We start from the raw sequence: 57,671 nt of genomic DNA, 5'->3' as shown, positions 1-57,671 counted from the left end.
TCTTAGCCCTTTTTTCAAGACAATTAATTAATTTTTTGTATAAAAATTGTAAAAGGTACAGTAGCGGAATCAGAATAATTATGCTAACCTTTAATCATCCAATAGATTTTGTGAACAGCTTTTGACCAAAAAAGGAAATTTGAATGACTCATTAATTGAGCTGCTATCCTATCCTCGCCACCTATTGAACTTAACCTATACTCCACCATCCAACACCACCAAATTCCCACTCGGACATAAAATTGATTTTGCAGTTTTCGCTAATGACAGCGCATTCAAAAACAATCGCCAAAACTGAACGCAACGCACATGGTATTTAAGAAGGAGGATCATGATGGAAATAAGTGCAAACAAGACATGGAACCAATTTGTAGTTAAAAAGGGAAACAAATCATTAGTTTTAGACATGATAAAAGAGTATGCTCCTCTTTCACGTGCCGATATTGCTCAACGAACTGGTTTAAATAAAGGTACTGTATCCTCCCTCGTCAATGAGCTGCTTGAGGAACAGTTAATCAGTGAGTCCGGCCCCGGAGAGTCCAGCGGGGGCAGAAGGCCTGTCATGCTCCTATTCAATCATATAGCCGGCTATTCAATCGGTATCGACCTCGGTGTCAATTACATATTGGGAGTTCTTACCGATCTTCAGGGAAACATCCAGCACGAGAAAAAGATTTACTATAAACGCATATCCTATCAGGAAAGTCTGACCCAGTTGTTTGAAATGATCAATCATTTAATATCTGTTGCCCCTCCAAGTCCCTATGGAATAATCGGAATTGCTGTGGGGGTTCCCGGTACAGTAAGCAACAGCGGCGAAGTGCTGCTTGCCCCGAACCTCGGATGGAAAAATGTTCATTTGAAAACAATTCTCGAACGGAAATTCCGGCTTCCGATCACAATCGAAAATGAAGCGAATGCAGGTGGTTATGGGGAAAAGAAATTTGGTGCAGGGAAAGATTACAATAATCTTGTGTATGTAAGTGCAGGCATCGGTATTGGTGTCGGTCTTATTCTGAACGAAAAGTTATACAAAGGCCGAAATGGCTTTTCCGGTGAACTGGGACATATGACCATCCAGGCAGAAGGACGTGAATGTCGTTGCGGCAACAGGGGATGCTGGGAATTATATGCATCTGAACAAGCCTTGCTGCTGGAAGCAGATAAGGCAGGAATCCAACCTTCAAAAGCAGATGGCTGGACATTGGAAGATTTAATTGAAGAGGCCGAGAACGGCAATGAGGAAATTATTCGGCTCTTTGAAAAAACCGGCGATTATTTAGGAATAGGACTCAATAATATAATCAATATTTTTAATCCCGAACAAATTATCATCGGAAACAGAATGGCTCTATCAGAGGAGTGGCTCATGAAGACACTGGAACAGCGAATGGTCAGTCACACATTATGGTTCCAGCATAAAGATTTGCATATAGATTTCGCAGAGTTATCCACCTATTCCACTGCTTTGGGGGTATCAGCCCTTTCGGTGGAACGTTTTCTCAGTGTCGATGTCAGCAAGAAAATCCTGAATAATTGATAACACACATTAAGAGGCTTATCCAGATATCCGGATAAGCCTCTTTTTATTAGTTCCTCACTGTTTCCCATTTCCTTGAATTAGAAGATCGTTCCACTGCTTCCAATATAGCTTGATTCTTAACACCGTCTTCAAAATTTGGCGCAGGCTGTACATTGCCGGTTATTCCGTGTAAGAATTCATGGATTAAATGGATAAATGTATGCTCATATCCGATAATATGTCCCGGCGGCCAATAAGCCCCTGCATAAGGGTGCTCCTCCTCTGTACAACTGATTGTCCTGAACCCTTGCAATCCGGCTTCGTCTTCCGCAAAGTAGACATCAAGCGTGTTCATATTCTCCATATCCCAGCGAAGGGATCCTTTTTCCCCATTTATTTCAAATTTATTCTTGTTGCGGTTCCCACCGGCAAACCTTGTCGCTTCAAACGTTCCAAGTGTACCGCTCTCAAACTTGGCTATGAAAGCAACAGCATCATCCACTGTCACTTCGCCATACTCACTGTTGTCCGCCTGGCCCTTCAACCCTCCTGCCATTTCACCTGCAGGACGCTCCTTAATAAAGGTTTCCATCGTACCAACTACTTCAGTAATCTCCCCAACCAAAAAGCGGGCTAAATCGATACTGTGTGCACCGATATCGCCAAGTGCACCAGACCCTGATACTTCTTTTTTCAGACGCCACACCAACGGGAATTCGGGGTCCATGATAAAGTCCTGCAAATAATTCGCACGAAAATGATAGATGTGCCCCAATTTGCCATCCTCAATAAGTTTCTTTGCGAATTGGACAGCCGGCGCGAACCGGTAGTTATGACAAATCATGTGTTTGACATTATTTTCTTTGACTGCCTGAAGCATTTCCCTGGCTTCTTCAAGGGTCAAAGCAAGAGGTTTTTCCGTTATGATATGCTTTCCGGCTTTGGCTGCAGCTATCGCAATTTCCGCATGGGTATGGTTTGGCGTAACAATATCGACGACATCGATATCCTCACGTTCGATCAATTTCCGCCAATCTGTTTCGTAAGATTCCCAACCCATTTGTTCGGCGGCATCCTTCACCGCTTCTTCTTTTCTACCTGAAACTGCTCTAAGGACCGGTTTAATCTCCGTGCCAAAAAAGAATGGCAAATCCCTGTATGCATGGCTGTGTGCTTTCCCCATAAACTGATAACCGATCATCCCGATTCGTATTTCCCGTTTGGCTACGCCCACCACATTTCACCAACCTTTTCTTTGATCAATGCACCTTTCAATAGTGAAACAGCTTTAGTAAATCCTTCCTCGACGGACATCAGGCTGTCTTCGTGTTCAATGCTTACCGCTCCTTCATATCCTGCCAGCTGCAAAGCGCTGATGATGTTCTTCCAAGTCTCTTCCCCATGGCCGTAACCGATTGTCCGGAAAATCCAGGAACGGTTCAATTCATCGCCGTACGGCTTTGTATCCAATACCCCATTAGTAGCCGTGTTGAGCTGGTCAATGGCGGTATCTTTTGCGTGGAAATGATAAAGGGCATCATGTTTGGCAATCTCCCGGATGCTTGCCACAGGATCCATGTTCTGCCAGAATAAGTGACTAGGATCAAAGTTCACTCCGATATTGTCCCCGCATTCTTCCCTGAGACGGATGGCTGTTTCATTATTGTAAACAACAAATCCAGGGTGCGGCTCAATTGCCACTCTTACTCCATGCTCCCTCAAAAACCTGCTCTGTTCTTTCCAATAAGGAATGACCCTTTCTTTCCACTGCCAGTCTACTACTTCCGAGTGGTCTTCCGGCCATGGGCATGTAACCCAAACCGGAAAGCGGGAATGCTCCGATTCACCCGGGCAACCGGAAAAGGTCACGACGGTGTCGACTCCGATTTTTTCTGCAAGTTTGACAGTATCCAGGAATTGCTGATGATGAAGATCTGCTATTTCCGGGTTAGGATGAAGCGGATTTCCATGACAGCTCAAGGCGCTGATCGTCAGGTTTCTGGAATCGACAGCCTGCTTGAATTGATGTAATTTATTCTCATCATTAAGGAGTACAGCAGGGTCACAATGCGAGTTGCCGGGATATCCTCCTGTCCCGATTTCGACGCTATCCAGACCCGATTCCACAATAGTATCCAACGCCTCTTCTAATGGTTTGTCACCAAACAAAACTGCAAATACACCCAACTTCATATCTTTCACTCCTTTAATTTTATATAACGATCAAACCTATATCAGCTTGGCAGATCGCAAAATCTATTTCTCTTGTAAAGTATCCAAAGCAGCCGCTTTTTCCGATAGAAGGAGTTCATCGAAGTTCTCTGCTGATATACCAACCGGAAACGCCGGCGGCTTACTGCAACTATTTTTCAGGTAATAGTGCCTGTCTTGTTCTGAAGCAATATGGAATCCATGCATCACTTCCAAGACGTGGTACGCAAGCTCGGCATTTGCTCTCGGCTTTCTTTCTCCCAAGATGGCATGTGCCATATCCGCGACGCCAAGGCCCCGGCTGTTCTCCGTGAAACGATGTGTCAGCGGAATTTCCTTCCATTCCGTGTGTTCTTTCCGCCGTACATAGACAGGACCACAAAAATGGTTCGGATCCGGCACAACCAAACTTCCCTCCGTTCCGTATATTTCTATGTACGGAAGCTGATGATGCCAGGTATCGAAGCTGGTAATGATCGAGGCAACCGCACCGTTTTCAAAGTCCAATACCCCATTTATTTGTGTCGGAGTGTTGACCTGGATTTTTTCACCGAATTTCGGCTCACTTGTGATGGTCCGTTCCGGATAGGTTATTTTCGCTGAACCAGTCACCCTTTTTACCGGTCCCAATAAGGAAACCAATGCCGTTACATAATAAGGACCCATATCGAACATCGGCCCGCCGCCTTCTTGATAATAGAAGCCAGGATCCGGATGCCATCTTTCATGACCGGGAATCATCATGAAAGCTGTAGCTGAAACCGGTTCTCCAATCCAGCCATCATCGATCAGCTTACGGCAGGTTTGAATGCCGCCTCCGAGAAATGTATCTGGCGCATTTCCCGCAATCAATCCTTTTTCTTCTGCCAGTTCGACAATCCTCCTGCCATCTTCCAATGATACTGCAAGAGGTTTTTCGCCATAGACATGTTTCCCAGCTTCCAATGCCGCAACAGCAATCTCTGCATGGACCGCCGGAATGGTAAGATTGATTACGAGATCAATCTCCGGATCAGCGATTAGTTCTTCTGTAGAGCACGCTTTCGGAATGTTATATTCCTCCGCTCTTTGTTGCGCCCTGTTTAAATCAAGATCGGCACAAGCTACAATATCCACCACCCGGAACTTTCTGATGTTTTTAAAATAGATGCTGCTGATATTTCCACAACCGATTAGACCTACGTTTAGTTTGTTCATCGTCTTTCCTCCACTCTACTCTGGCAAGATTATCTTGAAGCCCATTTGAAACCATTTCTCATCAAGGTCATCACTTCCGGCATGCGGACGATTTCCGCCACATGGCCGAGCGAACAATAGTACACTTTTCCTTCTCCCCATTTTTTTGTCCAGACAACAGGCATGTCCACTTCCCCGTTCACCTTATATGGACCCTCTGCCACCGGGAACCTTGTGGTAGCGTGCACTTTAACTGCAGGATCGACATGCATGTAATATTGTTCTGAAACAACTGTAAAATCCTTCATTCCTTCTGTTAGCGGGTGGTCAGGGTCTTTGATATTCACCTGATAAGTCACCCCGTCATTTCCCGGATGCGCTACCCATTGTCCTCCGACCATGAATTGATAATCTGTTTCCATCCGGAACGAGTCCCCGAGTCCTCCATGCAAACCGGCAAGCCCAGTACCTGATTCTACAGCCTGCATCAAAGGTTGGAGCTGTTCTTTGGCAATTTGTCCCTGTGTCCAGTTGGGTACGATGAGGTCATAAGAGGTTAAATCATCTTCTTCCAACGTTGCAAGGGTGTCGGTCACCTTCACATCAAATTCTTCTTCTTTCAAAATCCCTGCCAATATTTCAGCAACCTCAGCAGGTTCATGTCCTTCCCATCCACCTTGGAATATTAATGCTTTTTTCATCTTTTCATCTCTCCTGTCAAAGTAGTAAGTGAAATCAGGTTGTTATGCCCGTTTCATCTTCATGAACACCTTTGGGTCTTTCTATGTTTAAAAAGTGTTCAATGATTGATTAACCGGGATAGAAAAAAGCACACCAAATCGCTAAGTAAGTGATACTTATTTCTTTGGTGTGCTTGAATCATGTTGAATGATTAATTGTTTAGTTCTCTATAAGTGAAATAGTTAAAATCCGCCGGTAGTTTCCTTCCGCTTAAATCCTGCACGCACATCCCCACAAATGTGCCGGTAAATCGAAGCGAATTCAATTCCGCAGCGTCATCCGATAAGTGGCTGATGTCGATTTGTGTTCCTATTTTTATCCATTCCTCTGCATCGAGAGAATAATAGAATTGCAGCAATTCATTGTGAATCTCAGCTTTCAAATAATAATAAGAAGATACAGGCAATGGAATGTCTTTCTCCAAAAGCTCATCATACTGGCCGTATTTTGTTTGGATGATTCCCAGACATGTACCATAGTCTTCATGGTTGGTTATGCGAAGATACACATAATCATCGGTGTCATAATATACAATCAAGCCAGCCATTTGTTGAAAATCTTCAGGCTGATAATCGATCGCTGTTTCCATTTCCACATGAAAACTTTCCAATCTTCTCGCCACAAGACTTTGATGGTGTAAGGAGTTCATCGATTCGCCGCCTTTCAGACGAAGATGCCCCTTTCTTTCCTGCAAGGAAACCCAATCCTCGGTAAACGGCCTTCTCAATGAATTCCAGTATTTTTTCCATTCCTTATCCTCAAAATCATCATGATTGTTCTCTTCTTCAAACGGGACACTCTCTAAGTCCGGTGCAGGAACGGTCCACTGTGGATCTGGGCCCCCTTCTACACGCAGCCAGTTGTCTTCCGTCCAGTAACATTTTTGCAGTGCTGTCTCCCGTCCCAATATGCATTTATCATCTTTCACGGGACGTGCACATAAATGGGCGATATACCATTCTCCATTCTGTGTTTCTACTAGACTTCCATGGCCAGCTTTTTGAAGCAGATTTTTATTCGCTTTATCGGAGGTCAAAATCGGATTATCGGGGTCGACGGTATATGGACCTTGAAGGGACTCAGAACGGGCGACCGTTATTGCGTGGTCATAGCTTGTCCCTCCTTCAGCCGTCATTAAATAGTAATAACCGTCTTTCTTATATACGTGCGGTGCTTCCGTGGCACCCAGTTCTGATCCCCGGAAGATATTTTTGATCGGACCGACAAGCTTCTGTTCTTCCACTGAATATTCCTGAAGGGCAATACCTGCAAAGGAATTGGTTCCTTTCCGATGGTCCCAAATCATGTTTAACAGCCATTTAGACCCATCCTCTTCATGGAAAAGGGAAGGGTCAAATCCGCTGCTATTGAGATAAACCGGTTCAGACCATGGGCCGGTAATGTTTTCAGCGGTAACTAAGTAATTGTGTGTATCTTTAAATGCTCCCCTTCTGCTTTTCACATCTGTGTAAATCAAGTAAAACAAACCATCGGAATAACTCAGGCATGGAGCCCAGACTCCACCGGAATTTATGTTACCGATCATGTCCAACTGGGAAGGCCTCGTTAACGGGTATGTCAATAAACGCCAATTGACCATATCCTTTGAATGGTAGATTTGGACACCTGGGAACCATTCAAAAGTAGATACAGCTATGTAATAGTCATCGTCCACTCGCAGAATGGAGGGGTCTGGATGATAACCGGGCAAAACCGGATTGACAATGTTGTTCAAGCAACTCATCCTTTCCTTATTTAGTATTACACATTTTTGATAACGCTTCCATGATTACGCAAAAAAATATTTGAAGAGCCCTCACTTAGTTTAAGTGATATACAAACTTATTATTATAGTAACTGAAAAGTTAGAAGGGAGCAAGAGACTTTTCGCAAAATTAGAAAAATGTAAACACTTGTCCGAAAAAGTAAATTCAAACATACAAGACCGCAAAAATACTGCCCCAGCCTACCTGTTTGGGCTGGGGCAGTATTTTTGTCATTACCTACGGAAAAAATTCTTCTATCCACTTTTATTAAAAACTTGGACCAATCCTCCAGATACCGAAATCATGTTGTTTTAGGATTTCGGCTTTTGTCAGCTTACCTGAACAAGTAGCGATTATCTCATCAAATAACCTTTCTCCTACATCATCGAGTGATTCGATACCTTCGATGATGGTGCCTGCATTAAAATCTATATTTTCATTCATTTTGTTGTAAAGGAGTGAATTTGTACTGATCTTAATTACTGGAGCTATAGGCGACCCTGTAGGTGTACCTCTACCGGTGGTAAACAAAACAATCTGGGCTCCACCTGCCGTCATACCTGTCAACTGTTCAATATCATGACCTGGAGTATCCATCCATACAAGCCCTTTACGCGTTGGTTTCTCTGCATATGCCAGCACTTCTTGAAGCGTGCTAGTACCCGCTTTATTTGCCGCGCCGAGTGATTTTTCTTCAAGGGAACTAATACCTCCCTTTATATTTCCCGGGCTGGGGTTACCAGTGCGGATATCTATTCCCAGATTCAACGCTCTATCTTCCATGTTTTTAATGATTTCATAAACGTTTTTGGAAACCTGAGGACTTACTGCCCTTTTGGCAAGTAAATGTTCCGCTCCTATTAGTTCAGTTGTTTCGGCAAGTATCGAGGTTCCCCCATTATCTACAATTAAATCACTGACTTTTCCTACTGCCGGATTGGCTGATAAACCAGAACAAGCATCAGATCCCCCGCATTCAGTCCCAACAATCAGTTCACTTAAGTCACATGGTTCTCTCAATTGAGCAGATGCCTCTTGGACAAGCTTAGCTGCTACTTTTGCCCCTTTACTGATTGCATCAAGGGTACCACCTTCATCCTGAATGGAAACCAACTCAACCGGCTTACCTGTTTGAGCCAGTTCACCTGCCACACTTCGCGCCTGGTGGGTTTCGCATCCAAGCCCAAGGACGACTACTCCATACACATTAGGATTGGCACCTAAACCGTAATAGGTCCTAAACGTCTGTTCATAATCATCCCCTACTTGTGTACACCCGTGCTGATGAATAAACGACACTGTTCCATGGACTAGTTCAGTAATTTGTTTGGCTGCTTGAGCAGCACACGTAATTGTGGGCAGAATAAGTACATGATTGCGGGTTCCCACACTTCCATCCGGACGACGATATCCCATAAATGTAGTTCTGTTATTGTTTGGCAAGTTTATCCCCCCGTCCTCTAATTCCTTCTAAATTGTGGATATGGACATGCTGGCCAACTTCAATATCTTCTGTTGCTGTACCAATAATTTCCCCATATTTGAAAATTTCGTGACCTTTGTCGATTTTCCTGACTGCAAATTTATGACCGAATTTAATAGAGTCTTTTAGTTCCACTTCTAAGGGGCCATTATTTGTAATTACAGGGACAACGGCTCCCGCGGGTATATCTTCTAAACAAACTGCAACACTATCAGAATCATTAAGGAAGACGAACTTATATTTTTTCCGATCCATTCCTTCACCCCATATTGATTACTCTAGCCTGCCATAGTAAGCATTTTTGATTATCGTTTCAATATCTTTTGGAGTCGTTAACCTTGGGTTTATAAGGACGTTTCCACTTCTCATAGAATCCTCTACCAGTTTTGGGAGAGCATCTAACTCAACGCCCAACTCTTTTATATTATCCGGAATATCTAGTTCGTTATTAAATTGAATAACTGCTGTTACCGCTTTGCGAGCCGCCTCCATCCTCGAAAGACCTTGTATATTATCTCCAAGTGCATTCGCGATGTCGGCAAATTTCTCTGGACAAGCAGGTAAGTTGTAATTCATTACGAAAGGAAGAAGAGTGGCATTAGCAATACCATGGGGAATGTCATATACCCCTCCCAATGTATGAGAAATTGCATGTACATTTCCCAGTCTTGACTGAGAAAAAGCCGCTCCTGCTAGCATTGAGGCAGTCAGCATACTTTCCCGGCTGTCCAAATCGCTTCCAACAAAATATGCTTTGGAAATATTGGCAGATATCATAGAAATTGCTTTAATGGCAAGAGCCTCACTTACTGGATTCGTAGTTTTAGATGTATAAGATTCGATAGCGTGAGTGAGGGCGTCCATCCCGGTTGCCGCCGTTATACTTTGGGGCAGTCCTACTGTTAACTCTGGATCCAACAGTGCCAGCCTAGGGAATAGATAAGGGCTGATGACTGCTGCTTTAAAATGGGTTTCTTTATTAGTTACAATAGTCGATGCAGTAACTTCACTGCCTGTGCCAGCCGTTGTCGGGATAACCGTAAGAGGCAGTGATTGATTAGGTATCTTGTTAACGCCTTCATAATCAAGGATATTACCTTCGTTGGTAGCCATGACTGCCACGCCTTTTGCTGTGTCTATACTGCTTCCTCCACCAACAGCCAGCACATGATCCGCGCCTTGGCCTTTTAATTTGGCAGCAGCAACCATCATGCTTTCCGATGTAGGATTAGCTATAACATCATCGAAAATCTCATAAACTATCTCCGAAGCATTCAATGCATCTTCTATACCATCCAAAATGCCAGCATTTCTTATACCTTTATCAGTAACAAGGAATACTTGCTTCGCATGTAAACTTTTCAATATTTTTCCGGTGTCTTTAGATATACTTATTCCAGATTCTATCCTAGTCGGAATATTAAACTTATAGTCCAAACTTCACACCCCCAACATCCAAATCATAAATTGGTCAACCTTTATTTATAAAATAAAAGAAGGGTTTGAAAACATTTACCCTTCCTGCTTCTCAATAACATCCATTAGCCTTTGTGTTGCATCTTCGAGATGTTCATCCATAGCAATTACAGCCTCGCGCGGATCTTTCTTTGCTACGGCCTGATATACTTTAAGGTGATCTTGATAAGAAAAATCAGTTTCACCAGCTGACTCGACCACCAACTTAATCCACGTTCGCAAAAGAGAATGAATACTGGACAATACACCGATAAAGACGGTATTCCTCGACATCTTGGCGAGCTTGGTATGAAAAGCTATATCTTTCTCGATGAAATCCTCGATTGTAGAGACTCTCAGTTCTTCCAGGATCACTCCCAATTCCTCTATTTCCTTGGCTTCAGCACGCTCTGCCGCTAATCTGACAATTGATAATTCAATCTCTTTTCTTGCTTCAACAATATCAGCAGCCTGCTTCTCACCTAACAACAGACCCCATTCGATTGATTCCAATAGAAGACCAGAGTCGGCTTTTTTCAGATAAGTTCCATCCCCTTGTCTTACTTCGAGTATTCCCAATACCGTTAGAACTTTAATGGCCTCACGAATCGCTGATCGTCCTACGTTCAACGCCTCCTGCAATTGTCTTTCAGTAGGGAGTTTTTCCCCGGGTTGAATACTTCCCGAAAAAATGAAATCCAACAACCTTCTGGTTAACTCAACAACTATAGGGTTTTTTTGAATTGGTTCAAATTCAAATTTATTTTTCAGCATTATTTATCCTTCCTTCGAAAGCGTTTATTCCATTTTAAAAAAGGTCTACCTATTGATGATTTTAATCGGAAATAAAGGGGAGGTCAATTTATGGCATTATTTGGTTTTATATCTATATACCCCTATAATTGAACGATATGTTGGAATATTGCTTTAGATGCTGGAAAAGGAAGAAAGGACCACTTCTGCTATTATTTAATAGGAAGCAGTCCTTTTGAAGTTGCCAAAAAACTATGCTTTTGCAGCCCCAAGCCTGTTGAGTGTATTATCCGGCTCCATCCCTAATGCCTCATAATGACTTGTTCGAGTGTTTTGATCCCTTTCCAAAATGGCAAAAGCAAATTTCAACACTTCTTCTGCCTTATCTTGCGGGATAACCAATACTCCGTCGTCATCAGCCACTACATAATCACCAGGTGTTACAGTAACACCTGCGCAATTCACGGGAACTTGCACCCCATCACCCTTCATTCTTCCGGAAACATGATGGAAAGTCCGTTTTGTACTAAAAGCATTAACTTGTTGTAAATTACATTCGTATGAATCTCGGCAGCCCCCATCCACTACGGCTCCTACCATCCCACGAATCTTGAAATTCATCATATTCTCCGACCCTAACACACCACCAGGATATCCTCCCATGTCTATCACCAAAACATGGTCTTTAACATCTGAACTTTTGAGTTCTTTCATAAAGGAATAGGCATCTGAACAGAACTTCCCATTCTGGTCAAAATACTCCTCTACTGTGCTGCACGGTTCAAAGGATTCTTCAGCCGGCACCAAACGCACCGTCCATGCATAACCCGCAAACGATATACCAGGCCTTATCGGACGCATTTCTGTAGACATAGACCCTTTATTAACTAGACCAAGGGCATCCATACCATCTGAAAGATCCGCCACCCTGCATTTACGAATATTCTCTAGAACTTCCTGTCTTGACATTGCCATTTTACATTCCTCCAATTAATTTATTTGAATGGTTTTTAAACACATTAAGTATTAAGCATTTTATTTCTCGGTTAAATAAACAACTCCATGTTCATTTTTAACTCTGTGGATATTAAGGTCTTTGATCTCTGCCATGATGACCTCAGCCAGGAAGAGCACTTCAGACCCTTCTTCCAAATGTCCGACATAATCCCCTTCTTTATCCTGGGCAACTATATGCATATGCGGTTCCCCATCAATCACATTACCTGACAGAGACCCCAGTTCAATCGGACCGTTACCTTGAATAGTAAGAAATTTATCTTCAGAGGTAGGTCCCATACTGGTCGGAAGATGGTAGACCAGTTTTTGCAGCGAGCCTACTGCACCAAACAGTACGGCATTTTTAATATTTTCTTCTGCGAGTTTTTCCCTGATACTTTCAAGTAATTTGTCACCCTTAGATAGATTGATAACAATGGCTCTGCCCAATCCTTCACCGAAAAAAACGTTTTCTGCCACTTTAATTCCTCCTAGTAAAGATTTTTAAAGAGTCCAACCACCATCGACAACAACTGTTTGACCAGTAACAAAGTCTCCTCCTTCGATGATAGCCCAAACCATATCGGCCACATCTTCAGGTGAAGCAACCCTTTCAAGAAGTGTGCCTTCCCGATATTGGTCAACATGCGCTGTCTGCCCTTCCACCCAACGCGTCTCTACCACCCCCGGAGCCACAGAATTAACTCTTACATTCGGAGCTAAAACTCTGGCAAGAGATTTAGTAACACTTATTCCAGCCGCTTTTGAAGCGGCATAAGCGACGGAACTGCCATTGCCATTAATTCCTGCAATGGAAGTAATATTGACAATACAGCCATTATTTTTTTTCAATTCATTTGCACAGGTCCGGCTCGCATAAAACATTCCTTTGACATTCACATTGAACGCCCTATCCCAATGTTCGTCCATTAGACCATCTAAATCGTTGAGTGAAACAAAATCTGTTGTACCGGCATTATTGATCAGGACATCGATTCCGCCGAAAAATGTCGAGACTGCCTTGCACATTTCTTCGACTTGTTCCTTATCAGAAACATCGGCTTGGTGTATCATACCTTTGGCACCAGCCTCCACAACTTTTGAAAGAGTTACTTCCGCCTCATCTCTGGAACGCGAATAATTAACAACGATATTTGCTCCTTCTTTTGCCAGTTTAATAGCGATAGCTCTGCCAATACCTGTCCCTGCGCCTGTAATAAGGACTGTTTTACCGAGTATTCGCATTTAGTCACCCCCTTTAACTTCGATATCGCGCCCCTACTTAATGCCGGTTGTAGAAATTCCATCTATTAGCAATCTCTGAAACGCTATGAAAAATATAAAAATGGGAATCAGAGATAAAATGGACATTGCAAACATTGCTCCCCACAATGACTCACCCATTGTATCCAGAAAGCCTCTTAAGGCCAGTGTTACTGTCCAAAGCTTTGGGCTGCTCAAATAAATAAACTGGCTAAAGAAGTCATTCCAGGTCCAAATAAATGTGAAAATAGCTGTAGTAACAAGTGCAGGAACCATCAATGGAAAAATGATCCTCGAAAAAATTTGGACGCTGCCACAACCATCTACCCGTGCAGCATTATCCAGCTCGGAAGGAATCCCCCTAATGAACTGAACCATCAGGAAAATAAAGAAAGCATCTGTCGCCAAAAACTTCGGCACTATCAAAGGGAGAAAAGTGTCTACCCAATTTAAGTTATTAAAGATAATGTATTGAGGAATAAGCACCACATGATATGGCAGCATAATAGATCCCAACATTATCGCAAACATCGTTTTCTTCCATGTAAAGTCAAGCCTTGCAAAAGCGTAGGCCGCCATAGAACAAGCAATGATATTTCCTAGAATGCTTAATCCAACTACGATAAACGAGTTCATGTAAAAGGTAGAGAAAGTAAAGCCTGAAATCCCGTTCCACCCTTGTATATAGTTGGATAGTGTCGTTTCAACTGGTATTAAACCTATTTCTCTAAAAATAATGTCATTAGGTTTGAACGAACTGCTCAGCATCCAAAGTAACGGATAGAGCATGACGAAAGCACCTGCCGCCAACAATATAAATTTGACGATTCCTCCAGTTGGCACATTTCTTTTTCTCTTGCCGGCAGACGACTTAACTTGCCTAAGTTTCGGTTTGGTTTTTAACCGGCTGTTTTCTACTGTTTCGGTGTCAACTCTTTCAGGAGCCGGATTGGCCATTTTACTCACCTCCTAATCTGCATAATAAACCCATTTTTTAGCTGACATGAATAACAATCCCGTAAACGTTGCAATGATAATTAATAACAGCCATGCCATGGCAGAGGCATATCCCATCTGAAATTCTGTAAACGCTTTAATATAAAGGTAAAGCGTATAGAACAAAGTAGAATCCAAAGTCCCCCCTGTCCCGCCTCCAATAATGTATGCAGGAGTGAAGGCTTGGAAAGCTCCGATAAACTGCATGACCATATTGAAGAAGATTATAGGCGTCAGCAACGGGAGTGTGATTTTTATTAACTTATAGAAAGGACCTGCTCCATCTATAGAAGCTGCCTCATAAAGTTCTGCAGGAATTTGTTTTAAACCGGCCAAAAAGATTACCATCGGGGAACCAAACTGCCAAACAAGCAATACAATCAAGGTGTATAAGGAAGTAGAAGGATCGGCAATCCAACTATTGGGCTCAATTCCAAACAGACCGATAAATCTATTGAAAGCTCCATCCATCCCGAACAATTGGCGCCACAACACTGCAATTGCCACACTTGGTCCTAAGAGCGACGGAACATAATAGATCGCCCTGAATGTCGATAACCCCTTGACCCCCCTGTTAAGAAGCGATGCCAGTGAAAAGGCTATAAGCAGCTGCAAAGGAACCCCGATAAACACATAAATAAATGTAACTTTCAGTGATTGAATAAATCTCGCATCATTCGTCAGCATCTCTTGGAAGTTAGCTAAGCCTACCCAACTGGGCGCTTGGAACATGTTATATTCCGTGAAGGATAGATAAAGAGAAGCAATCATTGGGATAATTCCAAGTGTGATTATTCCAATGATCCAGGGGAACAAAAACAAGAGAGCTATTCTGTTTTTCTTCCAAAGCTGCATGAGCATGGAGTTCACCACCTTATAGATGAGAGTTTTTGAAAGGGAGGAGAAATGCTTATTCCTCCTCCATACTGGTTACTGTGCTAAAATTTGTTCTGCTTCCTTGAAGAAGGCATCGACAGCTTCATCGACAGTTAATTGTCCAAATGCCACTGCCTCTGCATTTCTGCTATAAGCGGTAAACACTTGAACCGCTCCTTCCGGCCGAATAGTGGTTGGCGGAATGTCTTCTACAACTTTTTCCATATGTTCTACTGCAAGCACATCTTTTTCATGTAGCGATGATTGTAGGTTATCCCGGACAGGTTGAGTTCCCGGAATACCATTTTCCGCACTATAAATCTCTGTAGCCTCCAAATCGTTCACAAAGAAATTCAACAATTTAGCTGCCTCATCTTTTACTTTAGAATTCTTGCTCATCACAATTGCGGGTACTTGCAATTGTTCTCCACCTTTGAATTCTCCATCTTCCATGATTGGATAACGAGTGATCTTGATTTCATCTCCTTGCAATAGACCATCGAACAATTTGGTTTGATTAGTAGGTCTGTCCATAAACACCGATTTACCTTGTGCAAACAGAGTACTTTCTTCTGGAACGCCTGCCTGTTCAGCACTAACCTTAGCAGGAGGAATGGCACCCATGTCTCGCATTTCATTCCAATATTCCCAGTAAGATTTCAAATCTTCCTTACTAAAACCAAGCTCTGAACCATCCTCCGACAAGAATGCTCCGCCTTTTTGTCTAACCCACATTTCGATTCCGTGTTCCCCAATCATCGTCGGATCAGTGGTCACGTACTCACCTTCGGGTAACTTCTCAACCAATTGTCCAGCGTAATCCTTAAAATCCTGATAACTTATCTCGAATGGTGGCGGCTCCATCCCTACCTCTTCTAGTTTTGTAACATTGGTAAGCATTGCCTGAATCGTGACACCTTTAGCTAGAGCTAAGAGCTGGTCATTATAAGTACCTGCTTCAAGTACTGATTGATCCCATCCCTCCAAAGAGATAATCCCGCTATCCACATAGGAATCAAGTGGCTCGATTGTATCTTTGGTAAAATACTCATTTCCATAAAGGAGAAGATGTAATCCAAAAAGGTCTGGGGCATTTCCACCTGCAGCCTGAGTAGATAACTTCGTCCAGTAATCATTCCAGGTAGAAGGTTCCCTGATAATAGAAACATTTGGATTCTGCTCTTCATATAAATCTAAAATTTCATTATATTTTTTGTCCCGCTCTGTGTTCCCCCACCATGCAAATCGAATTTCAACTTTTCCATCAGAGGCTTCACCATCATTGTCTGTTCCTTCTTCTCCGTTGGCAGATTCCTGGTCACCACTACAAGCAGCCAAAAAGAGTGCAAAACAAAAAACTGAAAAAAGCAGATAAAAGTTTCTGGTATTCTTTTGCAATTTGCCACATCCCCTTTTTCTTAAAATTAACTTAATTAGCAGTCGAAATTAGATAACTGTTTTAGCAATGCCACCTCCCATTTTTATAAAGCGCTTACAAAAAAGACCTGAAAATTGAAGCGGAGCCGTATGATTCATCAATTGGTCAACCTTTAAGGGCGTGTTATGCCTCTCCGAAAGAATTTGTTAACAATCTTCTATGAAATATGGCACTTAGAAACCCAATCATCATGAAATTGATTAATTGGTTGACCTTTAAATGTATATTAATATCACGGTTATGTGTTTGTCAATGTTTTTTTTGAAAATTCTATTAATATATAAATCGGCCTTTTCTTCTTTAAATTCTTAGTATAGAATTACCAATATAAATTTTGGGGAGGGATAAATATGAATTTAAGTAGTTTCTCTGGCAGCGTTTATATGATTACCCGTTGGATTACAAGGATTGCTTACTTGAATTTCCTTTGGATACTATTTTCCATGATGGGCTTGCTTGTGTTTGGTGTATTCCCTGCAACTATCGCATTGTTTGCGCTCTGCCGAAAGTGGATCAACGGAGAGGATGAACTACCTGTCTTCCGCTGTTTTTATCAAGTATTCAGGCATGAATTTATTAAAAGTAATCTGTTAGGATTGATGTTGGTTACCATCGGGGGCATCATTTACCTTGACTATCTATTCCTCACACAAGTTGCGGATGGTTTTGCTAAGTGGATTTTATTACCGCTCATCCCACTCGCCATCGTTTTCCTGCTTTTGTTATTTTTTATTTTTCCTGTGTACGTCCACTACGAAGCTACTTTATTGCACCACTTGAAGAATGCTATGTACATTACAATTCTTCACCCTTTCACTTTGCTTCTGATGGTACTCGTGTCGGCTGTTACTTATATCGTCTACAGCGCAATACCTGCTTTAATCCCCTTTTTTGGTCTTAGTATTGTTGCATGGACTCTCATGTTTTTTGCTGAAAAGTGTTTTACCAAGCTGGATGCTAAGAGAAAACAAAAATTGACTGCGATTTAAATCTTACCTTGAAATGTTTTACATTATAAAACCAACTTTTACATTATTGACAAAATTTTCTTAAAAATCTATAATAGCACTAAACTATGAAAGCGCTTTATACAAGGAGGATTTCCGTGAGTTATTCGCTAGATGATTTATTACATTCACCGGCCCCAGAAATGTACGATATCCGGACAAAGGCCCCAGGACCTCAAGGCAGACTGCCACTTACAGATCAAATGCTCCGCCAGTCTCCCAGCGGCGATTTATTCGGTTTGTCACAAAATGTCGGAATGGGATGGCAGCCAAATAAGCTGAACGGAAAAGAAATACTGTTATTAAGTACCCAAGGAGGTTTGAAAGAAAGCAACGGAGACCCGATTGCCTTGGGCTATCATACAGGACATTGGGAAGTAGACCTGTTGATGAAAGAAGCAGCAAAGGAAATCACCAAAGCGAATGGCATTCCGTTTGCCGGTTTTGTAAGTGACCCATGTGATGGACGTTCCCAAGGAACTGACGGAATGTTCGATTCATTCCCATACCGAAACGATGCGGCGATGGTTTACAGGAGACTCATCCGGTCACTTCCGACAAGGAAAGCTGTTATAGGTATTGCTACTTGCGATAAGGGACTGCCGGCGATGATTATTGCGCTCGCCTCTATGCACGAGCTGCCTACAATCATTGTTCCGGGTGGTGTCACACTCCCTCCATTCTTTGGAGAGGATGCCGGCAAAGTACAAACAATTGGCGCACGCTATTCCAATAACGAATTGACGCTTAAAGAAGCATCAGAACTTGGCTGCCGTGCCTGTGCAACTTCAGGAGGCGGTTGTCAATTCCTCGGTACTGCTGCGACTGCCCAAGTGGTCAGCGAGGCGATGGGATTGTCGGTTCCACACGCGGCGTTAGCCCCTTCCGGCCAGGAAATATGGAAAGAAATGGCCAGACAATCTGCAAGAGCAGTTATCGAGATGGAGAAACAACAATTAAAAACAAAAGATATTATCTCCGATGCATCTATACGAAACGCCATGGTAGTACATGCGGCTTTTGGCGGCTCAACCAATCTATTATTACATATACCGGCTATTGCCCATGCAGCAGGCTGCACGATTCCGACAGTTGAAGACTGGATTAAGGTAAATCGGGAAACACCACGGCTGGTAAGTGTTCTTCCAAATGGACCGGATTATCATCCTACGATTAGAGCTTACCTTGCCGGCGGCGTACCGGAAGTAATGCTTCATTTAAGAGATTTAGGCTTACTTGAGCTTGATGCCATGACAGTCACAGGTAAAACGCTCGGAGAAAACCTTGACTGGTGGGAACAATCGGAACGAAGACAGAGAATGAAAGAACGTTTGATAGAAGCAGACGATATTCAACCAGAAGATGTCATCATGTCCCCTAAACAGGCGAAGGAACGGGGGTTGAGCTCTACTATCACCTTCCCTGTGGGCAACATAGCACCCGAGGGGGCCGTCATCAAATCGACCTCCATCGATCCTGAAGTAATTGACGAAAACGGGATCTATTATCATAAAAATCCAGCAAAGGTATTCACCAGCGAACGAAAAGCTATCGCCGCCATCAAAAACGGCGAAATAGAAAAAGGAGACATCATGGTTGTCACCGGATGTGGTCCACTTGGTACTGGTATGGAAGAAACATATCAACTTACCTCGGCTCTCAAACACTTGTCTTATGGAAAGTATGTCACCCTTTTAACCGACGCCCGTTTCTCCGGCGTGTCCACCGGTGCTTGTATCGGCCACATCGGTCCGGAAGGTTTGGCTGGCGGACCAATCGGTAAACTGAAAGATGGCGATGTGATCGAAGTCGAAATCGATACAAGAAATTTAACCGGACATATACACTTTATGGGAACTGCTGATTCCCCGCTTTCTTCACAAGAAGCTGCAGAAGTATTGAACAAACGCCAGCAAAATGAAGATATCAGGCCATCAGAAGGACTCCCTGACGACACACGGCTTTGGGCTGCTTTGCAAAAGGTAAGCGGTGGTACATGGCGTGGCAGCGTATATGATGTTGACCGGATCATCGAAGTTTTGAATGCTGGCGAGAAGGCTCTTGCTGACAAAGATTCTGTTAAAAGTTAATTTCAATCATCAAAAAACTGCTCCCTTATCTAATTGAGATAAGGGAGCAGTTTTTTATACTCCTGAATAAGCAAGAAAACCTCCATCTACCGGTACCGTAATGCCCGTGACAAAGCCTGACATCGTATCGTCCGCAAGCCAGATCAATGTGCCAAGCAAATCTTCCGGATCCCCGAAACGTTTCATAGGTGTTTGTGACATGATTTTATGGGACCTTTCCGTTAGAGAGCCATCATCATTGGTAAGCAGACTCCTGTTTTGTTCTGTCAAAAAGAACCCTGGTGCTATGGAGTTTACCCTGATACCTACATCAGCCATATGGACAGCCAGCCACTGAGTAAAGTTGTTGATGCCTGCTTTGGCTGCACTGTAGGCAGGAACCTTTGTCATCGGTGACGGCGCGCTCATAGATGACATGTTTATCACAGTAGCGCCTTTACGATTGACCATTCTTTTGGCAAATACTTGGGTCGGTATGATGGTTCCGATTAAATTCAGGTTGAATACATATTGAAAACCTTCTGATGTGAGGTCGAAAAATGTCAGCAAATCATTGTTTTCCAAGTCTTCCGGCTGAAAAGTTTCATTGGTGGTAGTTCCTTCGGGATGGTTGCCGCCAGCTCCGTTAATCAAAATGTCGCATACACCGAGTTTCTCTGAAATGAAAGCTTCAGCTCTTTCCACACTTTTGGCATCCAGCACATCGCATGAAATAGCCAGTGCTTCTCCCCCTGCTTCTTTAATATCCTGTTCTACCTTTCTACCATTTTCGACTTGGCGGTTCAAAATGGCTACTTTGACACCCTGTCTGCCGAGTTCTCTTGCCATCGCCCCACAAAGAACTCCGCTTCCTCCAGTAATTACCGCGACTTTTCCGGCTAGATTTTGATTGATATGTAACATAATAAACGACTCCTCTCTTTTGTCTGTTGTCTATAGAAGTGGTTATTACAGATGGCGCCGCCCTTCCTTAGGATGGACGACTCTTCAATGTGGATTTATGATTTTCCGCTTTCTTCCATGGTCTCTACAGCTAAATATCGATCAATATTATGGAAGGAAATATTTTTCACCATTTGTCCAAGCTGATTGAAATCGGCCGGATATTCCCCATTCTCCACCCAGCGGCCAATAAGATTGCATAATATCCTCCGGAAATATTCGTGTCTTGTATAGGAGAGTAAGCTTCTGGAATCGGTCAGCATGCCGACAAAACGGGAAAGCACGCCTACGTTGGCAAGTGTCTTTAGTTGATCTTCCATACCATCTCTTTGGTCATTGAACCACCAGGCGGTTCCGAACTGAATTTTACCCGGTGTACTGCCCTGGAAATTGCCGGCCATCGTGGCAATCATATAGTTATCCCTTGGATTCAAGTTATAGAAAATTGTTTTAGGGAGGCTGTCCTCTTTCTCCAATTCATTCAGCAACCCTGACAGATCTTCAGCATAAGTAAAGTCGGCAATAGAATCATAGCCTGTATTCGGTCCGACTTTCTCGATCATCTTTTTATTGGTATTGCGAAGACCGCCGATATGGAACTGCATCGCCCAACCTTTGGCGGCATAGAGTTTTCCGAGAAAAACCAGGACAGATGTGCGGAACTGTTCTATTTCCCTTGCATCCAATCTTTCTCTGTTCAACGCTTTTTTGAAAATGTACCCACACCTTTCCTGCGGCACTCTTTCAAAAAACGGTGAATCCAACCCGTGGTCAGACAAGCGGCAGCCCACTTCATGAAAATAGTCCACTCTCGATTCGAGGGCCTTCAAGAAATCCTGATAGTTTTGAATAGGGATTGAGGAAGTATGTTCAAGTTTATCCACCCATTCTGTAAATGAATCAAGTTGAATGTTCAAGGCACCATCGGGACGGAAAGTAGGCAGCACTTGTACATCAAAACTGTCATCCTCTTTGATTTGCTTATGATATTGTAAAGAATCTACCGGATCGTCCGTCGTGCATATAGCTCTTACGTCAAATTGCTTTATTATTTCCCTTGCACTGAAGTTCCCTGTCTGGATCGTCTGGTTGCATTTCTCCCAAATTTCTTCGGCCGTTTCGGGAGTAAGTATTTGATCGATGCCGAACACCCGTTGTAATTCAAGGTGTGTCCAATGATATAGCGGATTGCCAATTAACTCCGGTATCGTTTCCGCCCATTTCATGAACTTTTCTTTGTCGCTTTTGTCACCGGTTATATAAGCCTCATCCACACCATTTGCCCTTAACGCTCTCCACTTGTAATGATCGTCGCCCAGCCATAACTGGGTGATCGTCGAAAACCTTGCATCCTCGGCTACTTCCTTGGCAGTCAAATGGCAATGATAATCAAAAATAGGCATATCTTTGGCATAGTCATGGTAAAGCCTTTTCGCTGTCTCTGTTTCCAATAAAAAGTCCTCTTCTAAAAAAGGTTTCATCCTGTCCCCCCACTTCCTTTGTTTGAGATGTCTTAGGGTGTCCGCTTGATTTCCGGATTGGTGAAAATATCGTACTCATCCCTGCTTGTGGTTGAAAATTCCGACACAATCGCACCATCTTCCCCCGCCTGAAACCAATGCAAGGTGTCAGGGGGGATAGTGAATTGATCACCAGGATTCAACTCGATTTCATTGAATACGGTATAGTAATCATTGCTTTCTTCAGGAATGGTGGCATTGATTTCCCTTGCATGGGCTCCGCCTTCTACATATAACCATACTTTTCCTGTCCGACAGCGGAAAGTTTCCGTCTTTCCCTTGCGCCCATCTATAGGAGGATGCCGGTGTTCCGGACAGGTTTGATTGGGAAATAAGACAAGTTCTTTGGCACAGTACTGCTCGTTATTGACATAAACGACCAATTGCAGCCCTTCCATATCCAACCGTCCCAAACCGAAATCGGCAATCTCGATATTGGCTTCTTCCTCTTCCGTGAGTGCGATGCTGGCGTTTCGCAACATTCTTAATGCTCTGGTACTTGCTTGTTGATGCTGTTCTGTCTCCGTCATTTCTAAACCCGCCTCCTGTTTGTGGTTACCAATCGATTATCTGGGTACTGGCGATTCGATGTGAACAGCCTTTTCCTGCGCTTCGATACACAGTTCAGCAGCCCGGAATGCATGTTCCTGGGTCATGGCATTTTCGGTTCCATTCAAACAATCAAGGATAAACTCGCCAAAGAAAGGGAAGCCCACCTTACCAGACAATTCGTAGTGTTTTTCCCCTTCCTGGTTTACGAGGTACAAATGGTTGGAGGAAGCATCTCGGCCGATATCGATATATTTACGCGCTTCGATATATCCTTCTGTTCCTAAAATGAATACTCGTCCATCCCCCCATGTACCAAGACCATCAGGAGTCAGCCAGTCGACACGGAAATAAAAAGTGGCTCCATTATCGGCCACAAGAGTGGCGTCACCGAAATCTTGAAACTGCGGGTGATCTTTGAACGTATAATTGGCCGTTTTACTATGCAGTACTTCGGCATCTTTTGCCCCTGTATAATGTAGGAATTGCTCGATTTGGTGGCTGCCGATATCACACAAAATACCGCCGAATTTCTCCGGGTCAAAGAACCAATCCGGCCTGCTGGCGGCATTGGCCCTGTGCGGCCCTGTCCCGATAACTTGAACTACTTTTCCAATCGCTCCTTCTTCAATCAGCTGGCTGGCAAATACGGCACTTTCTACATGTAGTCTCTCGCTATAATAAATGCCCCATTTCAGCCCTGTTTCTTCTGTTTTCCTTCTGGCTTCCAAGACTTGTTCCTGCTTTGTAAATGCCGGTTTGTCTGTGAAATAGTGCTTTCCATGGTCAAGTACTTTCAATCCCAACGGACTTCTGTCAGCAGGAATATTGGCGCTGGCAACTAAGTGAATCTCCGGGTTCTCCAGTATTTCTTCTTCCGATGATGCGACCGAAACATCCGGGAATTTTTCTACAAATCCTTTTACTTTGTTTGGATCGGGGTCATACACGGCCACCAGTTCCCCGCCTGCTTCTGTTAGTCCGTTACACATTCCATAGATGTGTCCGTGATCGAGTCCGATTGCCGCAAACAAGAATTCTCCTTTATCTACTACCCTGTTCACTTTTCCTTTCGGTGCATAATTCATTCCATCATTTTTATTCATGTTATAGAACTCTCCTTTTTATCGAATTGGCCATGATAACTCCTTACTTGTCCTCATGTCGTTATTGTGTTGTCACTGAAATTCTCAATCGTCTTTGTTTTTTCATAAAAATGCGGAGCGTTTTTTAATATACCGTCCCTTGTATAAAACGGACTGTCTGTTTTCAGTGGCAAAGCTACAGGCTTTTTGAGAGTGGCCGACTGGTAAATAGCCGTGATCAATTCAAGTGTGCGGCGCCCTTGGCGGCCGTCCACAAGGACTTGCTTGTTCTCCTCAATTGCTGTCAGCACATCTAAAATCTGTCCGGGATGTCCTTCGAATTCAAGGTCAGGCTGTTCGTCGTACACTTTCTGTATTTTGTCTTCCAAATCTTTGTCCTCTTCCGGGAATCCGTTTCCTCTCGATTTAGAAGCTTTCAACTTCCAAGGAGATGAAACACGGGCATTTTTTCCTTGGAAAATCAATTGCTGTTCTTCCCCGTGATGGACGACAGAGCTGGTTATTTGGGCAAGGGCACCATCATCATAGCGGCCGATAGCAATCGATATATCTTCTACTTCTGCATTGTCATGGGCCGTGTTGCTTGTCACTGCCGTAATTTCTGACGGCATCCCATTCATCCATTGAAAGATATCGATATGATGGACCGCATGGTTCAAGGTGCATCCGCCGCCTTCTTTTTCCCAAGTACCTCGCCACCACAAGTCATAATAGCTGTGTCCGCGCCACCAAAAAGAATCAACTTGGGTATGAAGGATAGGACCCATCAGTTTGGTATCGAGTACGTTTTTCAACTTCATCATAGGAGTCCTGAAGCGATTCTGCGCAATGACGGACAGGATTTTGCCGCTTCTTTCCGCAGCTTCATTCATTGCATCGCATTCTTCCAATGAAGATGCCATTGGTTTCTCGACAATGACGTGTTTGCCTGCATCAAGGAAGTCGACTGCTATTTGAGAATGAGTATATGGAGGGGTACAGACAGAAACTAGATCTATATCAGGTCTTTCCAGTAGCTCTTTGTAGTCTTTGACAAACTCCGCCCCCAGGTTATAATGCTCCAATGCCTTCTTTGCTTTTTCAGGATATAAATCACAAACGGCTATGACTTTGCACTTTTCAGAGAAATGTTTATACGCCTCGATATGAGATGGAGCAATGGCCCCTGTACCTATGATTGCTACGTTAATCATTGAATGGCACTCCTTTATTTTTTTAGAATGTATAGAAAACAAACACAATAAAGCCAGCACTAGATTTTCACTCTAGTCAGGCAGCGAATAGGTCCTATGCTGCCGAAGCTGACTTCATGCTGTTCGCTATTCTTTTAGTTTTGAAGGGTCGACAATACCCCAGAACGCAGGTTTCGGCAGATGCTCTTGATCAAACAACAACGGCAAATCAATCCGTTTGATAGGGAAGTTTGTTTTCCATGTATGGTCATCCGCAATGCCCCATGTGATCACTTGGCTGATTTTGCCTTTTTTCGATTTAAACAGGTCGAAAATTTCTTGATAGCGCTTACCTTGCTTGGCCAATAAATCCTGTGGAACGGTCTCATACGTGTCTTTGTCATTTTCATAAATACTGATGTCCATTTCGGTGACTTTGTTATCAAGCCCGAGATTTGCAAATAAATCGATTGTTTCAGAAATAGTAGATACAGAGGGCCATTCCAGGTTGATATGCATTTGGTGGCCTACTCCATCAATCGGGACACCCTTAGATTGCAAGTCTTTTACAAGTTCATAAAGAAATTCCCTTTTTTTCGGGTCATTTGTATTGTAGTCGTTGATGAACAGCTTCGCCTCAGGTCCGAGCACTTCCCGTGCCGTCCGAAAAGCTGTTTCTATGTAATCCGTCCCTGTTATGTTGAACCACGTACTTCTCCTTAGGCCATCAGGCTGATCGGGATCGATCACCTCATTGACGACATCCCAGGATTCTATCGCATTTTTGTAGCGATTGCCTACCACCCGGATATATTCCTTCAGCCTATCCAAAAGCAACTGTTTGTGTTCCGGATTTTCCTTTAGTGGATTGCCTTCTTCATCCTGGAAAAACCAATCCGCAGTCTGATTGTGCCAGACGAGTGTATGAAACCGGACCTTCAGATGGTTTTTCCCAGCAAAAGCAATGATGCTGTCCGCATCATCCCAGAAGTATTCATTTCTCTTTGGAGCAATCAACCCTGGCTTCATGACGTTTTCCGCTACAATACTACTAAAATGTTTCTTTAGCAGCTCGGCATGCTTTCCCGTGGTTTGGTAAGGCTCTATGGCAGCACCGATAGAGAAAGAATTCTTCCAAACCTCCTTTAATGAAGGAACTTCCCCTCGGCTGCTATCTTGAATGACCGTGTCCTGTCTCATTTCACATCCACCCACCTTTCGCTATATTAATCTTCCATTCGTAAATCAATAGGAAGGAATTAAAGAATCATCCAATCCAGGGTATGTAGGTGTTCCCCGTAGTACAAAATGGGAAACGACAGCTTTTAATAAATCGTTCCACTTATTATATTCTTTAGGCGGCATCACATTTCCTTCCCATGTGAAGATAGTTTCATGGCTTTATGCCAACAGTCACGGCATAAAGCCGATCTCCACAAACGGCCTGATACCCAATTCAAGGAAAGAATCGAACATCTGATCAATATTAGGTAAGGATCACTTATCCGTTCTTATGGTATCTTTCTATCGACTATATAAAACTATTTATTCTTTTTCAGACCCTAGTACAATACCCTTAACAAAGTAACGCTGTAAGAAAGGATAGACTATTAACATTGGTAAAGCTGCAATGAAAATCTGTGCAGATTGCACAGTACGCTGGGATAAATCTCTAAGCATTTCAGCGTCTACATCCATATTGGTGAAATCTTGTTGAACAATAACTGTCTGCAAGAAAGTAGACAGCGGATAATTCCGAGAATCTGTCATATAGATCAAACCGTCGAACCAGGAATTCCAGTGAAAGACCATGGTGAATAAAGAAATTGTTGCTATAGCAGGTACGGATATCGGCAAATAGATTTTCAAGAATATTTGAAAATGGTTTGCGCCATCGATAAAAGCTGCTTCTTCCAAAGATTTCGGAACTGAAGTCCTAAAAAAGTTTAGAAGTAAAATCAAGTTAAAAGCATTGATTGCCGTCGGCAGAACAAGCGCCCACATTGTGTCTGACAGCCCCAGCTGGGTGACAACAATATAGGTAGGGACCAGGCCACCGTTAAAAAGCATCGTGAACACGAAAAACCATGTATAGATTTTTCTTCCTTTAAACTCTTCATCTGTTTTGGATAAAGGATATGCAGCACAAAGCATTAATCCCATGGAAATTAATGTACCCAAGAAGACACGGTTAAATGAAATCATTAACGATCGTAGAAAGTTTTCATTTCCAATAGTCTTTGCATAGGCATCAAGTGTAAAATCTACCGGCCAGAGTTTGACAATATTCGCAGTGGCGGCAGCACTACCACTGAGCGAAACCGCAAGAATATGAATAAGCGGGAATAAACAGGCAATCGCCGCAAGTGTTAAGAATGTATAGTTGAATATGGTAAACGTCCGGTATCCCTTTGTGTTATAATTCATGACCCCTAACCTCCTTAAAAGATTCTATAATTGGCATACTTATAAGCTAACCGGTATCCGACAACAACCAGAACGAAACTTATAAGAGATTTAAACAATCCCACTGCAGTACCGTAACTGAAGTCACCACTTACCAGACCGACCCGATAAACGTACGTATCGATGATGTCGCCAGTTCTATATACCAATGGATTATACAAGTTGAAGATTTGGTCAAAACCTGCATTCAAAATGTTTCCTAAAGAAAGAGTCGCTACCACAATGATGATTGGCAACATAGATGGAATTGTGATATACAATGTTTGCTTCCAGCGGTTTGCTCCATCCATTGTAGCGGCTTCATACAATGTTGGATTTACTGCAGTAACTGCCGCCAGGAACACAATCGTGTTAAATCCAGTTTCCTTCCATATATCACTTAAAATGACAGTAGGCCGGAACCACGTATTATCTCCAAGGAAAAAGATTGGATCTATCCCGATCAGCCCTAACATTTGATTGATAATCCCTCCGTCCGGAGAAAGAAGATCCATCAAAATACCACCTAGTATAACCCAGGAGAGAAAATGCGGGAGATAAATGATTGTTTGTACAGTCCGCTTAAACTTCATTTTGACTACTTCATTAAGTAATAAAGCAAATACAAGAGGGACCAGTACCTGGAAGATAATTTTCAACACAGATATAATCAGGGTATTCCATATAACTTGTCTGGCATCGTCATATTGAAACATTGTTTTAAAATGTTCAAAACCGACAAATGGAGAATTAAAAAAACCGAGCCATGGCTTGTAATCCTGAAAAGCCATGATCAGGCCGCCCATGGGGGCATATTGAAAAATTAGTGCAACAATCACAGCCGGGATTACTAAAACATGCAGTTGCCAAGTGTTTTTAAAATCCCATTTTTGTTTTTTCTTTTCCACTTTTCTTTTTACTTTTTCCTTCTTTTCCAGTTTTGGTGCTTGTTGTAGTTGTGGTTCTTCTGCATACTCGCTTTCTTTTTTCAAGGGCTGTGCCATCTAATCCCCTCCTGTTCCTTTGCCTGTTATAGAGATAAAGATACATGGGCTATTACGCAAAGTATCTTTGTGAATAGCCCGTATCTTTTCGTTATTTCTGAACAGAGTCATACCATTCGTTTACTTCTTTGGTAATTTCCTCTCCACCATTCTTTTTCCACTGTTCAACAAAGTCATCAAAGGCATCGACTGGTTTATTGCCATAAATGATATCGGCGAATGTTTCCTGCTCAAGCTTTTCAAGATGCTCTGATTGCGCTTGCATGGTTTTAGTAGGTGCTCCAGAGAATTCATTCTCGATCCTGATATCATTCTGTTGATTGACGATCGCGCCGGCTTTCTTATAAATATCCGTACCGTCGGCTAGTCTATGCTCATAAGGAGTTTCCGGTTCTCTTCCTGTCTCATGGAAATCTTCCAACAAGTCATAAAGCATGAAAGGAACTGTTGGTACGTCTGTCGGCAAGAAGTATTTGCCAGGATTGATATATTCTTCTCCGGTAACTTCTTGGATCTTCTCTTGGTCATACACAGGTTCTCCATCTACCATTACATAGTCATAGCCTTCAAACATACCATTCTCAAAGTACTCATCATCACCGAAAGTATAGCTGTAAATTGCATTCCAGTATTCGAAGAATTTATCCATATGTTCGAAGTCTTTGCTGAACAAGAATTGGCCAGTGATGTACTGCTCACCACGTCGTCCCGCTTTTCCATCTTCACTTGTCGGAAGTGGGTACGCTCCTGCTTCTGCCCCTTCATTGTTTTTGATGGCGTCCCCTACAGGCCAGCCTTCAGCCCATGGCGGTGCGGAAATCATACCGGACTTACCGGCAACGAAACTTTCAATCGCGTCTTGTTCATCGAGAATTCCCACTTCTTTATCCAGATATCCTTTTTCATACCATTCATTAAGCTTGGCCAGTCCTTCTTTAATGGAAGGTTGGATGGAACCATACACCAATTCTCCGTTCTCATCTTTACTCCATGACATAGGGAGATAGTCACCATAAGCTCCAAACAGGAAGCTTCCGTCAGCAAGCCATGTCGCCAATCCATTTTTAGAGGCCAATGTTAATCCAATTGTATCGTCTTTTCCATTGCCGTCTGGATCTTCATTTACGAACGAATCCATGACTTGTTCCATTTCCGGAATGGTTTGTGGTGCTTCCAAACCTAAATTGTTAAGCCAGTCATCACGCAACCAAAGTAAGGAGTCGGATCCGTTTCCGCCGGATAGTCTAGGAAGACCATACCGAACCCCATCTTTTGTGGCGGAATAAAACGCTTCAGGGAATTGTTCATAAACTTCTTTTAATTCAGGTGAGGCATATTCTTCGATTGCCTCATCGATCGGCATTACTAATCCTGACTCAATTAAATCGGCAATCAATTGACCATCTGTCACTTCAAAAACATCAGGTAGTTCTTTGCCGGCAGACATTGCCAGACGAATTTGAGTGTTGTATTGCTCATCGTTCGGAACTGTCCACATTGTTTCAAAATCGATACTCAACTCTTCCTCAGCCCACTGTGTTACTACGTTATCATTGACATCTTCACCGTTTTTGAATTTTGTATCATCGGCCAAAGTACGGACAGTAGTAATTTTGGTCAATCCGGAATCGGAAGTTGCCTCCGCATCCTTGTCTTCACTCGACGATTTTTCCATACATCCTGCCAACAGTGACAATGACAATGCAGCAGATGCAGCAGTAATTAATAGTTTCTTCGGCATAATATGCCCTCCTCTATAATAATCAAAATAGTTTTATATAAGAGCTTTACAGGATAAGCAAACGCTTTCAAAAAAAGTAATTATATTTTAGACAAACCCTTCTTCCCGTAGTTGTATCGAGCAGCCTCACGTTAAAAGAAACGCTTACACAAAACATCTAAAAAAAGCTTTTGTTGCTATTAGTTATTTAAAATAATCAGGGTATTGCTTTTTTAAAAGACTTTTCTCAATGACAGCAAGCCTTAAATGCTCTTGTATGATGAACTGGGCTTGTTCAAGATTTTTGTTCGTAATTAAGCTGAAAATCTCTTTGTGTTGGCTAATAATGATATCCCAGTTTAAAACAGACGAAAGTCTAAGAAGTCTTAATCGATTAAAATGTGCATTCATTTGCTGGATCATCTTCCAAGTCTTTAATTTGTCGGTTCCTTCGAATAACAACCGATGAAATTCATCGTCAAGTTCTAATAACTTTTGCTGATTGCTTGATTTGTCACATTTTTCCTGCATTGCTACATTAGCCTCTAAATGAATTAAAGAATCAATGGACATCTTTTCACATGCAAGGCCGACAATCCCGACCTCAAGGCTTTCTCTGACGAACCTTGCCTCTTCAACTTGCGCCAGATCTATCAAAGATACAATTGTACCACTCTGTGGATACACTTGAATGAGATCTTCTTGGGACAATTGGAGAAATGCTTCTCTAATCGGTGTCCTGCTAACTTCCAGTACTTCAGATATTTGTTTTTCGGAGATCTTAGTGCCAGGTTTCAACTCAAGATTGATAATTTTCCTTTTTATCACATTATATATATAGTCTCTGGTGGAACCGCTATAGTTGGTTTTTTCCAACGGTAAAATTTCCATTCATTCCCCCCTTGCTTTTTTTAAAATGGTAATGATACTAATATGGTACTTTTTGCAAAAAACTACTGTTTGTGACTTTGATGGTGCTACTGGTGGATATAGATATTGCTTTAAGTGCAGAGATGTGTAGTCAATGTGGGATTCATACTATGTAATATTACTATTTTAATATAACTAGTATGTTAGTTGATAAATTTATTATAGCCTCTCTCCTATCGTAAAACAATACCTTTCTTGTTAATATACTAATTTTTTGGAAACTTTTTCATTTGCAAATAGATTTCGAGCAATTCTGTCATCTATGATAGAATAATGATAAATATTGGAGGTGATTGTCATCATAAAACCAAAAGGATTACTAGGATTAATATATACTGTTATGGAATGGATCACTAGAATTGCCTATGTTAATCTTCTCTGGACATTTTTCAGTTTAGCCGGCCTGATTGTTTTCGGGATTGGTCCTGCTACAACAGCTATGTATGCGATTACAAGGAAATGGGTTACAGGTCGCAGCGATATTAAAATCCTGCCGTTATTCTGGAAAAGTTATCGCTCTGAGTTTCTTCGCTCCAACGCTTTATTCTGGTTACTAATGGGAGCTGGATATATTCTCTATATTGACTACCAATACTTAGCAAACTTTGAAGGGGCGCTTTATATTATCCTGTTAATTGTTTTCATTAATATAACGCTTCTCTATATTTTGGTCGTTTTATATATTTTCCCAGTATTTGTCCATTTCCAGCATCGTATAATAGACTATTTTAAGCATGCATTCTTAGTAGGCGTCGCCAATCCTTTGAGTACGCTTTCCATGCTCATCTGCCTGTTAGTGCTTGCCCTTCTCATGGAGCGGGTTCCAGGGCTGATTCCATTCTTCCCAGCTGGCCTCCTGAGCTTATTGTTAATGTGGTTCAGCTACAGAGCATTCAGTAAAATGGAGAGATAGATCATTTATTCATATCCTCCCGGCTGATAAAGTTCGCCATCTTCAACCGGGGGTGATACTAGCTGGCTAACGCTTATACGTAAGCTTTCCGCTCAAGCTCCAGGCTAGCTGTTTTTTCTGTCTGGCTTGCTTTCAACGAGTCCCAGATCCCCCATAAGTACATAATACCAAGCCCTCTGTCATAAAGTCCGTATCCAGGTCTGCATTCTTCATCCCAGATATGACGTCCATGATCAGGTCTTGCATAGCCGGTAAACCCAATATCGTACAATGCTTTGACTACTTGGTATATATCAACTGAGCCATCTTGTGTCCGATGGGAAGTTTCGATAAAATCTCCATTTCCAGATATTCGCAGATTACGAATATGAACAAACGGAATCCGTTCTCCAAATTCCTTTATCATCGCCGGAATATTATTCTCAGGGTTGGCACCTAGTGAGCCGCTGCAAAGAGTGATTCCATTATAAGGGCTATCTACGAGTTTTAGAAATCTGCTTAGATTCTTTTGTGAAGTTATTATTCTCGGGAGACCAAAAACCGGCCAAGGTGGATCATCTGGATGTATCGCCATTTTAATATCATTCACCTCAGCAACCGGAATAATTTGTTCCAGGAAGTATTGAAGATTATTCCAAAGATCCTCCGTCGAGATAAGGCTGTATGCTTCAAATAATTTCTTCAAAGAACTAAGCCGCTCAGCTTCCCATCCAGGCATGGTATATTTGGAATTATGGGCGATTTTTTGCACAAGTTCCATCGGGTCCATATTTTCCACCATTGCTTTTTCATAAAAAAGGGCCGTCGATCCATCTTCATGTTCCTTGAATAAATTTGTCCGTGTCCAGTCAAACACGGGCATGAAATTATAACAGATAACTTTAACTCCAATCGATGCAAGATTTTCTATTGTCTTTTTATAGTTTTCAATATACTTGTCCCTAGTAGGTAAACCAAGTTTAATATCTTCATGGACATTTACGCTTTCTACGACTTCTATTTGGAAATCTTGCAGTTCTGCTTGTTGTTTTACTTCTTGGATGCGATCGAGCGGCCAGACCTTACCGGCAGGAATGTCGTGCAGCGCCCAGACCACCCCTTCAACTCCTGGAATTTGCTTAATATGCTTTAAACTGATACTGTCATTACCTTCTCCAAACCATCTAAATACCATTCTCATCTTCTTATTCCTCCATTTGACAGTCGTCTCAACGCTCGCTGACAGACCTTCGAAGATAAAGTTACGGCTATCTAATTTAACAGACAGCCATTTCCATATATTTAATAAATTGTTCGATTGTGTTCATCCGAGATGCCGGATTTACGGTAAAAATACGTGTTTACTTTATCGCGCCATTCCCTGGCATTGGTTAACTGTAAATCAAACCGATTCCGAATATTATTATAGCGGTATTCATCTATTTTCCCTTCTATTGATTCCCACCTTTCAATGAGTTCTCTAACTTGATCCACACCCTTAAAATGAGTGTCGTAAATATGCTGAATGACTGTTTTCCCTGATTTCAGCTGATGGGTGTATGGTACATGGTGAAAAAACAGCAATAATTCATCAGGGCATGTTTCCAAATTGTTATAAGTTTCAAAGTTCGGCGAGAAGTACTGGGCTGTATATGCCGTTCCTGATTCAACTGTCCGGTCTACTCCTATTCCATCCCTGTCTGAGAAATGATATGTCCCCCATGCCGAGTATTCATAACCGTCCACGTTTGGTCCATAATGATGACCTGGATTTATCATCCAGCCTACTCCAAGCGGGGCGTTGTAGTTTTCATAGACAGGCCAGGAATCCATCAACATTCGATACACTACTTCATGGACTTCTGGATCATTTCCAAAAGTCTGTAAAATCCACTCATTCGTAATTTCCTGTGATGATAAATCCGGATTCCATGTCAGCCGCCCATAACCATAAAGGTTTGCTTGCGCCAGCGTATTACCTGTCCAATTTATATCATCTCCAATATTGGAAACAGCTGCTATTCCACTATATTTATACTTATATAAAGAGCCATCGACAATTCTTTTGACAGTCGATCCTTCCCCTTTGCAATATGTATCAAAGTCAAGGATCTCTTTCCATTGCGGCACTAGATAACACAAATCTTTTTGCTGTCCTGTATATTCCTGGGCAACTTGAAACTCCAGAACTTGGTTGGTATTCGGCATAGCTCCAAACAAAGGGGACACTGGTTCTCTCACTTGAAAATCCATCGGTCCGTTTTTCACTTGCAATATGACATTGTCTTTAAACTTTCCATCTAACGGTTTAAAGTTGTCATATGCTGCTTTGGCCCTGTCCGTCGAACGGTCACGCCAATCCTGACGACAATTGTAAACGAAACAACGCCAGACAACGACCCCGTTGAATGGTTCCAAAGCTTCTGCCAATACATTGGCACCGTCAGCATGGTCTCTATTATAAGAGAAAGGACCTGGACGGTTTTCTGAATCCGCTTTCACTACAAAGCCGCCAAAATCAGGAACAATGCGATAAATTTCTTCTACTTTTGTTTTCCAAAAGTGCTTTACTTCAGCATCTAGCGGGTCTGCTGTACCCAAGCCGCCTAACTGAATTGGACTTGCATAGTTGATGCTTAAGAAAGTCTGGATACCATACGCTCTGAATATATCTGCGACTTTAGATACTTCCGGCAAATACTTCTCTGTAATGAGATTTGTTTCCACATCCCAGACATTTACATTATTAATGGAAATAGCATTGATTCCTGTTGATGATAGCAACCGGGCGTAATCTTTGATTCTTTGTAGATCTCCGGTAAACTCTCCGTTTTGATAGAAAATGGATTGACCAGAATAGCCTCGCTCAATGGTTCCGTCAATATTATCCCATTGGTTCACCATTCTCAATTGATTTTTTGGTGCCTCTATTATGTTCAGGTTATTGATTTGTCCACCTGTCTGGATTATTCTCAATAAGTGATAAACAGCGTACAATGCCCCTTTATCCGTTTTACCTGCGGCTAGTAGGGTTTTCCTCTGCCCCTTAGTCACTGATTTAAGTATATATCCTTCTTCGTTTATGTTCTCGATTTCCTCGTTATCAATGTTAAAGTACTCAACATCCAGTTCATTCAGAGCACCTAACACGATGCTTGCGTCTAAAGAATCAGAGTAGGTTATTTCCGAATCAAACATGGAATAAACAGCAGTTTGCAATTCCTCGACTGCTGAATCGATAATTACAGAACTTCCCGCCACATGGATACTGGAAAGCCATGGCAAAAATGATTCAATCAAACGGTGGTCTGTAATTTTTTCATATTGAAGCCAACAATTATATCCTTTAGCTTCTGTTAATTTATTGGTTGTTGTGTTAACAGGACTTATACTCATCCATCCATTCCCCCTTCGTGATATCTACCACACTCAATGACAGCGTTTTCAAACAAATGAATAAACATAGCAGGAAAATATTGCTCCCTGCCACACCTCGTTGGATATATTATTTAAAATAACCCGGATAGCGTTTCTTAAGCTCTTCTTTTTCGAGGTTCACCAGTTTTAAATGCTTGGTTATTGCTTCTTCTGCTTTTTCGACATCCCTATTGGAAATATGTTCAAAAATGGCTTCATGGTGGGAAACCACAACATCCCAGTCCGGATTCGATGCAAGCCTGAGTATTCTTAATCGGTCAAAGTGACTATTCATCTGTCTAATCATGTTCCATGTCCGAACTTTGTTGCAGCATTCGAACAACAAACGATGAAACTCTTCATCCAGTTCGAATAGTCGATGATAGGAACCTTTTTCCAGACACAGTTTTTGCATAGTCATATTTGTTTCCAATTGGAACAACTGCTCTTCGTCCAAAGTTGAACAGGCCTCGATAACAATTGCTCTTTCAATTTGCTCTCGAACAAAGCGGCCTTCTTCCACTAACTGCAAGTCTACTTGAGAAATTATAGTACCGCTTTGTGGGAATACCCCAAGCAACTCTTCTTGAGCTAACTTTAAAAATGCTTCCCGTACAGGTGTACGGCTGACTTTTAACTTATCGGCAACTTCTTTTTCGGAAATCTTGGTACCTGGTTCCAATTCCCAATTAACGATTTGCCGTTTTAGAGTCTGATAAACAAAGTCTCTTGTAGAACCATTGATTCGTTTAGTTGTGGATATATCATTCACCTCGCCACTCCCTCTACAGATCCGCATGCTGGATTTAACACTTTAATCACACTAGTATGGTAGTTATAAATCTATTATATAGTTGTTTGGTAATAATTTCAATCCTGCTTAGCTATTTATTTATTAATGGACACTACTTAATTACAACCAATTACTTAAATATGCAATAACTTCTCTTCTCATACCAGGTGTTTCTCTGTGACCACCTGGATATATTTTTAATATCCAGGATTCCTTTGCTCCTTTATGGTTGTACACAGAAGTTAAATGCTGATCAATTTTGTGAAGGCCGTCAATAGGTACTAGTTTATCTTCTTTTCCGGCAAGGCATAAGTGCCTACGAGGAGCAATTAACTCATTAATTTCGGATGTTGTAAAATGTTTCATTAGGTTTGGTACAAAAAAGTAGATTCCATGTTCATCTAAAGCCCTGTTCGCTACTAAAGCTTGGAAGTCAACCATCCCACAAATATCTATACAAATTTTCACTCTGGTATCCAAGGCTGCTATCCACCAGGCCATTACACTGCCCATCGACATTCCCAATGTTCCAATTCTATTAGAATCAACTTCCTTCCTTGTAGTTATATAATTAATTGTTCTTAATGTATCAAAGACCATTTTCCCCCACAATACTTGACCATTCCACAACATTTCTTTGAAAAGTTCACTTTCAGTCCGGCCGCTTCTCTCTCCAAACCCCCAAGCATCAATACAAATCACAGCATAACCAAGGTTTGTCAGTTCTTCCGCATAGGAAGGCATCTGTAGATAGCTGTTGCCCTGGATTAATTCGTCTTTACCCAAATGATAATTACCTCCATGGGAGTGATTGAACACAATTACAGGAAAGGGACCTTGTTTCCCCACAGGATAGGCGAAATAAGCCGGAACCCTCTCCTCCCCATTCAAATCTAATAAAAGAGTTTCCAAAATATAGTCAGAACGGTTTTCTTCATTAATTTTATTAGCATTAATAGGCATAGAAATATCCGGTAAATCCCCCAGCAGGTTAAATAATTCACTTCGGCGTTTTGTTATATCCATATAGTCTCCATCCCTTTCAATTCTATCGGCTTACCCGCGCAAATTTTTATAAAACTTTATCGCATTTCCTCCAAACAGTTTCTCTTTATCTGCTTCAGACAAATTATTCGGAAGGGAATCTACTAATACTTGGTATACATCTTGATAACTTCCGGCCATATTGCAAACCGGCCAGTCGCTGCCATACATAATAGACTCATAACCAAAGACATTAATTACATGATGGATATATGGCTCAATATCGGACTGTTCCCAGTTCTCATCGGCTTCTGTAATAAAGCCTGATAGCTTGCACATTGTGTTAGAATAGGAGGCGATTTCTGCTATTTGTTCTCTCCATGGGTCAAATATTTCCTCTTTTATATAAGGCTTTGCGGCATGATTGACCACACCCCTCAAGGTCGGAAATCTTTTCAACAGTTTCAGAACCAGTGGCAGGAGCCTTGGTACTAGTAATAAATCAATTGGAAAGTCCTCTTGAACGAGTGTCTCAATATTCTTCAGAACTCTGGGACTGTCCATTTCCAGCTCTCGTTCTACACTTTCAAGAATTGGCCGAAAGCCGACAAGCCCTTTCCTGTCTTTCAACCGTTGAAAATCCTGATCAAACTCCGGTGAATCTAAATCAATCCAGCCGACTACTCCCTTTATGAAGGAATTCCTCCAATAAAGATCAAGCATATATTCGGTCTCTGCATAAGTTGACGCAGCCTGAATCAGAACAGTTCCATCAATATGATGGCGGTAAAGTTCAGGAAGCAGGTCGCCGGGCAGGTAATCTCTATATAACGGCACCATATCCTTTGTTATCCAACCATAATCGCCTCTTTCAATCTGCCAAAAGTGTTGATGTGCATCGATTCGCATTAAATCACCCCACCCTATCTATAGTTTTGAATTCGTTTACAATCAATTCTATTATATATCATAGAAAAAGGGCTGTCCCGGAGAAGGACAAACCCCATTTACATTTCCTAAATCTCTTTCAATCAATGGTCACCCCTTTACTGAACCTGCTGCAAGCCCTTTGACAATCTTTTCCTGAGCGATGAAATATACGAGTAACAATGGAAGGCTTCCCAAAGTCAGTGCTGCCATGATGCCCGGCACATTTACTGAGTATTCACCGTAGAACTCGCGCAGACCCAGCGGCAATGTGGCATTTCCGGGAGAATTAGTCAAAACGAGTGCAAAAATGAATTCATTCCAAATGTGTATGAAATTGTAAATGGCGACAGTTGCAGTAGCAGGCGTCAATAATGGAAACAAGATTTTCCAAAATAATCGGTAATGTCCACAGCCATCAATCTTTGCTGATTCTTCCAGCTCTTTTGGAATGTCTTGTAGAAACTGGGTGTAGATAATGACGGATACCGGCAAAGCAAATGCCACATAAGGTCCGATCAATCCCCACAAACTATCATAAAGACCTAGATTGATTGTCAATAAATAGATTGGAATCAATGTAGTATGAATCGGAATCATCATACCTATCGTAAACAATAGGAAAAGCGGTTTACTCAAACGGAATTTCAACCTGGATAGCGGATAACTGGCCATCGCCGATAACACAATGACAAGCACGACAGAGACAACGGATACAAACAAACTGTTAAATAAATACTGGAAAAAATCCGTTTCAAATAATAGCCGGTAATTGTTAAATGAAAAGCTTTCAGGAAGAGACCATGGGGAACTCATGAACTCCAGCTGGGTTTTAAAAGATGAATTGACCATGATAAAAAACGGTACACCCGTAAACAGCAGGATGATAATAGCCAGGACATAAACTGGAATGGTTTTAATACTCTTCAGCCACATATTCATTGAGCTCCCTTCCGTTTGTTTTCAAGTAAAAGAATTATCAATGTTATGATGAAAGCAATAATGAACATCGTAAAAGAGATACTGCTTCCGTAACCCATGTTAAAGTTGGTAAATGTCTGTTCATACATATAGGTGGCCATCAACTCGGTGGAATTGTTCGGCCCGCCCATTGTCATAACATATATCAAGTCGAAGTATTTCAACGAGCCAATGATGGACAAAATCGCCGATGTGACTAAAATCGGGATCAACAACGGGAAGGTTATCTTGGCAAATCTCTGCCAGGCACTGGCCCCGTCAATTTCTGCTGCTTCATACAAATCTTCCGGAATCCCAACAATCGTTGCCCTGAACAAAATCATATAAAAAGGCGCAAACTGCCAGCAAACTGTTGCAATCACTGCCCAAATCGCGGTGCTTTCATTTCCAAGCCAGCCACGCTGCCATGATTCCAAACCAATCGAACGCAGGAAGGCATTAACAAGGCCGAAGTTCCCATCATAAATAAAAATGAAAAGAATACCAATCGCTACAGTCGACATTAAAAATGGCATAAAATACACGGAACGGAATAATCTGATACCCTTAATAGGGCTGAACAATAGCAAAGCCATAACCAAACCGAGGGGAAGCTGGGTAAGCAAAGATGCAGCCACCAGCAAGGAATTGTTCCCTAATGACTGCCAAAACACCCCGTCAGATAAAAGGTTGATATAATTTTTCAATCCTGCAAATGCAAAATTATTATCAATACCGGACCAATCAAAGAGACTATAGTAAAAGGTCATTCCTATTGAATAGACAACATACACAAGATAGACAATCAATGCAGGGGCAATGAACCCGATAATCGCCAATACGTCGCTTCTTTTTTTCTTTGGTTTTTTCGGCACTATCTTCAACCTGGGTTTATCGCCTGGTTCTTGTTGGCCTGAGCCGGCATTTCGTCGGGCTTGTCCAGCTGTCTGTTCTACATTATTTTGCAAATTTCCCACCTCGCTTAATTGACAACCGCATAGAAATGCTTCCATGCGGTTGTTTAATGTTTTGTCATTATTTACTGCGATTATTCTTCTATTACTTCCTCTGCCTTTTCCTCAACCTTGCTGACAGCTTCTTCCGGTGTCATGGAAAGCCCGAAGATTGCCTGGGTTGTATCCAAATGCACTTCCGCAACTTCTGTCGGCAGTGTCTGGTCATAATAAGTCTGCATAAATTCTGCATTCACCAGTACATCATTGATTTTCTGTACATATTCATCTTCATATTCCACACCTTTAATTGCGGAAATAGCACCATCTTCATTCGCATAATGATCTGCAGTTTCCTGACTGGCGAGCTCCTGGACAAGCTCTGCAGCAAGGTCTGGATTTTCACTTGATTCAGAAACAGAGAACACAGGACTCACTCCACCGACAATATGATTTTGTGCCCCCTGACCTCCTTCAATAGCCGGGAATAGGAAGAAGCCCAGTTTGTCTTCAAATTCCGGCATATCGGTTCTGGTCGTTCCCAGCATCCAGCTTCCTTGGATAATCATTCCTGCTTTTTCTGCATACATTAATTGTCTTGATTGACCGGTATCAAAATTCATACCGTTAAAGCCATCAGGGAACGCTCCCATTTCGACAAGTTCTTGAATTTTTTGGCCTGCTTCTACGTACGCTTCATCATCAAATCCTCTACCTTCACGGCTAAAGGCCTCACTAAAAAGATCCGGTCCTCCGATTCTTTCAGCCAAGTACATCATATAGAAAGACCCGGGCCATTTTGACTGATTCGCCAATGCAAACGGTGTAATCCCTTCCGACTTTAATGTCTCCACAATTCCCAAAAGGTCTTCGTATGTTTCCGGCTCTTCAAGTCCATATTCTTCAAACATTTCTGTGTTATACCAGACTGGGACAACATCCATCGCTATCGGTGCGCCATAAACTTTTTCCTCAAAAGTTGCCGGCGAAATTGCGGATGGCAAATAAATGCTTGTGTCGATTTTGTCGGTCAAGTCAAGAACCTGGCCTGCGTCCACAAAGCGTTCCAGCCATCCACCTCCCCATGAATGAAAGACATCTGGTGGGTTACCGCCGCCCATGGCGACACTAAGCTTTGTCTTATAGGGGTCATTCTCCTGACGGATCAATTCTACCTCGACTCCCGAGTGGGATTCTTCAAATCGTTCAACTGCCTGTACTAAAGCCTGTTCGGCTTCCCCTTGTTCGATATGCCAAACGGTCAAGGTTTTGCCATCTCCGTCTCCCTCGCTTCCGTCATCACCATTTGATGAAGCCGGATTCACATCGGTGTTCCCCGGATTGCATCCTGCTGCAACCAATAACAAAGATAATAGCATTATAAAGAATAAATGACGTTTCAATTTAAAAACCTCCTTGTTTATGAATGCGTTTTCATTAAAACGAAACGTAATAGTTCAATCCCTCCTTTCTTGGCTTTTTACAGTATAGATAAACCGCGACATAACTAGCTTCCCTATATGTGACTTCCTTCCATCCTTTTCGGATTGAGTGGTGGTCCAGCGCTGCGGAAAAACACTCGCTTTCCGTGGGGAACGCTTCAGCCTCCTCGGGAAAAGCGCCCTGCGGGGTCTTCAGACTGTTCCTTTCCCACTGGAGTCTCGCATTTTTCCTCCGCTTCATTAGTTTTTCTGATCAAGTGGGAAGTGGTCCTAATTTTGTTTAACATGGGATATTCCCTAACCAAAATTCAGAAAAAATCTAAAAGCGAAGGCAGAACACGCAGACTCCTGTGGGAAAAGCACGAGTCTGAAGACCCCGCAAGAAGCGTTCTTTGCTGATGAGGAGGCTGAGGCCGTGCCCACGGAAAGCGAAGTGTTCTGCTGCAGCGAGTGCATGTGCTTAACAATCATCAGAATCACAGGAAATAAAAATGCAATATATCGCAGTTTGCCTCAACTCGGGAGTTAATCAGCAAGTGCTTTTAGGTAGGGCGTGTGTTTTGACCCCTAAATAGAATGATAAAGTCATTTCTAACATGGTTGATTATCTTACTATTTCAATAATAGATAAGTCGCAGTTGTAGTTATACTTGGAGTAATAAAGATGGGTTCTTTCTTGGTGTGTAGTAAGTATGTGGATTGAATGAACAAATTCATGGTGATGTGGTATTTTTTCGTGATTAGGGGGATGCAGCGTAATTCGTGAAACCGCTGCATGTCCCCCCGCAAATTTAACCTAACCTTTTATAAAGACAGTTTTGATCGTTGTAAAGAATTCCTTGGCGGCTTCACCTTGTTCCCGTGAATGGGAGCTTGAAGCTTTCATTCCGCCGAATGGAGCTTGTAATTCAACGCCGGCTGTCTCTGAATTGATCCGGACCAGGCCAGCTTCTATATCATCGATAAAGGACAATATATGATCAATATTTTTCGTGAAAATAGAGGCACTTAAGCCGAATTCAACATCGTTGGCCAACTCGATCGCTTCCTCCATTGTATCGACTTTCATCAAAGCGAGAACAGGGCCGAATATCTCTTCCTGGGCTATGACCATGTCTGTAGTCACATTGTCAAAGATTGTCGGCTCCAAATAATAACCTTCACTTTCCATATTCTCAGGCTGCTTGCCGCCAGCAATCAATTCGGCACCTTCTTCTAATCCTTTCTGAATATAACTCCTTACCGTATTGTACTGGCCTTCACTTGCACAAGGTCCCATCCAGGAACCTTCCTCAAGGCCGTTGCCGACTTTCAAGCCATTCACTTTTTCTATTAATTTTTCTTTAAATTCCTCGTATATATTGCTTTGGACGATGACCCTGCTGCTACAGGTGCATTTTTGTCCGGTAGACTTCAGACCACCACTAATAGCTGCATCGACCGCCAAGTCCAAATCACAGTCTTCTGCTACTATGATTGGGTTTTTCCCACCCATTTCCAACTGGTATTTTCCGCCTCTTGCCGCTACCGTTTTTCCGATATTGCTGCCAGTCTTATTGGAGCCTGTAAAAGTAACCGCATTGACAGCCGGATGTTCTGCCAAGCCTTGGCCGATTACCGATCCTTTACCAGTTACAAAGTTCACTACACCTCTTGGAAAGCCTGCTTCGTGGAAGCATTCCAGCACTTGGGCAGCTGTAACTGCCGCTTCGCTGGCAGGCTTAAGTACAACACTGTTACCATAAATCAAAGCGGGTGCGATTTTCCATATCGGGATCGCTACCGGAAAATTCCAAGGAGTGATCGCCCCTACAACACCTAGCGGGATCCGCTTGCTGAACATTAATGCCGAACTGTCTGTAGACGGGATGACATCCCCTACTTTTCTCATGCCCTCTCCGGCATAATAACGAAGTATGGCAACACCACGGCTTGTCTCCCCTTTAGCTTCGGGAAGGGTTTTCCCCATTTCCCTTGTCATCGTTTCAGCTATTCTGTCTACATTTTTTTCTAAGATGTCCGCCACTTTAAATAAGTAATTGCCTCGTTCTGCTCCAGATAGTTTCTTCCAACTTTTCTGCGCATGCTTGGCAGCTTCGACTGCTTTATCAAGATCTTGTCTAGTAGAATCTTGAACATTTCCAACTACTTCTTGAATATTGGCCGGATTGGAACTCGAAATTACTTCATTTGATTCTGATGCCTGCCATTCTCCGTTAATGTAATTTAAAAAGGTTTTTGTATCTGCTGCTGTTGTCATTTAATCTCCTCCTATTTAAAGTTATAAAGTAAGGGCTTACAATCCAAGGATTGGCTTTGCCTTTGTAGCCTGTTTCTTAACTGGATTACGCAATACACCGATGCCAGGCACCTCCATTTCAATTTCATCACCTGAATGGAGTGTGAAGTCATTGTCAGGGACAATACATGTGCCAGTCAACAGCACAGTACCGTCAAAAATCTCGTTATCTCTTATAAGGAAAGAAACTAGTTCCTCATACTTTCTTTTTAACTGGGAGGTGCTTGCAGTATCTTCAAACAACTTCTCTCCATTTCGGAAAATCCGGCAGGTAATCTCGAAATCGTATGGATTATCGACCGTTTCGGCTAAACGGATTGCCGGCCCTATGGAACAGGAATTTTTCCAAATTTTTGCCTGTGGTAGATAAAGGGGATTTTCTCCTTCAATATCTCTGCTGCTCATGTCATTTCCAATGGTGTAACCTACTATTTTCCCATGCTTGTTGATCACCAGTCCCAATTCAGGCTCCGGAATCTGCCACTTTGAATCAGTTCGCAAGTAAACAGGCTGATTCGGTCCAATCGTGCGTCTTTCTGTAGATTTCAGAAAGATCTCCGGCCTTTCTGCTTCATAAACCTTATCATAATAAGAATCCGCCACTATTTCTTTACTCTCATATGCTTCATAATTCCTGGCATCCTTGCTTTTCAAGTAAGTCACCCCGCTTGCCCATACTTCATAGGCATTAACCGGAAGTTCCAAATCTAATTCCTCCATTGTTACTTCCAGCGGGAGCGTATCCTGTATAGCCTCTTCCACAATTGCCAAACACCCTTTACCTACCTCATCTGCTTTTCTTATAACGTCTACAAAACTATCAAACGGCAAGGGATAGATAGCATCATTATTAGTCACGGCAGCCAACTGGCTACTGTCACTTTCCCTATTAAAAGAAATAATCAGCATCGAAAGACCTCCTGTTTTATAATATAAAACCCTGTTTTCATATATAGGCAAAAAAAGAGTCAAAGCGCTATACCATTTAATATGGCATGGATTGAGACATGGAGGGGCAGCTGACCTTTCAACTTCTCTATGTAGCAATATCTGCGTTCCCATTCAGCATAATAAACGGACGGTGTGATTAAGTATTAAGCCTAATGTTGACATAATTTCTTTTTGACCGTCCGGATATCGATGCTGTTCATGAAAAAAGTGATTTTTCTAGAACCCATTACTCCAGTCCATATTTGCCTGTTTCAGACCTATGGATATCCATGATGCTTCAACTATTGAGCGTATGTCTATTTCGTGCTGATTTCGATAAATTTTCAAGTTCCTTAATAGTCTGCTATCTGCAATGTCTGTCCAGCGATTGAATCAATTGCCTATCGGAAACACCAGCATGAAAACAAGTTGTAACCAAAAAATGAAAGCCCATTCATTTAATAACAATGTATCGTTATATCAGTTGAAAGTCAAGGTCGAATTTTCTGAAAAATAAAGTTTCCTGTCACTTTTTATTCTTTTAAACAGGCATCTCATTAGGGTATACGACCACTTTTATACTAGACTTTTTGTCAACTCGTGCTGTTTCCATCGCCTCTTTCGCATCTTCAAGTTTGTACCGGTGTGTAATTAACTTATCCATATCAATAACACCGGAAGAGATGAAGTTAATGCCATCCGGATATGTATTGGCATACCGGAAGATACCGACAATATCCAGTTCATTGTCTGCAATCGCGGGGACATTCAAGCCAATCTCATCTTGTGGAGGAAGGCCGATTATCGCTAACTTCCCGCCTCTTCTAACAGCACTGAGAGCTGATTGCAATGCTTTTGGATTACCAGCTGTTTCAAACGCAACGTCTACGCCTTCTCCATTCGTAATCTCTTTTATTTCAGCCAAAACGTCTGTTTCCAGCACATTGATAGTATGTGTCGCACCTAACTCAGCTGCAGCCGCCAGCCTGTTTTTTTCCAAGTCAGTGACAATAATGTTTGTAGCACCATACGCTTTTGCTGCTCCTATCGCCGTTAAACCGACTGGTCCCATTCCCATAATCGCTACGGTAGATCCAGGTTTGAGGTCAGCTCTTTTTGCTGCATGCAAGCCGACAGAAAACGGTTCATTCAAAGCGGCCGCTTCATAGGAAACACTGTCGGGAATATGGAAGAGGAAATCTTCGCGATGTTTGATATACTGGACAAAAGCCCCATCTACTGGAGGTGTGGCCAGAAATTCGACTTGAGGGCAGAGATTGTATCTTCCCTCTTTACAATAGCTGCAAGTCCCACAGGTTACACCAGGTTCAATCGCAACCCGGTCTCCCTTTTGAAACTTAGTAACATTTTTACCGGTTTTAACAACCAATCCGGCGCATTCATGTCCAAGGATTAGGGGGCTTTCAACAACATAACGGCCAATTCTGCCATGTTCATAATAGTGTATATCCGAACCACAAATACCAATTGCCATAACTTTAACAAGTACTTCGTTTTCCGCAGGTTCTGGGACAGATAATTGCTTCAGTTCGATATCCATCGGCTCATTCAAAACAGCCGCTTTCATTGTTTCAGGTATGATTTGATTTTTGCCGACTGCGTTCCCCTTGGTCTCTTTCGTCATTACTACAACCCCTTCATAAATTGATCGAGTTCATGATTGAATTTGTTCGTTTCTTCCAAAAATAAACAATGACTGCTTTCTTCAAACGGGACCAATTTGGATCCCGGTATCTTCTTCTGAATATATTCGCCTGCTGCTACAGGAAAGAATTTGTCATCCCTGCCAAAGCAAATCAATGCCGGTACGTTGACATTGGAAAGTGTGCCCCGATAGTCAACGGCAGTTTGATTGAATACAATCGTGCTGGCAATAGAAGCGGGAAGTTTCATCATTTCTTCCAGGATCCATTCATATTCTTTTGGGGACGGTTTATCTTTAAACATTCCATAAATGAAATCACTATTGAACATTCGTTGGTCTTCTTGAATTTCCTGCATAACTACTTTGATCGTATCGAAGTTAAATGCGCCGAACTCCCAACCGTCCCAAAGATAATCTGAAGGCGATTGATCCACAATCACTACCCCATTGATATTATCCGTGCCAAACTGATTGATGAAGTCCCACGCCACAAAGGCTCCCATCGACCATCCGACAAGTACAACATCCTTCAACTCCAACTTTTCTATGAGCAGTTTTAAATCTCTGGCATAGTTGGCAACCGTATGGCCGTGGTTTACTTTGCTTGAATCCCCATGACCTCGTAAATCAAACGTAATGGTCCGATAGTTTTCTTTAAAATATGCAAATTGATGATAAAAGAATTTGCTGCTCATCATCACACCATGGATAAAAATGACCGGCTTCCCTTCGCCTTCGTCCTGGTAATAAAGCTTTGTTTCTGAATCAACATCAATGTAAGCCATCCACCTATCCCCTTTGCCCCAATAAATATGAACACCTTTATATTACTATACTTTTTGAAATGTGAAAATAATCAGTCTTTTGTTTGAGTGGCATTTAACTTGAATTAGCGATACAATAATATTCCAACTTGAATACATATATGGAAAATGTGTCAATTTTGATTTTTCACCGAGAGATTTGGGGAGATGACTAATATGAATCATGAGAAATATTTAAAACAAACCATTCAGTTAGCTGTCGAAAATGCACGCAATGATGGCGGGCCATTTGGAGCGCTGGTTGTAGATAAACAAGGAATCGTAGTTGGGACCGGACAAAATAAAGTTACATCTTCCAACGACCCGACAGCCCACGCCGAGATCCAGGCAATCAGGGAGGCATGTAATAAACTGGAGACTTTCCAATTGTCCGATTGCATTCTGTACACGAGTTGTGAACCTTGCCCCATGTGCCTCGGGGCGATTTATTGGGCAAGAGTCGAAAAGGTCTACTATGCTGCTGATCAAAAGTTGGCAGCTGCAGGAGGATTTGATGACCAGTTTATTTATGAAGAAATAAACAAAACCTACGAGCAACGAAAAATTCCATTTTATACAATCGATTTGTCAGAAAAGAATGCCCCATTTGAAGAATGGCTCAAACAGGATAACAAAGTAGAATACTAAACAAGGCCCTCCTTCTAGAGGGGGCCTTGTTTTATTTCCAATAACTCCATAAAATGGTCCACTTATTGTCATCCTTAGCAGCATATACATCCTGTACAATTTTAAAATTACCGTACTTTCCCTTATAGACCTGAGTAACCGTGACCTTAAAGACTTCTTCGAGAGGTTCTGACTCTTTTGCCATTCTCCAATTCTTCAACTTATCTACATCATCAATTGAATAAGCAAATGTTTCTACACCAAAATGATTCATAAAAACATGCGCGCGATCTTGAATATAATGACCCTTATCAAACTTTTCCTTCATTAAAGAATGGAACAAACCGTATGACTCAGCGAACATCCCTTCTTGTTCATAGCGATTAAAATCATCGACAACACGTCTTGCCTGATTGCCCGGCGAGAAAATAAAATAGACGAGGAAGATAATGACAAACGTTGCAATCCCAATTGAACCAAGCACGAATATCAGGGAATTATTTCTTTTCCGCACCTTCAACCGTCTCCTCTGAAAACCTATATAGACAGGTTATTCAAACAGGCGGTCAAATATTATTTTTCGTACAATTCTATTGGCAGACCGTCTGGATCTGGAAAAAAGGTGAATCTCTTAGACGTGTGGGGATCTTGTTTTACCGGCTCGGTATTCACCCCTCTTTCTTGGAGGTAGTCCTTCGCTTCATCTATATTGTTTACTTCAAATGCTAAGTGGCGAAGGCCTCTTGCTTCTGGATAACTGGGACGTTCAGGTGCAGCAGGGAAAGAAAAAAGTTCTAACAGATACTCTCCATTCAAAGCCAGATCAAGCTTGAATGATTCCTTTTCTTCCCGGTAGACTTCCTGAATGATTGAAAAGCCAAGAATGTCCACATAAAATTTTTTTGATTTTTCATAATCAGAACATATAACAGCTATATGGTGAACACGGTTGAATAACATCGATATTTCTCCTTCTAGGTTATTGGAATTGACACTATTAATATAACTTATACTTGGTCGCCTAAAAAGGAGGAAAAGAGATACTTCCATTTCTATCCAGATCAAAACCTTCCTATAGCAGACAATGCTTATCCCTGTTTCTGTTCGTCATATTGTTCTATAATTTCTAATTAAGAAGATATAGGGAATTTTTTCAAAAAAAGATTATGATGAGGTGAAAAGATGAAATACAGAGAACTAGGGAAAACAAATTTAGATGTTTCTGTCGTCGGTGTCGGTACTTGGCAATTTGGAGGAGAATGGGGAAAAGACTTCACCCAAAGAGAAGTCGACGAAATTCTCGACACGGCCGGCGAGGAAGGAATCAACTTGATTGATACCGCTGAATGCTATGGCGACCATCTTTCCGAGGCCTTCATCGGAGATTTCTTAAGCCGAAGAAATCGAGAAGATTGGATTGTAGCCACAAAGTTCGGTCATCACTTTCACTCGAATTTTGAAAGAACCAGACACTGGAGTGCTGATGAAGTGCTTAAACAGCTGGACTCCTCATTAAAAACCTTAAACACAGATTATATCGATGTTTATCAAGCCCATTCATGCAGTGACGAAGAATTTAATAATGATGATTTGTGGACCATGCTGGACAAGCAGGTTCAGGCCGGAAAAATCAGGCACCTTGGTATTTCCCTTAAAACAAATGATGAAGCATATCAAACATCGAAAGCTTCTGAAGTCAATGCAGAGGTAATTCAAGTGGTGTATAACCGGCTGGACCAGAAGCCAGAGGAAGAAATCTTCCCTTCCTGCCAGCAACAAAACCTTGGCGTTTTTTCAAGAGTCCCACTTGCAAGCGGATATCTAAGTGGTAAATACAAACCAGGTGCCACATTCGATAAAACCGATGTCCGATCCCGACATGATAAAGAAGAGACACTTCGAACCCTGAAGAAAATAGAGGAAATACAACAAACAGAAGTGCCAGAGGGAGTAGATATGGCTACCTGGGCACTTGCCTGGTGTTTAAAACAACCTGCCGTTACAAGCGTGATTCCAGGATGTAAGACACAAGAACAAGTCAGGGCAAATGCTCAAGCAGCGACTTTAGATGTTGTTTAAGCTGCCCACCGGGTAAAGAATATGACCCACTTTTCAAATGGAACCTGACAAAATCAGGTTCCATTTTACTATTACGAATATTACAGGAAGATTAAAGCACCAAACGCATAAATCCCCAATATTCTCCATTAACCCCAATGTTTTCAAGGCTTTTCCCATATTTTGCCTAGCTTGGTAAGTTAACAGACAGATTAAAGTAGTTTACAAAACTATTACATCCCTTCCCAACTGGAAAATCCGTGCTATACTGGGTTCAGTTCTCATCGAGAGACAAAATAATCCAAAAAACAACGTAACTCAGCTTTGTGACTTTATATAAAAATATTTCTTTACTCAACCAGTGGGGAATATCAACTTAAAAAATTTAGGAGTGAACGAATTGAGAAAGTCTAACAAAACGTTATTGTCGGTAGCAGCATCTGTGGTTATTGCATCAGCTTTTACAACAAGTGTGGAAGCTTCCTCCTACAAGGTAAAAAGCGGAGATACTTTATGGAGCATTTCTCAAAAATACAATACTAGTGTACAAAACTTACAATCTATTAATAATATATCTGGTACTATCATCTATCCAAACCAAGTAATTGAAACTGGAAGCGGCGAAAGCAGCAACAGCTCTAGTTCCAATGTTTCTTCTTCCAACACTAGCACATACAAAGTGAAATCTGGTGATACTCTGTGGGCTATCGGAAAAAAATACGGAACTTCTGTTAACACTCTAAAAAGCTTGAATGGTTTGTCTTCTGATTTGATTCGTGTTGGACAAACATTGAAGGTAAGCGGGTCTTCCAATCAAACTGCTTCTACAACTGCAAGCACACAATCCAGCTCTAAAAACGAGCAAGTAAAAAGTGCAACAGTAAGCAACTCTGGAAACACAGGATCAGCTATAGTAAATGAAGCGAAAAAGCATATCGGTACTCCGTATGTATGGGGCGGTTCCCAACCTGGTGGATTTGATTGCAGTGGATTTATTCATTATGTAAGTAAGCAAGCCGGAAACAGCTTTGGTCGTACTTCTGCGGCAAGCTTGTACAATCAATCTACTAAAGTCAGCAATCCACAGCCTGGAGACTTAGTATTCTTCAAAGGCACTTATAAAGCCGGAATTTCTCATGTAGGTTTCTACGCAGGTAACAACCAATTTGTTCATGCAGCTTCAAGTGGTGTTCAAATTACAAGCCTTGACAGCAACTACTGGAGCAGCCACTTTGCTGGTTACGGCCGCATGTAATAAAAAACGTTCACACAAACAGATCGGATTTATCCGGTCTGTTTTTTGTTTTATTTATTATACATATACCCCGACCGCAAAATAGAAAACCCCTATTTGCATTTTTTTTGAAAACTTTTTAAAGTTTTTTAGATTGTCACACGTCCCCTCTTTTTCGCAATATAGATAAACTGCTACACAACTTCAGTGTGACTTCCTACCATCCTTTTCCGATTGAATGCTAAACCGGCGCTGCGGAAAAATACTCGCTTTCCGTGGGGAACGCTTCAGCGTCCCCGGGAAAAGCGCCCTGCGGGGTCTTCAGACTGTTCCTTTCCCCCTGGAGTCTCGCTTTTTTCCGCAGCTTGGTATAATTTTTCTGATTAGGTGATAAGGGATCCTGGTATATGTCTAACAAGGTTCTCCCTAACAAAAATGGGAGGAAGAATACGGTGACCTTTGTGGAATAGCACTCCCTGCTTCCTCAAAATCCAAGACTTAAAAGACCTCCATACATTTACACCGTGAGCAGAAAATCGGACTTTATTTCAAGGAGTGCCGCATTTTTCCGCAAATATATATCTGATCATGTGATAAGTGATTTTAGAAGTATGTCTAACATGTGGTATTCCTTAACAAAACTTTCAGGAAGCACCTGACAGCGAAGTGTTCTGCAGCAGCGAGTACATGCGCTTAACAATCATCAGAATAACAGGAAATAAAATGTCACTATGTCGCAGTTTACCTCAAAAATAATATTTCTTATTTAATTGTGGAACGTAATTACCATTTAAACCTAAAATGCTTTCTTTAACCTCTCCTCCAGTAACGTTTTTCTGTTGTCTCGATAAAATATAGTAACTATATTTTGACGTTTTACGAATAATTCCCCAATTGTTGCAAACACCTAAATAAAACTGGATTGTGAGGTGAGACGATGGGTCTCTTTAGTGCGATCTCTGAATGGAAAGAAGCGAAATACCGTAAGCGAGTAAAAGAAATGGAAGAAGCGGGAAAATGTCCTGATTGCCGTGGGAGAGGATATAACACCCTTGTGAACGATTTTATTCCGGCAACCTATCATTGTACAGGTTGTGATGGCAGCGGAAGATTTGAAGACTGGAACAAAGCATGAGCCTATAAAAAACCGGCACACGTATGGTGAGCCGGCGAAATTATCTTATTTTCTTTTTTTGATCAAATAGTAAATAATATATATAGCTATTGCAATTGCTGCATAGATCATAAAAAATACAAGAAAACCCCAGAGCCCGATAAGTGCATCAGCAAGTTCCATGTTCCCTCTGTTCGTCACGGCCTGTTGCAGTTCTATCGCAAACACAAACACGACCATCACAGTGAATGTATAAATAAAAGCAAACAACGAAATACTCCACTTTATTTTCTCCACTATTTTAAAAGCAATATACACAAAGAAAAAGGTAATCATACCGATAATACCAATAATCCAAAAGTGCAATTGTTTATCGGTCATGTTAATGCCAAACGTATCCATTAGAATATCATGTGCATAATTCATGATATCAGCTATTAGAAATATGACTTCTCTCATTTTCTCCTCCTGATTTCTACCTGAAAACCCTGATAAATTTACTAAAATATAAATCTATATTTATTTTATCATCATGCTTCGATAATACAATGTTGCAAATACCATTTGAATTGACACATTTACTTCCATTTAAAGGGTTCCAGAACCAATTGATGCATGGTAAAATCTACTAAGCTAACTAAAAAGGAGTAAAATACAGCTTATGAAAATGATTACATCCTCCCTGCTATTCTTATCCATCTTTTCGGTATTTCTATTAATTCTACCAGGGGCTACATTTGCAAAGTCTGAAGATATAGTGGAAATTATCGCCATCTATAAGGACGAAGAAGGAAAACAACAGCTATTGGACAGAAGTATCCAAGTAGAGAATCAGTTTAGTAGCCTTGCTGCAGTTGCCAGCACGATATCCAAGGAAGATTTTGATTTCCTGAAAAACAGCCCGCATATATCATCCATTGAATTAAATTCTCCTATTCAAATTGCCGACAGCAACAATATGGTAGAGACTAATCTTGAGCAAGAGAACATAACAGAGGAAACTCAATGGAACATCAATCAAATCGGCGCCCCATTCGCTTGGGAAGAAGGCTTTACTGGAAAAGGAATAAATATCGGCGTGATTGATTCAGGTATTTCCCCACATAGCGATTTAAATATTGCCGGAGGAGTAGCGACCGTAGACTATACAACCGACTGGAATGATGACAACGGCCATGGTACTCATATCGCCGGTATAATTGGCGCTAAAAGAAACAACCGTGGTTTGGCCGGTGTATCACCTGATGCAAATCTATTTGCCATCAAAGCTCTTGATAATTTCGGGGAAGGTAGATTAACCGATTTATTAGAGGCTATAGACTGGTCAATCGAACACCGAATGGACATTATCAATTTATCATTAGGAACCTCTGTTAACAGTCCAAGTTTAGAACAACTTCTGACAAAAGCTAAAAATATGGGCATATTTATAGTAAGTGCTGCTGGCAATAATGGAACGGATGGATTAATTGAATATCCTGCTAATTATGAAAGTGTAATGGCCGTCTCCGCCACTGATGAATTTCTAAAGATAGCTCCCTTCTCTTCCACCGGGTCTGCCATCGAATTCTCTGCACCTGGAGTGAATATCGTTAGTACTTATCCTGATAATACATATGCAACTAGCAATGGCACTTCGCAAGCTACACCACATGTAACAGGAATGTTGGCAATATTAATGCAAAAATACGGGTCAATTACAAATCAAGAATTAGAAACGGAACTCAGTCACTATATAGAGGATCTGGGTCCTGCTGGAAGAGATAATAGTTATGGTTTTGGAATGCTTCATTATTATATGCCTGATACGACAGCACCTAAAGAAGTTAGAGAATTGATGGTCGAATCTGTAACGGAAAATTCCATTACCATCAAATGGATCAATCCAGAAGACAAAGATTTAGAAAGTGTCGAAATTAACATAAATGACAAGCATCTCATCACTATAGATGCATCAAAATCGGCTTCCTATACGGTAAATAATCTAGAAGAAGATAAAGAATACTATTTTCATTTACAAACAAAGGATAATGCCGGAAATTTATCAGCGGGAAGAAGCATCACTGCAAGGACAGCCTCGATTGTTGCTGATTCCTCTCAATCTATAGAGAACGAACAGCAAAATCCAGACAAACAAGCTGAGGAAAAGATGGACAATACAGATGAAAAGAACGAAAAAACCGAAACGCCAGTAAAAAGAAAAGAACCGGAAGCATCCCCTGAAAGCAGTAATATACCAGAAGATAAAAAGGAAGTAACTCCTAAAGAACACGAAAAAGAAGTAGAAAATAAAAATAGTAATGAAGCTCAAAACAACAGGGAAAAGGACGTACAAGAAGGGGAAGAAGAGGAAAAGATTTTTAAGACACTTAACAACTCCACCAACGTTCATCCGCATCCTGAAAACATAGGTGGTTTAGAGCCAATTAAAAGCACTGGTAATTCTCTAACCTTTTTAAAAGAAATTTTGCCATATAGAGAAATCAGCGGGGAGAATAGAATGATCGCTCCCAAAGCAAACCAGATAGAAAGTAAAGCCAAACTAAATGAGCAGACGTTTATTCAGAAATCATTCAGTAAGTTAAACAATCTTTTTGAACTATGGAAGATTGCAATCGACGGTCTTATTAAATTTTTTGTTTTCTAAGATATAATATGGATCCGCATTATTAAGCAGTCAAGCCTATCGAAACTTGACTGCTTATCTCTTTTACTGTGCAGCATTTGCGTTTACTATTCGCTCTGCCAATCCAGAAAAATCTTCACTGTTGAAATCATAGTCATCCAACTGATTCCGAGAGATAAATATAGCCAGCGTTTCATAGTTGTTATTAGATGCAACTAATTCAAAATAAGAAGAACGCCTGTGCGCTTCCTCTTTCTCATCCAAGTTAGTATAGTCCTTTATATCATTTACGGTGAGTAAACCTTTTGGAAAAATGAGGTCGATTCTCAACCTTTTTTCTCCAGCATGTATTTTGCCGAACCGCTTAGATCTCTCTCTGTACTTTATCTTATTAGGGCTTTCTATGAAGTACGTATGTTTTTCTCTATTTATGAGTTTCACTTCGCATTTTTTTGTTTCTTCCAATAGAGTAATTAGTTCATTTACTTTTTTGTACATGGATAATTTCCTTTCTTCATTGTATATTTAAAGAGGTTACAGTTATTATCTTTTGGTATATCTGCGAACTAACTTTATTTCTTCCATCCTCTTCAGAATGTGTGTTAGTTCAGCGTTTCGGAAAAATACTCACTCCCGCAGGGAATGTCTCAACATTTCCTTACTTCGTTGCCTCTTAATAAACTGCAATGCGGCCTTTTATGTAAGTCTGCCCATTCACTGAATTCTGATAACAATTCCCTTTCTATAAAGCAATCAAACAAGAACGGAATTGGTTATTTATCTCCTATCAAGTTCTAAATCAGTCTTGTCGTAGATAACTATCAATAATAAGAAGAGGGTGGTTGCGTGAAACAGGATAGATCATTTGGAAAGGGTTGTCTCTGGGGTACGATTATTTCTCTGGGGATATGGTTTATTATTTTTTGGTTGATCCGGGCAGCGCTATAAAAATCCCTTACACATGGTGTAAGGGATTTTTATGTATTGTATTATTCTGTTTTTTCTTTCACTGTATCCTGTTCGGGAGTTGGACTGGATTCAGGTTCCGGCCCTGGCTGAGGAGCAGTATCTGTGTCTGATTCCGGCTCTGATTCAGGCTCTGGTTCAGGCTCTGGGTCCGGTTTCGGGTCCGGTTTGGATTCCGGCTTTGGTTTTGGCTTTTGTTCCTGTTGTGAATCTGTTTCCTGTCCTGGGCGTGGCTCTGGATCCGGCTCAGGCTCAGGGCTGGAGTCAACAGCCGGCTTCTCCTGCTCTGTTTTCCCCCCGGAATCTTCCTCAGCTTCTGACCCCTTGTTACTATTGCCTGATTTGTTCTCTTTTTCATTGGATGAAGCGACAGTACTTTCATTACCTTCATCGGTACTCGTTCGGGAATAATCACGATATGTTTGGGTGGAACTATTGTTTGAACGGTCTCTCTCTGTCGCAACAGCCTCTACTTGATCTTCATCCTCTACAACAGTTTCGATCACGGCTTCCTCAGTAGAAGTAGTGATGATTTCTCCATTTATCTCAAGGGATGTGCCCAGCTTGGTCTCTTCCAAACTTCCTTCCTCTTCCCCCAATGCTTTTTCCTTTACTACAAGCAGTTCACGATCAGTCATTTCCTTTAACACATGTTTTTTCGAAAATTTCACGGAAGCAACCGCTGATTGTGTATTGAATACAGTTTTTCCTTCCATAAAACTTTTGCCAATGAAAAAGCCCCCGGCTCCTAATGAGATTACAAGCATGATCGTTGATATAATGGCAGCCGCTTCTTTACTAACTTGCACGGTAACACTCCTTCCCTGGAAAATCTCTTTCAAAATTTGTCACCATCAGATTTACAAAAGAAGAAGAGCCTGTGAATGGGTATCTTATGATGGAATCACAGGCTCTCTAAGTTTGAAATTAAGATTTAACTTTTTTAATCATGTTGTGCACTTTTTCCACTTCGTCCTCGGAAACGACTAGGTAATAAATGTCCTGTCCACTGGAATTTGTGATATAAGTTCCTTGGCCTTGCATTTGATAACTAACGAAGTTCTTCCTCGTATTGTTATAATTTTTCAGAAGGTTCTGCATATCACTGAAATCCATGTTTGTTTTCATGTTGTTGCCCAGGACATCGATCATATCATCTACTTTGTTAACAGAAGCAATGCTCGCCCCTTTATCGACGATCGCTTGAATCACCTGGCGCTGACGTTTCGTCCTGCCAAAGTCGCCATCCGGGTCTTGATACCTCATCCGGACGTATCCCATTGTCTGGGGCCCGTTAAGTTCTAATTCCCCTTTAGCATAGTGAAAGCCTTTTTCGTAATAGCCTTTATCTACCCAGTCAAGCTCATTGGTTAGCGTGATTCCTCCGACTGCGTCTACCATGTCGGATAGTCCTTCCATATTCATGGTCACATAATAATCCAACTCTATATCCAAAAGGTTTTCCACCGTATTGATCGACATGTCTGTGCCCCCAAAGGCATAAGCATGGTTGATTTTATCATCAAAGCCTTTACCAACAATCTCGGTACGCGTGTCACGTGGAATACTCACCAGCTGCATGCCGTCATTTTTCGGGTCTAGTGATAAAACCATCAATGCATCAGACCTGCCAGCATCATCAGCCCTCTGGTCAACACCGAGAAGGAGAATGTTCAATGGGTCCTGGTCCTTAACTTTCTTTTTACCTACTGTCGTATCGATTGCCTGTACAGGCTCATGTATCTTTTTTTCGACTGTTTGTTTTGCATTATGATAGATTGAATATCCGTAGGCACCTACTCCCAATACCAATACTAAA

Annotated in this window: 52 protein-coding genes and 1 pseudogene (1 of these 53 running past the window's edge); 9 read left to right on the top strand and 44 right to left on the bottom strand. The window is 41.7% G+C overall.

Annotated features, from left to right (window positions below):
• Positions 1–340: 340 nt before the first annotated feature.
• Positions 341–1,540: an ROK family protein gene (locus CZ434_RS19735; RefSeq protein ID WP_095742991.1), complete on the top strand. Its 1,200-nt coding sequence runs from the start codon at positions 341–343 to the stop codon at positions 1,538–1,540.
• A gap of 49 nt (positions 1,541–1,589) precedes the next feature.
• Here CZ434_RS19735 and CZ434_RS19730 read toward each other — a convergent pair whose 3' ends face one another.
• The 15 genes from CZ434_RS19730 to CZ434_RS19660 form a co-directional block, all read right to left on the bottom strand.
• Positions 1,590–2,723 carry a Gfo/Idh/MocA family protein gene (locus tag CZ434_RS19730; RefSeq protein ID WP_077625276.1) on the bottom strand — a complete coding sequence of 378 codons (1,134 nt, stop codon included), beginning with the start codon at positions 2,721–2,723 and terminating at the stop codon, positions 1,590–1,592.
• 23 nt (positions 2,724–2,746) lie between these two features.
• A complete protein-coding gene (locus CZ434_RS19725) occupies positions 2,747–3,715 on the bottom strand; it encodes a sugar phosphate isomerase/epimerase family protein (protein WP_077624691.1) in 969 nt (322 codons plus the stop codon).
• A gap of 63 nt (positions 3,716–3,778) precedes the next feature.
• Complete coding sequence (locus CZ434_RS19720; protein ID WP_077624690.1) at positions 3,779–4,930, bottom strand: Gfo/Idh/MocA family protein; 1,152 nt, start codon at positions 4,928–4,930, stop codon at positions 3,779–3,781.
• Between the two features lie 29 nt (positions 4,931–4,959).
• Complete coding sequence (locus tag CZ434_RS19715) at positions 4,960–5,610, bottom strand: ThuA domain-containing protein (protein ID WP_077624689.1); 651 nt, start codon at positions 5,608–5,610, stop codon at positions 4,960–4,962.
• Between the two features lie 191 nt (positions 5,611–5,801).
• Positions 5,802–7,385: a glycoside hydrolase family 43 protein gene (locus tag CZ434_RS19710; protein WP_095742940.1), complete on the bottom strand. Its 1,584-nt coding sequence runs from the start codon at positions 7,383–7,385 to the stop codon at positions 5,802–5,804.
• Between the two features lie 298 nt (positions 7,386–7,683).
• Entirely contained in the window at positions 7,684–8,832 is a 1,149-nt protein-coding gene (locus CZ434_RS19705) for a UxaA family hydrolase (protein ID WP_077625275.1), read from the bottom strand.
• A gap of 13 nt (positions 8,833–8,845) precedes the next feature.
• Positions 8,846–9,154: a UxaA family hydrolase gene (locus CZ434_RS19700; RefSeq protein WP_077624687.1), complete on the bottom strand. Its 309-nt coding sequence runs from the start codon at positions 9,152–9,154 to the stop codon at positions 8,846–8,848.
• 18 nt (positions 9,155–9,172) lie between these two features.
• Complete coding sequence (locus CZ434_RS19695) at positions 9,173–10,336, bottom strand: iron-containing alcohol dehydrogenase (RefSeq protein ID WP_077624686.1); 1,164 nt, start codon at positions 10,334–10,336, stop codon at positions 9,173–9,175.
• Between the two features lie 75 nt (positions 10,337–10,411).
• Positions 10,412–11,128 (bottom strand): FadR/GntR family transcriptional regulator, encoded by a 717-nt coding sequence (locus CZ434_RS19690; protein WP_077624685.1) that lies wholly within the window; start codon positions 11,126–11,128, stop codon positions 10,412–10,414.
• Positions 11,129–11,359: 231 nt separating this feature from the next.
• Complete coding sequence (locus CZ434_RS19685; RefSeq protein ID WP_077624684.1) at positions 11,360–12,082, bottom strand: RraA family protein; 723 nt, start codon at positions 12,080–12,082, stop codon at positions 11,360–11,362.
• Positions 12,083–12,142: 60 nt separating this feature from the next.
• Complete coding sequence (locus tag CZ434_RS19680; protein WP_179107325.1) at positions 12,143–12,583, bottom strand: PPC domain-containing DNA-binding protein; 441 nt, start codon at positions 12,581–12,583, stop codon at positions 12,143–12,145.
• 24 nt (positions 12,584–12,607) lie between these two features.
• The gene (locus CZ434_RS19675) at positions 12,608–13,348 is read right to left on the bottom strand and encodes an SDR family NAD(P)-dependent oxidoreductase (RefSeq protein WP_077624682.1); all 741 of its coding nucleotides are present in this window, start codon (positions 13,346–13,348) and stop codon (positions 12,608–12,610) included.
• Positions 13,349–13,381: 33 nt separating this feature from the next.
• Positions 13,382–14,323 carry a carbohydrate ABC transporter permease gene (locus tag CZ434_RS19670; RefSeq protein WP_077624681.1) on the bottom strand — a complete coding sequence of 314 codons (942 nt, stop codon included), beginning with the start codon at positions 14,321–14,323 and terminating at the stop codon, positions 13,382–13,384.
• A gap of 12 nt (positions 14,324–14,335) precedes the next feature.
• Positions 14,336–15,223, bottom strand: coding sequence for a carbohydrate ABC transporter permease (locus tag CZ434_RS19665; protein WP_077624680.1), 888 nt, complete (start codon positions 15,221–15,223; stop codon positions 14,336–14,338).
• A 69-nt stretch (positions 15,224–15,292) separates the two neighbouring features.
• Complete coding sequence (locus tag CZ434_RS19660; protein WP_179107324.1) at positions 15,293–16,636, bottom strand: ABC transporter substrate-binding protein; 1,344 nt, start codon at positions 16,634–16,636, stop codon at positions 15,293–15,295.
• Positions 16,637–17,026: 390 nt separating this feature from the next.
• Between CZ434_RS19660 and CZ434_RS19655 the strand changes: the two genes are divergently transcribed.
• Together CZ434_RS19655 and CZ434_RS19650 are read left to right on the top strand one after the other, a co-directional pair.
• Positions 17,027–17,665, top strand: coding sequence for a YesL family protein (locus tag CZ434_RS19655; protein ID WP_077624678.1), 639 nt, complete (start codon positions 17,027–17,029; stop codon positions 17,663–17,665).
• A 116-nt stretch (positions 17,666–17,781) separates the two neighbouring features.
• Positions 17,782–19,773, top strand: coding sequence for a YjhG/YagF family D-xylonate dehydratase (locus tag CZ434_RS19650; RefSeq protein ID WP_077624677.1), 1,992 nt, complete (start codon positions 17,782–17,784; stop codon positions 19,771–19,773).
• A gap of 54 nt (positions 19,774–19,827) precedes the next feature.
• On the opposite strand, the gene CZ434_RS19645 is transcribed toward CZ434_RS19650, so the two are convergent.
• The 11 genes and pseudogenes from CZ434_RS19645 to CZ434_RS19600 form a co-directional block, all read right to left on the bottom strand.
• Positions 19,828–20,676, bottom strand: coding sequence for an SDR family oxidoreductase (locus CZ434_RS19645; RefSeq protein WP_077624676.1), 849 nt, complete (start codon positions 20,674–20,676; stop codon positions 19,828–19,830).
• A gap of 95 nt (positions 20,677–20,771) precedes the next feature.
• Entirely contained in the window at positions 20,772–22,196 is a 1,425-nt protein-coding gene (gene uxaC, locus CZ434_RS19640; protein ID WP_077624675.1) for a glucuronate isomerase, read from the bottom strand.
• Positions 22,197–22,228: 32 nt separating this feature from the next.
• Positions 22,229–22,765, bottom strand: coding sequence for a D-lyxose/D-mannose family sugar isomerase (locus CZ434_RS19635; protein ID WP_077624674.1), 537 nt, complete (start codon positions 22,763–22,765; stop codon positions 22,229–22,231).
• A gap of 36 nt (positions 22,766–22,801) precedes the next feature.
• Positions 22,802–23,890: a Gfo/Idh/MocA family protein gene (locus tag CZ434_RS19630; RefSeq protein ID WP_077624673.1), complete on the bottom strand. Its 1,089-nt coding sequence runs from the start codon at positions 23,888–23,890 to the stop codon at positions 22,802–22,804.
• A gap of 53 nt (positions 23,891–23,943) precedes the next feature.
• On the bottom strand, positions 23,944–25,083 hold the full coding sequence (locus CZ434_RS19625) for a Gfo/Idh/MocA family protein (protein WP_077624672.1): 1,140 nt from the start codon (positions 25,081–25,083) through the stop codon (positions 23,944–23,946).
• Positions 25,084–25,209: 126 nt separating this feature from the next.
• Positions 25,210–26,262, bottom strand: coding sequence for an endo-1,4-beta-xylanase (locus CZ434_RS19620; RefSeq protein WP_077624671.1), 1,053 nt, complete (start codon positions 26,260–26,262; stop codon positions 25,210–25,212).
• A 96-nt stretch (positions 26,263–26,358) separates the two neighbouring features.
• Positions 26,359–26,547: pseudogene (locus CZ434_RS21865) on the bottom strand (GH39 family glycosyl hydrolase); the annotation flags it as partial.
• Between the two features lie 60 nt (positions 26,548–26,607).
• Positions 26,608–27,489 carry a carbohydrate ABC transporter permease gene (locus CZ434_RS19615; protein ID WP_077624670.1) on the bottom strand — a complete coding sequence of 294 codons (882 nt, stop codon included), beginning with the start codon at positions 27,487–27,489 and terminating at the stop codon, positions 26,608–26,610.
• A gap of 14 nt (positions 27,490–27,503) precedes the next feature.
• The gene (locus CZ434_RS19610; protein WP_077624669.1) at positions 27,504–28,511 is read right to left on the bottom strand and encodes an ABC transporter permease; all 1,008 of its coding nucleotides are present in this window, start codon (positions 28,509–28,511) and stop codon (positions 27,504–27,506) included.
• Between the two features lie 91 nt (positions 28,512–28,602).
• Entirely contained in the window at positions 28,603–30,252 is a 1,650-nt protein-coding gene (locus tag CZ434_RS19605) for an extracellular solute-binding protein (RefSeq protein WP_077624668.1), read from the bottom strand.
• A 183-nt stretch (positions 30,253–30,435) separates the two neighbouring features.
• On the bottom strand, positions 30,436–31,122 hold the full coding sequence (locus CZ434_RS19600) for a GntR family transcriptional regulator (RefSeq protein WP_077624667.1): 687 nt from the start codon (positions 31,120–31,122) through the stop codon (positions 30,436–30,438).
• Between the two features lie 379 nt (positions 31,123–31,501).
• Here CZ434_RS19600 and CZ434_RS19595 point away from each other — a divergent pair, with 379 nt between their 5' ends.
• On the top strand, positions 31,502–32,074 hold the full coding sequence (locus tag CZ434_RS19595) for a YesL family protein (RefSeq protein ID WP_077624666.1): 573 nt from the start codon (positions 31,502–31,504) through the stop codon (positions 32,072–32,074).
• Positions 32,075–32,147: 73 nt separating this feature from the next.
• Here CZ434_RS19595 and uxuA read toward each other — a convergent pair whose 3' ends face one another.
• The 12 genes from uxuA to CZ434_RS19535 all read right to left on the bottom strand — a co-directional run bounded on the left by uxuA (position 32,148) and on the right by CZ434_RS19535 (position 47,209).
• Positions 32,148–33,254 (bottom strand): mannonate dehydratase, encoded by a 1,107-nt coding sequence (gene uxuA / locus CZ434_RS19590; protein WP_077624665.1) that lies wholly within the window; start codon positions 33,252–33,254, stop codon positions 32,148–32,150.
• A gap of 101 nt (positions 33,255–33,355) precedes the next feature.
• A complete protein-coding gene (locus CZ434_RS19585; protein WP_077624664.1) occupies positions 33,356–35,449 on the bottom strand; it encodes an alpha-glucuronidase family glycosyl hydrolase in 2,094 nt (697 codons plus the stop codon).
• A gap of 109 nt (positions 35,450–35,558) precedes the next feature.
• Positions 35,559–36,269 (bottom strand): GntR family transcriptional regulator, encoded by a 711-nt coding sequence (locus CZ434_RS19580; protein ID WP_077624663.1) that lies wholly within the window; start codon positions 36,267–36,269, stop codon positions 35,559–35,561.
• 114 nt (positions 36,270–36,383) lie between these two features.
• Positions 36,384–37,289 (bottom strand): dienelactone hydrolase family protein, encoded by a 906-nt coding sequence (locus CZ434_RS19575; RefSeq protein ID WP_077624662.1) that lies wholly within the window; start codon positions 37,287–37,289, stop codon positions 36,384–36,386.
• Between the two features lie 30 nt (positions 37,290–37,319).
• Positions 37,320–38,156 carry an amidohydrolase family protein gene (locus tag CZ434_RS19570; RefSeq protein WP_077624661.1) on the bottom strand — a complete coding sequence of 279 codons (837 nt, stop codon included), beginning with the start codon at positions 38,154–38,156 and terminating at the stop codon, positions 37,320–37,322.
• 129 nt (positions 38,157–38,285) lie between these two features.
• Entirely contained in the window at positions 38,286–39,116 is an 831-nt protein-coding gene (locus CZ434_RS19565) for a carbohydrate ABC transporter permease (protein WP_077624660.1), read from the bottom strand.
• Entirely contained in the window at positions 39,113–40,102 is a 990-nt protein-coding gene (locus CZ434_RS19560) for a carbohydrate ABC transporter permease (RefSeq protein ID WP_245831033.1), read from the bottom strand. The genes CZ434_RS19565 and CZ434_RS19560 overlap by 4 nt, the downstream gene beginning before the upstream one ends.
• 80 nt (positions 40,103–40,182) lie before the next feature.
• Positions 40,183–41,490 (bottom strand): extracellular solute-binding protein, encoded by a 1,308-nt coding sequence (locus CZ434_RS19555; RefSeq protein WP_245831032.1) that lies wholly within the window; start codon positions 41,488–41,490, stop codon positions 40,183–40,185.
• 835 nt (positions 41,491–42,325) lie between these two features.
• Entirely contained in the window at positions 42,326–43,789 is a 1,464-nt protein-coding gene (gene gucD, locus CZ434_RS19550) for an alpha-ketoglutaric semialdehyde dehydrogenase GucD (protein ID WP_077624658.1), read from the bottom strand.
• A 36-nt stretch (positions 43,790–43,825) separates the two neighbouring features.
• Positions 43,826–44,737 carry a fumarylacetoacetate hydrolase family protein gene (locus tag CZ434_RS19545; protein ID WP_077624657.1) on the bottom strand — a complete coding sequence of 304 codons (912 nt, stop codon included), beginning with the start codon at positions 44,735–44,737 and terminating at the stop codon, positions 43,826–43,828.
• 562 nt (positions 44,738–45,299) lie between these two features.
• The gene (locus CZ434_RS19540) at positions 45,300–46,403 is read right to left on the bottom strand and encodes an NAD(P)-dependent alcohol dehydrogenase (protein WP_077624656.1); all 1,104 of its coding nucleotides are present in this window, start codon (positions 46,401–46,403) and stop codon (positions 45,300–45,302) included.
• A 2-nt stretch (positions 46,404–46,405) separates the two neighbouring features.
• A complete protein-coding gene (locus tag CZ434_RS19535; RefSeq protein WP_077624655.1) occupies positions 46,406–47,209 on the bottom strand; it encodes an alpha/beta fold hydrolase in 804 nt (267 codons plus the stop codon).
• A 195-nt stretch (positions 47,210–47,404) separates the two neighbouring features.
• Between CZ434_RS19535 and CZ434_RS19530 the strand changes: the two genes are divergently transcribed.
• Positions 47,405–47,875: a nucleoside deaminase gene (locus CZ434_RS19530; protein WP_077624654.1), complete on the top strand. Its 471-nt coding sequence runs from the start codon at positions 47,405–47,407 to the stop codon at positions 47,873–47,875.
• Positions 47,876–47,906: 31 nt separating this feature from the next.
• Here the strand turns inward: CZ434_RS19530 and CZ434_RS19525 are convergent, their stop codons facing one another.
• Both CZ434_RS19525 and gloA2 read right to left on the bottom strand, forming a co-directional pair.
• On the bottom strand, positions 47,907–48,368 hold the full coding sequence (locus CZ434_RS19525) for a hypothetical protein (RefSeq protein WP_077624653.1): 462 nt from the start codon (positions 48,366–48,368) through the stop codon (positions 47,907–47,909).
• Between the two features lie 59 nt (positions 48,369–48,427).
• Complete coding sequence (gene gloA2, locus CZ434_RS19520; RefSeq protein ID WP_077624652.1) at positions 48,428–48,814, bottom strand: SMU1112c/YaeR family gloxylase I-like metalloprotein; 387 nt, start codon at positions 48,812–48,814, stop codon at positions 48,428–48,430.
• 222 nt (positions 48,815–49,036) lie between these two features.
• Here gloA2 and CZ434_RS19515 point away from each other — a divergent pair, with 222 nt between their 5' ends.
• The 3 genes from CZ434_RS19515 to CZ434_RS19505 all read left to right on the top strand — a co-directional run bounded on the left by CZ434_RS19515 (position 49,037) and on the right by CZ434_RS19505 (position 52,281).
• A complete protein-coding gene (locus tag CZ434_RS19515; protein ID WP_077624651.1) occupies positions 49,037–49,933 on the top strand; it encodes an aldo/keto reductase in 897 nt (298 codons plus the stop codon).
• Between the two features lie 379 nt (positions 49,934–50,312).
• Positions 50,313–51,167 carry a C40 family peptidase gene (locus tag CZ434_RS19510; protein WP_077624650.1) on the top strand — a complete coding sequence of 285 codons (855 nt, stop codon included), beginning with the start codon at positions 50,313–50,315 and terminating at the stop codon, positions 51,165–51,167.
• Between the two features lie 916 nt (positions 51,168–52,083).
• Complete coding sequence (locus tag CZ434_RS19505; protein WP_077624649.1) at positions 52,084–52,281, top strand: hypothetical protein; 198 nt, start codon at positions 52,084–52,086, stop codon at positions 52,279–52,281.
• Positions 52,282–52,326: 45 nt separating this feature from the next.
• Here CZ434_RS19505 and CZ434_RS19500 read toward each other — a convergent pair whose 3' ends face one another.
• A complete protein-coding gene (locus CZ434_RS19500) occupies positions 52,327–52,719 on the bottom strand; it encodes a hypothetical protein (protein WP_077624648.1) in 393 nt (130 codons plus the stop codon).
• Between the two features lie 202 nt (positions 52,720–52,921).
• Here CZ434_RS19500 and CZ434_RS19495 point away from each other — a divergent pair, with 202 nt between their 5' ends.
• Positions 52,922–54,907, top strand: coding sequence for a S8 family serine peptidase (locus CZ434_RS19495; RefSeq protein ID WP_077624647.1), 1,986 nt, complete (start codon positions 52,922–52,924; stop codon positions 54,905–54,907).
• Positions 54,908–54,970: 63 nt separating this feature from the next.
• On the opposite strand, the gene CZ434_RS19490 is transcribed toward CZ434_RS19495, so the two are convergent.
• The 3 genes from CZ434_RS19490 to CZ434_RS19480 form a co-directional block, all read right to left on the bottom strand.
• Entirely contained in the window at positions 54,971–55,384 is a 414-nt protein-coding gene (locus CZ434_RS19490; protein ID WP_077624646.1) for a hypothetical protein, read from the bottom strand.
• Between the two features lie 491 nt (positions 55,385–55,875).
• A complete protein-coding gene (locus CZ434_RS22325; RefSeq protein ID WP_077624645.1) occupies positions 55,876–56,661 on the bottom strand; it encodes a hypothetical protein in 786 nt (261 codons plus the stop codon).
• Between the two features lie 118 nt (positions 56,662–56,779).
• Positions 56,780–57,671, bottom strand: partial view of an LCP family glycopolymer transferase gene (locus CZ434_RS19480; protein WP_425442083.1) — the 3' portion only. It continues 71 nt past the right edge of the window; 892 of the gene's 963 nt are visible here — the last part of the coding sequence; its start codon lies beyond the right edge, outside the window; it ends in the stop codon at positions 56,780–56,782.

Origin of the sequence: Sediminibacillus massiliensis (genome assembly GCF_900156915.1) — a bacterium.
GTDB classification, from domain to species: Bacteria; Bacillota; Bacilli; order Bacillales; family Amphibacillaceae; genus Sediminibacillus_A; species Sediminibacillus_A massiliensis.
This window is presented reverse-complemented; position numbering and strand designations above follow the sequence as displayed.

What these genes read in the sequence shown, in the direction of transcription:
- CZ434_RS19730 (WP_077625276.1), bottom strand. Translation starts at nt 2,723, where the DNA reads ATGATCGGTTATCAGTTTATGGGGAAAGCACACAGCCATGCATACAGG.
- CZ434_RS19725 (WP_077624691.1), bottom strand. Translation starts at nt 3,715, where the DNA reads ATGAAGTTGGGTGTATTTGCAGTTTTGTTTGGTGACAAACCATTAGAA.
- CZ434_RS19720 (WP_077624690.1), bottom strand. Translation starts at nt 4,930, where the DNA reads ATGAACAAACTAAACGTAGGTCTAATCGGTTGTGGAAATATCAGCAGC.
- CZ434_RS19715 (WP_077624689.1), bottom strand. Translation starts at nt 5,610, where the DNA reads ATGAAAAAAGCATTAATATTCCAAGGTGGATGGGAAGGACATGAACCT.
- CZ434_RS19705 (WP_077625275.1), bottom strand. Translation starts at nt 8,832, where the DNA reads ATGGGATATCGTCGTCCGGATGGAAGTGTGGGAACCCGCAATCATGTA.
- CZ434_RS19700 (WP_077624687.1), bottom strand. Translation starts at nt 9,154, where the DNA reads ATGGATCGGAAAAAATATAAGTTCGTCTTCCTTAATGATTCTGATAGT.
- CZ434_RS19690 (WP_077624685.1), bottom strand. Translation starts at nt 11,128, where the DNA reads ATGCTGAAAAATAAATTTGAATTTGAACCAATTCAAAAAAACCCTATA.
- CZ434_RS19685 (WP_077624684.1), bottom strand. Translation starts at nt 12,082, where the DNA reads ATGGCAATGTCAAGACAGGAAGTTCTAGAGAATATTCGTAAATGCAGG.
- CZ434_RS19675 (WP_077624682.1), bottom strand. Translation starts at nt 13,348, where the DNA reads ATGCGAATACTCGGTAAAACAGTCCTTATTACAGGCGCAGGGACAGGT.
- CZ434_RS19670 (WP_077624681.1), bottom strand. Translation starts at nt 14,323, where the DNA reads ATGGCCAATCCGGCTCCTGAAAGAGTTGACACCGAAACAGTAGAAAAC.
- CZ434_RS19665 (WP_077624680.1), bottom strand. Translation starts at nt 15,223, where the DNA reads ATGCTCATGCAGCTTTGGAAGAAAAACAGAATAGCTCTCTTGTTTTTG.
- CZ434_RS19655 (WP_077624678.1), top strand. Translation starts at nt 17,027, where the DNA reads ATGAATTTAAGTAGTTTCTCTGGCAGCGTTTATATGATTACCCGTTGG.
- CZ434_RS19645 (WP_077624676.1), bottom strand. Translation starts at nt 20,676, where the DNA reads ATGTTACATATCAATCAAAATCTAGCCGGAAAAGTCGCGGTAATTACT.
- uxaC (WP_077624675.1), bottom strand. Translation starts at nt 22,196, where the DNA reads ATGAAACCTTTTTTAGAAGAGGACTTTTTATTGGAAACAGAGACAGCG.
- CZ434_RS19635 (WP_077624674.1), bottom strand. Translation starts at nt 22,765, where the DNA reads ATGACGGAGACAGAACAGCATCAACAAGCAAGTACCAGAGCATTAAGA.
- CZ434_RS19630 (WP_077624673.1), bottom strand. Translation starts at nt 23,890, where the DNA reads ATGAATAAAAATGATGGAATGAATTATGCACCGAAAGGAAAAGTGAAC.
- CZ434_RS19625 (WP_077624672.1), bottom strand. Translation starts at nt 25,083, where the DNA reads ATGATTAACGTAGCAATCATAGGTACAGGGGCCATTGCTCCATCTCAT.
- CZ434_RS19620 (WP_077624671.1), bottom strand. Translation starts at nt 26,262, where the DNA reads ATGAGACAGGACACGGTCATTCAAGATAGCAGCCGAGGGGAAGTTCCT.
- CZ434_RS19615 (WP_077624670.1), bottom strand. Translation starts at nt 27,489, where the DNA reads ATGAATTATAACACAAAGGGATACCGGACGTTTACCATATTCAACTAT.
- CZ434_RS19610 (WP_077624669.1), bottom strand. Translation starts at nt 28,511, where the DNA reads ATGGCACAGCCCTTGAAAAAAGAAAGCGAGTATGCAGAAGAACCACAA.
- CZ434_RS19605 (WP_077624668.1), bottom strand. Translation starts at nt 30,252, where the DNA reads ATGCCGAAGAAACTATTAATTACTGCTGCATCTGCTGCATTGTCATTG.
- CZ434_RS19600 (WP_077624667.1), bottom strand. Translation starts at nt 31,122, where the DNA reads ATGGAAATTTTACCGTTGGAAAAAACCAACTATAGCGGTTCCACCAGA.
- CZ434_RS19595 (WP_077624666.1), top strand. Translation starts at nt 31,502, where the DNA reads ATGGAATGGATCACTAGAATTGCCTATGTTAATCTTCTCTGGACATTT.
- uxuA (WP_077624665.1), bottom strand. Translation starts at nt 33,254, where the DNA reads ATGAGAATGGTATTTAGATGGTTTGGAGAAGGTAATGACAGTATCAGT.
- CZ434_RS19585 (WP_077624664.1), bottom strand. Translation starts at nt 35,449, where the DNA reads ATGAGTATAAGTCCTGTTAACACAACAACCAATAAATTAACAGAAGCT.
- CZ434_RS19580 (WP_077624663.1), bottom strand. Translation starts at nt 36,269, where the DNA reads ATGCGGATCTGTAGAGGGAGTGGCGAGGTGAATGATATATCCACAACT.
- CZ434_RS19575 (WP_077624662.1), bottom strand. Translation starts at nt 37,289, where the DNA reads ATGGATATAACAAAACGCCGAAGTGAATTATTTAACCTGCTGGGGGAT.
- CZ434_RS19570 (WP_077624661.1), bottom strand. Translation starts at nt 38,156, where the DNA reads ATGCGAATCGATGCACATCAACACTTTTGGCAGATTGAAAGAGGCGAT.
- CZ434_RS19565 (WP_077624660.1), bottom strand. Translation starts at nt 39,116, where the DNA reads ATGAATATGTGGCTGAAGAGTATTAAAACCATTCCAGTTTATGTCCTG.
- gucD (WP_077624658.1), bottom strand. Translation starts at nt 43,789, where the DNA reads ATGACAACAGCAGCAGATACAAAAACCTTTTTAAATTACATTAACGGA.
- CZ434_RS19545 (WP_077624657.1), bottom strand. Translation starts at nt 44,737, where the DNA reads ATGCTGATTATTTCTTTTAATAGGGAAAGTGACAGTAGCCAGTTGGCT.
- CZ434_RS19540 (WP_077624656.1), bottom strand. Translation starts at nt 46,403, where the DNA reads ATGACGAAAGAGACCAAGGGGAACGCAGTCGGCAAAAATCAAATCATA.
- CZ434_RS19535 (WP_077624655.1), bottom strand. Translation starts at nt 47,209, where the DNA reads ATGGCTTACATTGATGTTGATTCAGAAACAAAGCTTTATTACCAGGAC.
- CZ434_RS19530 (WP_077624654.1), top strand. Translation starts at nt 47,405, where the DNA reads ATGAATCATGAGAAATATTTAAAACAAACCATTCAGTTAGCTGTCGAA.
- gloA2 (WP_077624652.1), bottom strand. Translation starts at nt 48,814, where the DNA reads ATGTTATTCAACCGTGTTCACCATATAGCTGTTATATGTTCTGATTAT.
- CZ434_RS19515 (WP_077624651.1), top strand. Translation starts at nt 49,037, where the DNA reads ATGAAATACAGAGAACTAGGGAAAACAAATTTAGATGTTTCTGTCGTC.
- CZ434_RS19505 (WP_077624649.1), top strand. Translation starts at nt 52,084, where the DNA reads ATGGGTCTCTTTAGTGCGATCTCTGAATGGAAAGAAGCGAAATACCGT.
- CZ434_RS19500 (WP_077624648.1), bottom strand. Translation starts at nt 52,719, where the DNA reads ATGAGAGAAGTCATATTTCTAATAGCTGATATCATGAATTATGCACAT.
- CZ434_RS19495 (WP_077624647.1), top strand. Translation starts at nt 52,922, where the DNA reads ATGAAAATGATTACATCCTCCCTGCTATTCTTATCCATCTTTTCGGTA.
- CZ434_RS19490 (WP_077624646.1), bottom strand. Translation starts at nt 55,384, where the DNA reads ATGTACAAAAAAGTAAATGAACTAATTACTCTATTGGAAGAAACAAAA.